The following is a 55,078-nucleotide window of genomic DNA, read 5'->3' as shown; positions in this document are numbered from 1 at the left end:
CGTGCGCGCACGCTGGGCCGCATTGGCGGCATTCGCGGCTTATGCGGTGGGCGGACTGAACCAGTGGACGTACCTGCACGGCTATATCGGCCTGCCCGCCAGCACGATCGTGCCGGCGATCGCCGGGCCGGGAATCGCGCTGGCCTTGTGCACCCTGCTGTTCCGGCGCCTGCTGGCGCGAGGTCGCCCGGGCGCGGCGGCATTGGCGGCGCCGGTGCTGTGGGTGGCGATCGAGTACATCAACACGCAGTTGTCCCCGCACGGCACGTTTGGCAGCATCAGCTACACCCAGATGGATGCGCTGCCGATCCTGCAGGTGGCCGCGCTCAGCGGAATATGGGGCATCAGCTTCCTGCTCCTGCTGGTGCCTTCCGCGCTGGCCGTGCAGTGCTCGCCGAACGCACCGGGGCGCGCCCGTGCCGGGGTCCTCGCGGTTACCGCCCTGCTGCTGGTTGCAGTGATCGGCTATGGCGCCTGGCGTCTGCAGGCACCGGCCACGGCGAGCCTGCGCATCGGCCTGGTGTCGCTGGAAAAGCCGATCCGGCCTGCTCTGCACGAGGCGCAGGGGCGGACCCTCGAAGCGCGCTACGTCGAGGCGATCGACCATCTCGCCGACCAGGGTGCCCGCGTCGTCCTGATCCCGGAGACTTCGTTCGCCACCATGGACACCACGATCCCCGTGTTCGCGGATCTGGCGACCCGGCGAAACCTGATCCTGGACGTCGGCATCGACGACAAGAGCAACCCGCAGGCCGAACACAACAGCGTGATGGTGTTCCAGCCGGCCTCCGCCACTCCGCTCACCTACCACAAGCATCACCTGATCCCCGGCTTCGAAGACCACTACACGCCCGGCCAGAACTATCGGATGCTGGATGGCACGCCGCGCACGGGCCTGGCGATCTGCAAGGACATGGATTTCCAGGGCATCGGTCGGGCCTACGCGGCGCGCGACGCGCAACTGCTGCTGGTACCGGCATGGGACTTCAGGATCGATGGCTGGCTGCACAGTCGCATGGCAATCATGCGCGGCGTGGAAAGCGGTTTCGCGATTGCGCGCGCCGCCCGTTCGGGCCGCCTCACGCTGAGCGACGACCGCGGTCGCGTGGTGGCCGAGGCCTCAAGCGAAACGCACGATGCCGAGCTGGTCGGCGATCTGCCGTTGCGTGAAACGCGCACGCTTTACGGGCGCTGGGGCAACTGGTTTGCATGGCTCGACCTGGCGGCACTGCTGGCGCTGCTGGTCCAGGCCGTGCGTCCGCGCCGTACCGGATGAGCTGATCAGCCGCCGCTGCGCGCTGCCGCCGGCGCGTCCTGCGGTATCACCCGCGGCAGCGAGGCGGCCTGGTTTCGATAGCGCTCGACGAGATCCTGCCGTGCCGCGCGATCGCGATCGTGCTGCGCCTGATCGGCCTGATCCAGTTGCCGCTGCAAGGCCGGATCCTTCGCACCCGGCCGTTTGGCCTGGTCGGCAACGGACTGATGCAGCTGCTGCTCCAGCTGGCTTTTCTGCAACTGGTCATTCACCTGCTGCTGGCGGGCAGCCTGCTGGAACTGCGCGTCCGAGGGTGGCGGCAGCACAACGGGCGGCCTCGCGGAGGGCCGTGTCGTGGATTGCCACGCAGCGGCGAAACCGACGGGCGCCAGCACGACGGCGCCGATCAACAGCGATCGAAGCGTGCGATGGAACAGGACAATGCGTGCCATGGCCGTAACTCTGCGCAATCATGTGGGACGGTTGAGCCCAGTTTGAGACCCCACACATGAAATTCCTGTTTCGCCTGCTGCTTTGCGCGTTCGTTGCCGGCTGCCTCGGCTGCGCCCACCAGCCATCGAGCAGCACGACTCCCGCCGAAGCAGGCTCGAGCCAGCCCGCCCCGCTGCTGCTGATCTCGATCGACGGCTATCGCGCCGACTACCTCGACCGCGGCCTCAACCCGACCCTGCGAATGCTGGCCGACACCGGCGTGCGTGCGCAGTGGATGCAGCCCTCGTTCCCCTCGCTGACCTTCCCGAACCACTACACCATCGTCACCGGCCGCTACCCGGACAGCCATGGCATCGTCGACAACGACATGGTCGACCCCGTGCTGGGCACGTTCTCGCTTGCCAACCGCAAGGCCGTCGGCGACGGCCGCTGGTGGGGCGAGGCCGAACCGATCTGGGCCGATGCCGACCGCCATGGCCTGAAAACCGCCACCTTGTTCTGGCCCGGCTCCGAGGCCGCCATCCACGGTCATCGACCGGATCACTGGCGCGCTTACGACAGCAAGATGCCGTACGACGCGCGGGTCGACCAGGTCCTGCACTGGCTGGATCTGCCAGCCGCGCAGCGGCCCGCGTTCCTGACGCTGTATTTCGAGGGTGTCGACAGCGCCGGCCACGATTACGGCCCCGATTCGCCGCAGCTGAACCAGGCCCTGCGCCAGGTCGACGCGGCGCTGGCCCGGCTGGTGGCCGGATTGCGCCAGCGCGGCCTGGTCGATCACCTCAACCTGATCGTGCTGGCCGACCACGGCATGGCGGCGACGCCGCTGAACCAGCGCATCCAGCTTGACGACCTGATCGACACAGCCCATGCGCAGGTGGTGTCGACCGGTGCGGTGGCCGGGATCGATCCGGCTCCCGGCCACGAGGCCGAGCTGGACAGCGACCTGCTGAAGGCGCATCCGCACATGACCTGCTGGAAGAAATCACGGATTCCCGCCCGCTATCACTATGGACACAATCCGCGCGTGCCCCGGGTGGTCTGCTCGGCCCAGGTGGGTTGGCTGATCGTCAGCCATCGCAAGCAGATGCTGCACGGCGAAAAGCCGATGCTGGGCGACCACGGCTACGACAATGCCGCACCGCAGATGCGCGCACTGTTCATCGCGCACGGACCGGCGTTTCGCCGGCGCGTCGTGGTGCCCGCGTTCCCGAATGTGGACGTCTATCCGCTGATGACCCACCTGCTGGGCATTCCGGCCGCCGCCAACGACGGCAGCTACGACGCGGTGAAGGACATGCTGAAAGCCGGGATTTGAGATTCGGGATTCGGGAGAGCGGCATCTCGCGAGCTTCGGTTCTTCCGAATCCCGAATCCCCATTCCCGAATCCCGGCTCCTACGGCATCGCACCCCTGCTCATCGGGGTGGGTGGCGTCGCCACGTTCACCAGCGGCGGCAGGCGGAACAGCCACAGCGCGATGAGCAGCCCGGCCAGCACCAGCGCACCGACGAACAGCGCCACGCCGTTCCAGCCGTGCGCGGCGTAGAACAGGCCGCCGCTCGCGCCGGCGATGCTGGATCCCATGTAGTAGCAGAACAGATAGACCGACGACGCCTGCGCCTTCGATGCGCCGGCGCGCCGGCCGACCCAGCTGCTGACGATGGAGTGGCCGCCGAAGAATCCGAACGTCACCGCCACGATGCCCAGCATCACCAGCGGCAACGGCGTGGTCATGGTCAGCGCCACACCCGCCAGCATCAGTGCGAATGCCGTCCACAGCACCTTGCGTCGACCGAGCTGGCCGGCCAGGTGGCCCATCCACGCCGAGCTGAACGTGCCGACCAGATAGATGCCGAAGATCAATCCGACCACCGCCTGGCTCAGGTTGTACGGCGGCGCCAGCAGGCGATAGCCGAGATAGTTGTAGACGGTGACGAACGCGCCGAGCAGCAGGAAACCCTCGACGAACAGCCACGGCAGGCCGCGGTCATGGAACATGCCGGTGAAACGACCCAGCACCACGCGCCAGCGCAGCGGCTGCGCCACGAAATGCCGCGACGGCGGCAGCGCACGCCAGAAGATCAGCCCGGCCAGCACACCGATCGTGCCCACCACCAGTACACCGACACGCCAGCCGAAGAAATCCGTCAGCACGCCGGTGATCAAGCGGCCACCCATGCCGCCCACCGCACTGCCGCTGATGTACAGGCCCATGCCCAGGCCGATCGACTCGACATGCATCTCCTCGCCCAGGTAGGTCATCGCCACCGCCGGCAATCCGCTCAGGGTCAGGCCGAGCAGGGTGCGCACTGCCAGCAGGGCCGGCCAGTTCGGCATCGCGGCACTCACCAGCACCAGCACCGCCGAGGACAGCAGCGACCACACCATCACCGACTTGCGGCCGCACGCATCCGACAGCGCGCCGGCGAACAGCATCGCAAAGGCCAGCACGCCGGTAGTCAACGACAGCGACAGCGCACTGACCGCCGCGCTCACGCCGTAGTCGTGGCTGAACTCGGGCATCAACGGCTGCACGCAATACAGCAGGCCGAACGTGGCGAAGCCGGCGGCGAACAGCGCCAGGTTGGTGCGACGGAACGCCGGCGTGCCGTGGTGGATCGTCGATGTCGTGTCGGTGCTGTCCATCGGGACAGTGTAGTCGCCGCATCGTGCAGATGGCCTCGCTGCTCAGCGAGCCCGGCGCGCGAAAAACGCCACGATCAGTCCGAACAGCAGCATCGCCAGCAGGTTTTCGATAAACGCCTGCGTGGTGAAATGCGGCTTCGGCCATGCCGCGGACAGCGGCACGACCACGTACTCCATGACCCCGAACACCACCACGCCATACAGCACGCCGGCGCTCACCCAGTGTCGCTTGAGCCACGCCAGCTGTCCGGCGGCGAACACGAAGATCGCCGCGATCAGCAGCGACATCGCCCACTGCAGTCCAAGCCCCAGCAGCGAAACCGGCAGGCCACCCTGGAACGCGGCCTTGCCCAGCAGGCCGCTGGCAATCGCACGCAGGATGATCAGCGGACTGATGCCGTTGATCGCCGCCGCGGAACCGATATCGATCGTGCCGGCGACGAAGCCGCCGTAGAGGACTGCGGTCAGGGTGGAGGTGCGGGTGTTCGTCACGGGCGATACCTCTATTAGGCAAGAGCGGATGAATCGTTTCCTCGGTTTCGGCGGGCCAATGCAGGCGACCAGCTTGCCGTGGCCCGGCATACGGGAGATACGCCGCCGCCCATGCACCTGCATGTGCCAGCAGTCATGCCACGATCCGCAACGGCCTTCGAACAGCGCGAGCTTGGTGCGCCGGAACGCCGGCGTGCCGCGGTGGATGGCGGGGATGTCGCCGATGGTCATGGGCTGGCATCAAATGAATCCCGGCCATCATGCCAAGGCAGCCGGCACGCACCGATGGGCTGCGCCCCACGGCATGGCACGCGGCCTTTTCCCGGGCGCAGGCCGCGGCGCAGCTGTCCGCTGGACAAGAAGACGATACTCCTCAACTATGTAGCACCGGTGCGATGTGATGGTCGCGACCGCAAGGACGAAATGGACGATGCCTGCCAGCATCGCAGGTTGGGGATACTCGTGAAGCGCACACCCGTCATCGGTTTCATTGCCGGCCTCTGGCTCGCGCTGTTCGCGCTGGTGGCGCTGGCACAGTCGACGGTCGGCGATGCCGTGCCCGGCCTGCGCGTGGCCCGCCTGGTCGACATGCCGCAATCGCCAGACGCGACAGCCATCACGAGCGGCTCACTGGAAAAATCCTTCCAGCCGGTCCCGGGGTCGATGCTGCAGACCTCAAGCAGGCATGATCTCTGGTACCGGCTGGAACTGGACTCGAACTGGTCGGGTACGCAGCCACTGGTGCTCAGTTTCCGCGACTCGCTGAGCGCGCGCGTGTGGGTCTATGCGCCGCCCACCTATCAACCGCATCTGTTGTGGCTGCTCAAGGTGGATCGGCAGGCACGGTTCTCACGCCATGCGCTGGCCGAGGTGCTGCCAGCAGGCATCGGTGCCGGCCAGCCGATCTATGTGCGGCTTGGGCAGGACGACTACGGCAAGCACACGACGGCGCAGCTGACCGAGCTGCCGGCTTACCAAGCGGCCGATCTCGACCATGTGCGCCTGGTCACCCTGTTCGCCAGCATCCAGGCGGCCATGGTGCTGGTCGGCTTCAGCCTGTGGCTGGTCCTGCGGGATCGCCTGTTCCTGTATTTCATAGGTTATGTCGGTACCCAGCTGATCTACAGCATGCTGATCAACGGCGAGCTCTACGAACTGCCCGGCGGCTGGCTGTTCGCGTTGCTGGGGACACGGGGAAACTGGCCCTTTGCGCTGATCAGCGCCGCGTTGTCGATCTCCTTCATCATCGAATTCTGCGACTTGCGCCGAAGCACGCCCCGCGCCGCACGGCTATTCGGCTGGATGCGCTGGCCGCAGCTGGCGGCGGTGCCGCTGTTCCTGCTGCCGCTGGGTCGCTTCGAGCCCGTGGCGCTCACGGTTCTCAACCTGTTGATCCTGGTCGCGTCGATGTGGGCCATCGCCACGGTGGCGCTCGCGCTTTTCCAGGGCAACCGGCAGGCCCGTTTCTTCATCGTGGCGTGGATGCCACAGGTGGCGTTCACGATCTTCCGTGTGGTGCAGTTGCTGGCCGGCTGGCACCAGCCGGCATGGATCGAATATGGCTTCCCGCTGACCATGGCATTTGCCAGCCTGGTGGTGACGCTGGGACTGGCCGACCAGACCATGCATGTACGACGCGAGCGGGACATCGCGGACCACCTTGCGCGCCACGATCCTCTCACCGGCGCGCTCAGCCGACGTGCCGTGTTGCACCAGCTCGACATCGCGGTGGCCGAAGCACATCGAAGCGATCAGCCATTGGCCCTGCTGTTCCTGGATGTCGACCATTTCAAGTCGGTCAACGATGCGCATGGTCACGCCGTGGGCGACCGCTGCCTGCAGGCGGTCGTCGCGTCTGCCAGCCATGAGCTGCGCACCGGCGACTGGCTGGGTCGCCTGGGCGGCGAGGAATTCATCATCGGCCTGCCAGGCGCAACCCGCGAGAACGCACACCTGATCGGCGAGCGCATCCGGGTGCGGATCCAGGCGCAGCACCTGCAGGCCAACGGTCACCCGATACAGCTGACCGCAAGCGTCGGGGTGGCCGGACTGCTCGATCCGCGCGATACCGCCGATGCCCTGCTGGAACGCGCGGATGCCGCGCTGTACAAGGCGAAGGCCGCGGGACGGAACCGGGTTTTCATCCACCCCTCGCTGGCGGCGATCGTCGGCAACTGACACGGAATACCGATGAGTACGATGCCTGTGCTGGCCCCGACCGACCTGCAGCCCGGCGATGTCCTGCTGCACATGGGCAAGGGCGAATTGTCCAGGCTGATCGCCTGGGTTGGCGACAGCCAGTACAGCCATGCGGCGATGGTGTACGACGATTTGCAGCTGATCGAAGCGGCCACCGTCGGCGTGCGACTGGCGCCACTGGCGCAGCGCGTGCAGATGGTGGCGGCCTTCGACTGGATCGACGTCTACCGCCCGTCACGGCTGAACGCTGCCGATCACGATCCACTGCTGGCAGCGTTGCGCGCCGCATCGATGGTCTATCTCGGTCGACCCTACCCGATGACTTCGCTGCTGGTGCTCGGTGTCACCTGCGCCGTTCGCAACAAGCTCCCCGGCGGCCGCGACCTTCGACGGGTGCTGCGCATGGCGCTTGACCTGGTGATCAGGAACGATCCGGACCAGGTGGTCTGCAGCGAACTGGTCTATCGCGGCTTCGACGAGGCGACGACCGCGCCTGCGCACGAACTGCGTCTGCCCGTGATCACCCGCGCGCTGCAGCACACGCCGTTTCCCGCGATCGACCTGCAGGCGCTCGCCACCGAATGCCTGGAGGACTACCGGCGCTCGGGCGGAAAGCCGCCGGCAACCGGCGATGCCATCAAGGACGCCGACTTCACGCTCGAACAGAACCTGCGCGGGACGCCTGCGCTCGACGAACCCGACGATCTGCAGGAGATGCTGCTGCGTGCACGCGGCCAGCTGGCGTTGTCGGCTCCGCACGCATCGGCCGCGGCCAACCACGATCGCCTTGCACTGCCCGAGCCGTTGCCGAATCCGAAAACGGTACTGCCTGCCGATCTCGAATTCAGCCCCGGCCTGCACTGTGTCGGCCGACTTGGCATGACGGCCGGCTGACGGCGCCGACGGGCCGAAACCATGCAGGCATCCTGACTGACGCGCGTGCGCGCAGGCGCTCGCGGCACCGGCACAAGGCTGCGCGGCAACCGGCGTGCGTCAACGATAGCGCCAATGACCACCCACCCAGACGTGTGGCGGGCCCCAGTAACCAGGCACCCAGACGCGGCCGCGCGGCGAAAGCACGATGCAGCCACTCAGCGACGCCGCGCCGGCCAGCAACAACGCGGTAACCAGCAGATAACGGACCAGACGACGCATGGCACACTCCGATGATGGACGTGTTGCCATGAACGATCCGGACGCCGGGACGATGACGCGGGTACCGCCGCGTGATGGCGGGTGTTCAGCGAACGGAGTCCGGGATCAGGCCGCTGCCAGCTTTTCGACCACTGCCCGATAGCGCGCGGCGATGCGTTGCTCGTCGCGATGCCGGAAATCGCGCACCACCCAATGGCCGCCGCACATCACGTCGCGCACCAGCGGCGTGTTGCCGGCGAACAGCCAACTGTCCAGCATCGACGTTTCGTTGCGTGCGGCTAGCAACGGCGAAGTCTCATCCAGCACGATCAGGTCGGCGCGCGCACCGGCGCGCAGCGCACCGATCGACAGGCCCGATGCCTGCGCACCGCCAGCGAGCGCCGCACGCCACAGGGATTCGCCGACGCTTTCGCCCGGATGCCGCGCCGCGATGTTGCGATGGCGCGACTGCAGGCGCTGGCCGTATTCGAGCCAGCGCAGTTCCTCCACCGGCGAAATCGAGATGTGCGAATCCGACCCGATGCCGAGCGCTCCGCCGGCATCCAGATAAGCCGCCAGCGGAAACAGGCCGTCACCGAGGTTCGCCTCGGTGGTCGGACACAACCCGGCCACCGCACCGCTGCGGGCGACCTGCACGGTCTCGGCTTCGGTCAGATGGGTGGCGTGCACCAGGCACCAGCGCGCATCCACGTCCGCGTGATCGAACAACCATTCCACCGGTCGCGCGCCGCGCGTGGCGAGGCAATCCTGCACCTCGCCGATCTGTTCGGCGATATGGATGTGGATCGGACAGGCGGACGCCAGCGGACTGGCCAGCACTTCGCGCATGGCGCGCTCCGGCACGGCGCGCAGCGAATGCAGCGCGATGCCGACGCGCAGGTCGGTGCCTGCGTGTGCCTGCAGTGTTTCAAGCAGGCGCAGATAGACGTCCACCTCATGGCCGAAACGCCGCTGCCGCTCGGCCAGCGCGCGCCCGTCGAAACCGCCGCTCATGTAGAGCACCGGCAACAGGGTGAGCGCGATGCCGGCCTCGCGTGCCGCCTCGATCAGGGCCAGCGACATCGCCTCGAGCGGCGCATACGGCGTGCCATCGGGCCGATGATGCAGGTAATGGAATTCGCAGACCTGGGTGTAGCCGGCCTTGAGCATCTCGACATAGAGCTGGGCCGCGATCGCCTTGAGTTCGTCCGGCCCGATCGTGGCGGCGAAGCCGTACATGGTTTCGCGCCAGCTCCAGAAATTGTCGTCGTTTTTCTGAGGAGTGCGACCAGGGCTGGCCGCTTTTTGATCTTCGCGATCAGGGACGATCGCACGAGCATGTCCACGGCGCTCGGCCAGTCCGGCCATCGCGCGCTGGAACGCGTGCGAGTGCAGGTTCGGCATGCCGGGCAGGACCCATTGCCCGATCGGCTCGGTCACGCCAGCGGCATCATCGAGCAGGTCGCCAGCGGCGCTCACGCCAAATGTCGCGTCGGGCTTCCAGCCATCGACGCACCACAGCCGGCCGGCCTTGTAGCGGGTACCGTGGCTGGGCTCAGTCATGACGCAGGCTCCGATGCGGATATCGCTGCAGTGTAACCGCCCGCGCGTGTCTTCACCCAGCCGCAAGGCCGACTATGCATAATGTTTGCATGGCCAAAAAAACCACCGAAAACGCCCCGCGCCTGCAGGTGCGCCAGGCGACCCCCACCGATGTACCGCAACTGGTCGAACTCACCGGGCGAATCTACGGTCCCGAGTGGGGCCACTCGGCGGAGATGCTGCTGTCCCAGCAGACCCACTTCCCGGAAGGCCAGTTCGTGGTCGAGTACGAGGGCCGGATCGTCGGCTACTGCGCCACGTTCCGCATCGACGAAGCTACCGCGCTCGCCCCGCATACCTGGATGCAGATCACCGGCGGCGGCATGGGCTCGCGGCACAAGCCGGACGGCAATTGGCTGTACGGCATGGAAGTGGTGGTGCATCCGGACTATCGCGGCATGCGCATCGGCCAGCGGTTGTACCAGGCGCGCAAGCGTTTGTGCATGGATCTCAAGCTGCGCGGCATCGTGTTCGGCGGGCGCATCCCGGGCCTGGCCAGGAACCTCGCGCGCTATGGCAGCGCCGAGGGATACGTGCAGGCGGTGATGGAAGGCAAGCGGCGCGACCTCACGCTGAGCTTTCAGCTGTCCAATGACTTCGAAGTGATCGGCCTGCTGCGCGCGTACGTGCCATCCGATCACGAATCGCTCGGCTACGCGGCGCACCTGGTCTGGCGCAATCCGCAGTTGCTCGACCAGCCGGACATCCCGCCGATCACTTCGGCGCGGCTGCTGCCCGACTCGGTGCGGGTGGCCTCGGTGCAATACCAGCAACGCCGGATCACCTCGTTCGAGGAGTTCGCCACCCAGGTCGAATACTTCACCGACATCGCCGCCGACTACAGCGCCGATTTCGTCACCTTCCCCGAGCTGATCACGCTGCAGTTGCTGTCGATCGAGAACACCGAGCTGTCGCCGGTCGAATCGATCCGCAAGCTGAGCCAGTACACGCCACAGGTGAAGGAGCTCTTCAGCCGGCTGGCAGTGCACTACAACATCAACATCGTCGCCGGCACGCACCCGACCGAGCAGGCCAATGGCGACATCCACAATGTTTGCTACGTGTGCCTGCGCGACGGCTCGCTCCACGAGCGCGAGAAGCTGCACCCGACGCCGAGCGAACGCAACGTGTGGAACATCAGCGGCGGCGACAGCGCGGCGACCGTGCTGACCGACTGCGGTCCGATCGGCGTGATGATCTGCTACGACGCGGAGTTTCCCGAAGTGGCACGGCATCTCACCGACCAGGGCGCGCTGATCCTGTTCGTGCCGTTCTGCACCGACGTGCGCGAGGGTTACCTGCGCGTGCGCTACTGCTCGCAGGCGCGCGCGATCGAGAACCAGTGCTACGTGGTGTTGTCCGGCAACGTCGGCAACCTGCCCGGCGTCAACAACTTCGATATCCAGTACGGCCAGAGCTGCATCCTCACCCCCAGTGATTTCGGCTTCGCCCGCGACGGCATCGCCGCCGATTCCACGCCGAACATCGAGACCGTGCTGTTCGCCGACCTGCGGCTGGAGGGGCTGGCCCGCGCACGCAATGCCGGAGCGGTGCAAAACCTGAAGGATCGGCGCTTCGATCTGTACGAAACCCGCTGGCGGCCACTGCCGCACTGACGGCGCCTGGCCAAGGTCTGCGATACTGAGGCGATGACCGAACCGGCCCATGCCCCGTCAAGCTCGTCCAACCACCGCCTGCAGGCACTGCTCGGTCACGAATTTTTTGCGCCGCATCAGTGGAAGCGCGGACTGGCGCTGTGGGTTGGCGCGATCGTGGTGGCGCTGGCGGCGATTCTGTTCGCCAAGGCCAGCACCTGGTCGTATCACCTGTTCCTGCTGATGCTCGGCTACGGCGTATGGATCCCGTTGCTGGTCACGCCGGTGGTGTTCGGGCTGCTGGCGTGGGTGACCGAAGGGAAGTTGCGCTCCACCCGCGGCAGCGGTATCCCGCAGGTGATTGGCAGCATGCACATCGAGGACGAGGACTTTCGCCAGCGCATGCTGGCGCTGCCGATCGCCGCGGGAAAAATGATACTGACCCTCATCGCGCTGGCGGTGGGCGCCTCGATCGGGCGCGAGGGCCCGACCGTGCATGTCGGCGCCGGCCTGTTCTATTCGCTGGGCCGACGCTTTGGCTTCACCGATCCGAAGGCTGCCTCGCGCTTCATTCTCGCTGGCGGTGCCTGCGGCATCGCCGCTGCGTTCAACACGCCGCTGGCCGGCGTGGTGTTCGCGATCGAGGAACTGGCCGGCACCTTTGAACACCGGTTCAGCGGCCTGCTGCTTACCGCCGTGATCGTCGGCGGCGTGGTCTCGCTGGGCGTGATGGGCAATTACTCCTACTTTGGCGAGGTGCAGGCCAGCCTGCCGCTGGGCCATGCGTGGCTGGCCGTGCTGCTGACCGGGGTGATCTGCGGCCTGCTGGGCGGCCTGTTCGCGCGACTGATCCTGCTCAGCCGGCATGGGCCGCTTGCCTATATCGGACGCCTTCGATCGCACGCGCCGGTGTTGTTCGCCACCGCGTGCGGCCTGGCGCTGGCGCTGATCGGATTCTTTTCGCACAACAGCGTCTACGGCACGGGTTACGACCAGGCGCGCGCCTTCGTGCAGGAGGCCGCGGTTTCGCCCGGCGAGAGCTTTGGCATTGCCAAGTTGCTGGCCAATGTCGTGTCCTACTGGGCCGGTATTCCCGGCGGCATCTTCTCGCCTGCGCTGGCGGTCGGCGCCGGCCTTGGTCACAACATCGCGCACTTCCTGCCCAATGTCCCGGCGGCCTCCGTGGTGCTGCTCGGCATGAGCGCCTATCTGTCGGGCGTTACCGGCGCGCCACTGACCTCGGCGGTGATCGCCATGGAGCTGACCGACAATCAGGACATGGTGATCCCGATCATGGCCGCGTGCCTGCTGGCCCGTGCTGCTGCCTCGCTGTTCTCGCCCACACCGGTGTACAAGGATTTCGCCGAACGCATGGTGCAGGATTTCGAACACCAGCAGGCCGCCCACGCGGCACTCTCGGAAAAGGCGCGCCTCGAAGCCGAGGCCCTGCACCATGTCGGCAGGACCAGCGCGTTCGACGAACGCGCTGCCCCCGAAGAAAACACGGACGAATCCTCGCCCGACCGCACGACCACGCACTGAATCGCGGAGGCCATCGATGAACTCGCCACGCTGGGACCGATTGCTGTTGAATGCCACGCTGGCAACGTTCGCCGACGACACGCCCTGCGGCCTGATCGAGCAGGCGGCGATCGCAATGCAGCACGGGCGCATCGCCTGGGTGGGTCGCACGAACGAGCTGCCTGATGCGCCGCAGCTGCTCGCGGCCGAGGTGGAATCGCTCGATGGCGCGCTGGTCAGTCCTGGCCTGATCGACTGCCACACCCACCTGGTGTTCGGCGGCGACCGCGCCGACGAGTTCGACCTGCGGCTGAATGGCGCCAGCTACGAGGAGATTGCCCGCGCCGGCGGCGGCATCGTGTCCACCGTCGAGGCCACCCGCGCCGCCAGTGAGGACATGCTGTACGCGCAGGCCCTGCCGCGCGCGCAGACCCTGCTCGCCGACGGCGTGACCACGCTGGAGATCAAGTCCGGCTACGGCCTGGAGCTGGACAGCGAACGGCGCATGTTGCGCGTGGCGCGTCGCCTCGGTCGCGAACTGGGGATCAGCGTACGCACCAGTTTCCTCGGCCTGCACGCGCTGCCACCGGAATACCGGGATCGGCGCGCCGACTACGTGGCGCTGGTCTGCGACGAGATGCTGCCGACACTGGCCGCCGAAGGCCTGGTCGACGCGGTCGACGCGTTCTGCGAGAACATCGGATTCACCCTGGCCGAAACCCGCCGCCTGTTCGCGCGCGCGCGCGAGCTCGGCCTGCCGGTGAAGCTGCACGCGGAGCAGTTGTCGGATCAGGACGGCGCGGCACTCGTTGCCGAATACGGCGGGCAGTCCGCCGATCATCTGGAGCATTTGAGCGAGTCCGGCGCCAGGGCGATGGCCACCGCCGGCACCGTCGCCGTGCTGCTGCCCGGAGCGTTCTACGCCTTGCGCGAAACGAAACTGCCGCCAATCGACCTGCTGCGCGAACACCGCGTGCCGATGGCCGTCGCCACCGACTGCAACCCCGGCACCTCGCCGCTGCTGTCGCTGCGCATGGCGGCCGGCATGGCCTGCACCCTGTTCCGGCTGACCCCTGAAGAAGCCCTGCGCGGGGTAACCATCCACGCGGCCCGCGCGCTGGGCCTGAGCGATCGCGGCACGCTGGCGGTCGGCCAGCGCGCCGACCTGGTGATCTGGAACGCGCGCCGCCCGGCCGAGCTGTGCTACTGGATCGGCGGCAACCTCGCGCGCCGCATCTACGTCGCCGGCGAACCCGTCTCGCGGCGCAAGCCATCCAGGCGTTCACCCAGCGCCTCGTAAAACGCCGCCGGCAATTCGGCGCGAACGGGAACCCGCCACCAGTCCGGGCGGGCAAAATGCCGGCACTTCACCGCATCCTTGTCGGTCATCAGCACGGGCAGCCGATCGCCGAAATCCAGGTCGCCCGCGACAAAGGCGTGATGATCGGCAAAGGCATGTTCGATCGGCTCGATGCCGGCGGCGCGCAGGCTGGCGAAGAACCTCGCGGGATGGCCGATCGCCGCCACGGCGTGCACGTGCTGGCCGGCAAACTGCGCCAGCGGACGGCGCTCGCCATCATGCAAGGCTACTGCCTCGTCGCCCAGCAACTGCATCGAAAATTCTCCGCCGGCCGGCAGTCCGCCATTGCACACGCGAAAGTCCACTCGCGCGAGGCGCGACCGCGGCTCACGCAGCGGACCCGCCGGCAACAGCCGGCCGTTGCCGAAGCGGCGCGTGCCGTCGATCACGCAGATCTCCATGTCGCGCGCCAGCGCGTAATGCTGCAGGCCGTCATCGGCCACCACGACATCGCAGCCCGCGTCGAGCAGCAGCCGCGCCGCGGCGGGGCGATCGCGCCCGACCGCCACTGGCACGCCGCTGGCGCGGATCAGACAGGGTTCGTCGCCGACCTCGGTCGGGTCGGGCTGGTCGCCCAGCAACATCGGTTCGCGCCGGCGGCCGCCATGACCGCGGCTGACGACGCCAGGATGGTAGCCGCGCGCGCTCAACGCCCCGGCCAGCGCGATGGTCAGCGGCGTCTTGCCGGTGCCGCCCACGCTGAGATTGCCGACCACGATGACCGGCACCGGCAGGCGTACGCTGCGCATCGCGCCGATCCGGTAGAGCCAGCCGCGCAGGCGCACCACCGCGCCGTACAACGCCGCCAGCGGCCACGTCCACCACGGCGGGCGGCCATCGCCATACCAGGCTGATTCGAGCGTATCGATCAGCGCCATGGATGATCCTCAGTGGCTGGCCGGGCTGGCCGCGAGATCGTGGAACTGCATCCGTTGCAGGATGGCGTACTGTCCGTCCAGCGCGATCAGCTCGGCATGGGTGCCACGCTCGACGATGCGGCCCTGGTCCATCACCGCGATCTGGTCTGCGCCCTCCACGGTGGACAGGCGATGGGCAATCACCAAGGTGGTGCGATCCTTCATCAGCCGCTGCAGTGCCTGCTGGATCAACCGCTCCGATTCGGTATCGAGCGCGCTGGTCGCCTCGTCCAGTACCAGGATCGGCGCATTCTTGAGAATCGCGCGGGCGATCGCGATGCGCTGGCGCTGGCCGCCCGACAAGGTGTTGCCGCCCTGCCCGACCTGCGTGTGGATGCCTCGCGGTAGCGCGGCGATGAATTCCATGGCGTTCGCCGCTTCGGCCGCAGCGACGATGTCCGCCTCGCTGGCGCCGGCCAGTTCACCGTAGGCGATGTTGTTCGCGACGGTGTCGTCGAACAACATCACGCTCTGCCCCACCCAGGCGATCTGCCGCCGCAACGACGTCAGCGTGTAGTTTTCGTAATCCGCGCCATCCAGCACGATGCGACCGGCACTGGGTTCGTTGAAGCGCGGCAGCAGGCTGACGAGGCTGCTCTTGCCGCTGCCCGAGCGACCGACCAGAGCGGTGACCGTACCCGGTGCGCAATCGAGATCGACCCCGCGCAGGGCCTCGCACTCGTTACGCGGATAGACCAGGCTCACCCCGACGAAACGCAGCTCGCCGCGCGTTCGCTGCAGCTCGATCTTGCCGTTGTCCTGTTCCGGCGGCAGGTCGATCACCGCGAAGATATCCTCGGCCGCCGACAGGCCGCGCTGGATGTTCGCCTGCACATTGGCCAGCCGCTTCAGCGACGGCAGCATGGTGCCCATCGCGGTGAGCACGGAAAAGAACACGCCGGGTGTCATGCTGGCCAGCACCGCCGGCCGCGTGCCGAGAAAGACCAGGGCGGCCAGCGCGCTGGCCGCGACCAGTTGCACGGTCGAACTGGACGCCGCATTGGTGGCCGCGATCTTCAGGTTCAGCCGCCGCGTATGCCGGGTGATCTGGTCGAACCGCGATGCCTCATGCGCCTGGCCGCCATACACGCGCACTTCGCGATGGGCACCCACCGATTCTTCCACCGTGCCGGTGACCGAACCCATGCTGCCCTGGATGCGCCGGCTGATCTGCCGGTAGCGACGGGCGACCACGGTCGCCACCAGCGCGATCGCCGGTACCATCACCAGCAGCGAAAGCGTGAGATAGGGGCTGTACCAGAGCATCACGAACAGCATCGCGATCACGGTAAAACCGTCGGTGACCGCGATCTTCGCGGCGCTGCTCGCGGCCGCGGCGACCTGCTCGCTGGTATAGGTGATGCGCGACACCTGCTGACCCGAAGGCTCGCTGCCGAAATACGGGGCCGGCAGCTTCAGGTAGACGGCGAAAACCTCGTGCTGCATCGCCTGCACCACGTGCCGGCCGACATAGGAGACACCGTAGTCGCTGACGAAGGTACCCAGCGAACGCACCGAGAAGATCGCGATGATCCAGATCGGCATCCAGAAGATCAGGTACGGATCCTTCAGCGCGAACAGGTTGTCGATCATCGGCTTGATCAGGCCGGTGAACAGGGCCAGGCCACCGCCGTCGGCCAGCATGCCGACGAAGGCGACCAGGCCGATCGCCCAGTAGCCCCGCGTGTAGCCAAGCAGGCGTTTGTAGGTCGGCCAGCTCCCGGTATCCGGCGCCTCGGCCTGGTCCGCGCTCATTGAGCGGCGCCCGGCTTGCTCGGGGTGGTGGCGATCGACAGATGGGTGAAGCCGAGCTGGCCCAGCGCATCCATCGCGGTGACCACGTTCTGGTTCGGCGTCATCGCATCGGCGCGAATCGTCACGCTCTGGTCGCGGTTGTCGCCTGCATTGCGTGCGATGGTCTGCTTCAGCGGCTCGATGCCCTCGCCCATCACCTCGTCACTGCCCACATAAAACCGGCCATCGCGGTCGATCATGATGGTCAACGCCGGCGCATTCATGTCGCGGTCCGTGGTGCTGGCCTGCGGCAAGGTCACCTTCAGCCGCGAATGCTGCACGAAGGTGCTGGTCAGCACGAAGAACATCAGCAGGGTCAGCAGCACGTCGATCAACGGGATCACGTTGATCTCGAAATCGTCTCCGCGGCGGTCGTTGCCGATGCGCATGGCCCGCTCCTCAGCCTGCGCTCGGGGCGGCCGGCGCCGGGGCGCGGCGTGCACGGGCGGGTGCCGGGGCTGGCGGCGCCAGGGTCAGGTCGTCGAGCAAGGCGGTTGCCTGCTTCTCCATCTGCACGCAATAGCCCGCCACGCGCGAGCGAAAGTAGCGGTGCAGCACATAGGCGGGGATCGCCACGGTCAGGCCCGAGGCGGTGCAGATCAGCGCCTCGCCGATGCCGCCGGCCATCTTCGCCGGATCGCCGATGCCGCCGCCCATCACTTCCATGAACATGCGGATCAGGCCGATCACGGTGCCGAACAGACCCAGCAGCGGACCGATCAGGGCGATCGTGCCCAGCGTGTTGAGATAGCGCTCCATCCGGTGCACCACGTGGCGACCGGTGTCCTCGATGCGCTCCTTGATGATCTCGCGCGGCTGCCGGCGCACGGCCAGCGCCGCCGCCAGCAGCTCGCCCAGCGGCGAGCCGTTCGACAGCGCTTCGAGATGGCCCGGATCGAGCTGGCCGCTACGCGCCCACTGGCGCACCTCGTCGCCCAGACCCGGCGGCAGCACCGAGCTGCGACGCAAGGTCCAGCAGCGCTCCAGCACGATCGCCAGCGCGACCGCCGAACAGATCAGGATGGGCACCATTGCCCAGCCGCCCGCCATCAGGATATCCAGCACCGTTCGACCTCGTCACCCACCGCTCAGGAAGCGCGCATGATAGCAGCGTCGCTCCCACGTACTGCGGCAGGCGTGGCAATCCGGGAGCCGGGAGATCGTCACTCGCGCCAGTAGCGGGGCTGCCGCAGGCGCCAGCCCGGCTCGCGTCGCGGCGGCCCGTCGGCGGGAAAATCCACTTCCAGCGCCCCCTCCACGGCAGTGTTGAACAGCGGCACTCCGGCCTCGGTGTAGCGCGCCACCACCTCCGGCCGCGGGTGCCCGAAGCGGTTGCGCCAGCCCGCCGAGACCAGCGCCAGCGGCGGCCGCAGCGCCGCGATGAAAGCGGCGCTGGAAGAACTCTTGCTGCCGTGATGAGGCACCACCAGCACCGGCGGCGGACCGGCGTCCAGCGCGGCAGCGACCGCCGGCTCCACCTTCGAACTGATGTCCCCGCTCAGCAGCAGGCGGCCGCCGCGTCCTTCCACCAGCAGCACGCAGGAACTGTCGTTGTCGCGATCGCCGCCGCCGGGCGCCGGACTGAGCACGCGGAAACGCACGCCGTCCCATTGCCACGCCTGCCCGGCCACGCATTGCGCCATCGGCACCCGCATGCGCGCAGGCTCGCCGGCGAGGCGACGTGCCTGCGGAAACGCGTCGACCACGGCTTCCGCGCCACCGGCGTGATCGTTGTCGCCATGGCTGATCATCAGCATGTCCAGCCGCGTGACACCGAGCGCGTGGATCACCGGCAACACCGCCGCGTCGCCCAGGTCGAAGCCCGAGGGATAGCGCGCCCCGGTGTCGTAGACCAGCGCGTGTCCGTGCGTGCGCAGCAGCACGGACAGGCCCTGACCCACGTCCAGCACCCAGACCTGGAACGCACCCTCGGCCGGGACGCTGCGCGGCGGCAGCAACAGCGGCAGGAACAGCAACGCCCCGAGCCAGCGCAGCGGCACGCCGCGCGGCAGGAACATCCACAACGCGCCAAGCACGGCCAGCAGCAAGGCCAGCGGGTGCACCATCGGCAGATACCACTGCGCGCCGGGCCAGCCCGCCATGCGCTCGAGCAGCCACCACTGCGCATGCACGATATGCGCGGCCAGCCACAGCACCGGCGTGGCCAGCGGCGGACACAACGCCAGCAGCAGCATGCCGAACAGCGCACAAGGCACGATCACGAAGCTGACCAGCGGCACCGCGATCAGGTTCGACAGCGCACCCACCAGCGAGGCCTGTCCGAAGAACCACAGGGTCAGCGGCAGCAAGGCCACCGTCATCAGCATTTGCCCGGCCGACAGCTCGCGCAGGAATGCGCGCCAGCCGCGCCCATGCGACTGCAGGTACAGGATGAGAAAGGCCACGCCGACGAAGGACAGCCAGAAACCAGCAGCCAGCACCGCCAGCGGATCGACCAGCACGATCGCGATCAGGGCCAGCGCCAGCGAATGCGCGCCGCTGCTGCCGCGACGACTGCAACGTGCCAGCGCCACCACCGCGATCATCAGCAAGGTGCGCACGGTAGGCAGACCGAAACCGGCCAGCGCGCTGTAGACACCCGCCGCCAGCAGCGCCGCGGCAGCCTGCGCCTGCGCTCGCGGCAACCACAGCCCGAGCCGGGGCCACGCACCATAGACGAGCAGCGCAAGCCACACCCCGAACACCGCCGCCACGCCGACGTGGAAGCCGGAAATCGCGATCAGGTGCGATACCCCGTTCGCCCGCGCCACGGCCCAGTCGTCCTGGCCGAGGCCACGCGTGTCGCCCACCGCGAACGCGCGCAGCAAGGCGGCATCGTGCGGATCATGCACGCGCGTCTCGATGGCACGGGCGATCGCCGTGCGCACACCGTCGACGCACCACGAGGGCGCGTCCAGCATGCGGTTGTCATCATCGTCGCGCACGTAACCGGTGGCGACGATGCCGCGCTCCAGCGCCGAGCGCTCGCTGTCGGCAGCACCGGGATCGAGCAGGCCGCGCGGACGCTTCAGGCGCAGCAGCAGATGCCAGCGGGTACACGGCTGCAACGGTGGCGCGCCGTCGTACCACGACACCGTGATGCGTCCATGCAGATCGAGCGGCTGCCCATCCAGCGTGGCGTGTTCCACTCGCAGGGTGAACCGGCTGGCATCGGTACGCGCCAGCGGCAAGCCGACCAGGCTGCCGACCACCGTGACGTCACGCCCTTCCAGGGTGCGCGGCAGGCGCGCGTCCATCGCCGATGCACCGCGCCAGAGTGCCCAGGCCACCCCGAACAGCACGCAGGCCAGCCAGCGCCAGCGCGGGCAACGCCAGGCCAGACCGAGCGCGCCGAGCAGGATCAGCAGCGCCCACCACGGCGAAGGCAGGCGCGCGAGGCACTGCACCAGCAACACACCGAACAGCAGCGCGATCGCCGTGATGATGGCCGCAGGCCTTGCCCCCGCTCGCGTCATGCCGTTCCGTCCCGCTTCCTGCCGGATAGCCCGAGCCTAGCGCGGCACATCCACGGCCGGGGACGAAAAGCCTGTAGGCGGGCGCCGACCCGGCCCGTTCGACGTCAGCCCGCCACGCCTTCCTGCAACACCCCGTTGTGCAACACCAGGGTGCGATCCATCTTCGCGGCCAGGTGCGGATCGTGGGTAACCAGGATGAAGCTGGTGCCGATCTCGTGGTTGAGTTCCAGCATCAGGGCATACACCTGGGCGGCGTTCGCCTCGTCGAGATTGCCGGTGGGCTCGTCACCGAGTACGCAGGCCGGCCGGGTCACCAGTGCGCGCGCCACCGCACAGCGCTGGCGCTCGCCACCGGACAGTTCCGATGGCTTGTGATGGGTGCGCGCGCCCAGGCCGACCCGCTCCAGCAGGGTTGTGGCCTGCTTCTGCGCCTCGCCGATCGCGGTGCCGCGGATCAGCAGCGGCATGCACACGTTCTCCAGCGCGGTGAACTCCGGCAGCAGATGGTGGAACTGGTAGATGAAACCGAGCGAGCGGTTGCGCACGCGGCCGCGCTCGGCGTCGGACAGGGTCGACAACACCCGGCCTTCGACCTCGACCTCGCCGGCCGTGAGCGTGTCCAGCCCACCGATGATGTGCAGCAAGGTGCTCTTGCCCGAACCGGAGGCACCGACGATCGCCATCGTCTCGCCGCGCTTCAGGGTGAAGCTGACATCGCTCAGCACATTGGTGCGCAGCCCGCCCTCGGCGTAGGTCTTGGCCACGTGGCTGGCACGCAGCACATTCTCGCTGGTCGATTGCATGGTTTTCTCATTCATAGCGCAAGGCCTGCGCCGGCTGCGTGCGCGAGGCGCGCCACGCGGGGTAAAGGGTGGCGAGCAACGAGAAAGCGAAAGTCAGCAGCGCGACCCAGCCCACGTCATGCCAGTCCAGCCGGCTGGGCACTTCGCTGATGTAGTAGACGTCGGGCGACAGGAAGGTGACGTGGAAGGTGTGCTCGATCCACTTGATGATGCCGGGCAGCTTCCACGACAGCAGCGAACCCAGGCCGACGCCGAAACCGATGCCCACGAACCCGACCAGCAAACCCTGCACCATGAACGTGCCCATGATGCTGCGCGGTGTGGCGCCCAGCGTGCGCAGGATCGCGATGTCGGCCTGCTTGTCGGTGACCAGCATCATCAGCATCGAGATCAGGTTGATCACCGCCACCAGCACGATCAGCGAGAGGATGATGAACATCACCATCTTCTCCATCGACAGCGCATGGAACAGGTTCGCGTTTTCGTCCATCCAGGTGCGCACGCCGTAGTACTGGCCGAGCTTGTCGGCCAGTTCGCGCGCGACCGGACGCGCGCTGAACAGGTCGTCCAGGCGCAAGCGGATGCCGGTCGGCCCGCTCAGGTCGTTGAGCTTCTCGGCGTCGTGCATGTTGACCAGGGCCAGACCGGAATCGAACTGCTCCATGCCCAGCTGGAACGTGCCCACCACGTGGAAACTGCGCATGCGCGGGATGCCGCCCATCGGCGTGGCGCGCATTTCCTGCACGGCCATGGTCACCCGGTCGCCCACGCCGACGCCGAGCTGCAGCGCCAGGTCGCGGCCGAGAATGATGTTCCAGCTTCCCGCCGTCAGATCGTCGAGTTTGCCTTCGACCATGTGCTGGCCGATATCGACGACCTTCGGCTCGTCGGCCGGCTCGATCCCGCGCACCCGCGCGCCCGCGGATCGCCGCGCCAGCAGCATCGCCTCGCTCTCGACGTAGGGCGCTGCGCCCAGCACGTGCGGATTCGCCTGCGCGATCCCGAGCGCCTTCGGCACGTCCTGGATGGCGCCTTCGACGCTGACGATCGTCGCCTGCGATACCGCACCGAGGATGCGCGAGCGCATCTGGTAGTCGAAGCCGTTCATCACCGACATCACGGTGATCAACGCGATCACGCTGATCGCGATGCAGACGATCGAGACGGTGGAGATGAACGAGATGAACTGATTGCGACGCTTGGCGCGGGTGTAGCGCAGGCCGATGAAAAGTTCGAGCGGTCGGAACATGGGCGGTTCGCTTGTGGTGGTCACTGGGCGGGCCGCCCGGTCATCCATTATCAGGTATTCGGTGAGACCCCGCCGATCCGGCGAAGTTGCCGGCGGTTCACAGCCGCGGCAAGGCCTCGCCCGGCGTCACCGTGGCGAGGCGCATGCGCAGGCGGCGGCGGATATCGGCATCGCTGTTGTCCGGCGCCAGCAGGAGCGCGTGCACGCCACGATCGGCCGCACTCAGGCGCAGCAGCACGAACGGGCCGAGCACACGGAACGAAAGCAGCTCGGCGGCCACGTCTTCGTTGTCGGCCATGTGCAACGTCCAGTCCGGTCCGCTGCCCCAGCCTGCCGCCACCACGACCGGCAATACCCACTGGCGGTGTGTCCGCCATGTGGCAAGCAGGACCACGACCACCAGCGCCAGTCTGGGCCAGAGCGGCAGCGAGCAAAGCATCACCGCCAAAGCGGCCAGCGCGGCAACAAGCAGCAGAACGCGCCGCAGCCAGCGCGATGGCGAATAGTCAAAGCCGATGGCGGGCGCGGATGTCATCGATGATCGCCTGCCAGTCTGCCCGCGGCGGGCGCGCATGGCCCATCACCCAGTCCCACAGATCCGGATCCTGCATGTCGAGCAGTTCGTCGAAGGCCTGTTGCTGCGCCTCGTCGGCAGCGGCGAAACGTTCGTCCAGCCAGCCGCCGAACAAGGCATCGAGCTCGCGGGTGCCACGGCGGGCGCGCCAGCGCAGGCGGCCCTCAGCTCTCATAAAATAAAACCGCGCGCAGCGCCGCGTTTCCCTCCTCTCCCCTGCGGGGAGAGGATTGAGGTGAGGGGATGCTTTTGCGCAGAGCCATCATCAAAAGACCTCTTCGATCAACTTCCACGCAAGCACCCGCCCCTCACCCTGCCCTCTCCCCGGAGGGGAGAGGATATGCGGTGTCGCCGCTACACGGCGACGGCTGCATTACGCCGAACGCCGCTCCACCATCAGCTTCTTGATCTCCGCAATCGCCTTGGCCGGGTTCAGGCCCTTCGGGCAGGTGCGCGTGCAGTTCATGATGGTGTGGCAGCGATAGAGCTTGAACGGGTCTTCCAGATCATCCAGGCGTTCGCCAGTCGCTTCATCACGCGAGTCGACGATCCAGCGATAGGCCTGCAGCAGGATCGCCGGGCCGAGATACTTGTCGCCGTTCCACCAGTAGCTCGGGCAACTGGTGGAGCAGCACGCGCACAGGATGCACTCGTACAGCCCATCGAGCTTCTTACGCTCTTCCGGCGACTGCAGCCGTTCCTTGTCGGGAGCCGGGCTCTGCGTGCGCAGCCACGGCTTGATCGAGGCGAACTGGGCGTAGAAGTGGGTCAGGTCCGGCACCAGATCCTTCACCACCGGCATGTGCGGCAGCGGGTAGATCTTCACGTCACCCTTGGCGACGCTGTCGATCGCACAGGTGCAGGCCAGCGTGTTGGTGCCGTCGATGTTCATCGCGCACGAACCGCAGATGCCTTCGCGGCAAGAGCGGCGCAGGGTCAGCGTGGGATCGATCTCGTTCTTGATCTTCAGCAGCGCGTCCAGAACCATCGGGCCGCAGGCGGCCAGGTCGACCTCGTAGGTGTCGATGCGCGGATTCTGTCCGTCGTCCGGCGACCAGCGATAGATGCGGAAGGTACGCGGCTTCTTCGCATCCTTGGCCGGGTAATGCTTGCCGGGCTGGATCTTCGAATTCTTCGGTAGCGAAAACTCTGCCATGTGCGGAACCCTTCAAATCTTCGTGTAGGAGGGGCTTTGGCCCCGACAGCTTTTCGACACGTTCAGGGCCGTGGCCCCGACAGCGTTTCGATACGTTCAGTAGACGCGCTTCGCCGGCGGCACGGCCTTGACCTCGTCGGTCATCGGATGCATGTGCACCGGACGGAAATCGAAACGCGACTTGCCGGCCTCGTCGATCCACACCAGGGTGTGCTTCATCCAGTTGACGTCGTCGCGCTCGGGGTAATCCTCGCGCGCCTGCGCGCCACGGCTTTCCAGTCGCTGCTCGGCCGAGTCCATCGTGGCCACCGCCTGCGCCAGCAGGTTGGACAGCTCCAGCGTCTCGATCAGGTCGGAGTTCCACACCAGCGAGCGGTCGCTGACCTTGACATCGGCGAACATGCCGAACACCTCGGCGATCTTCTGCTTGCCCTCGGCCAGCGTCTCGCCGGTGCGGAACACGGCGGCGTCCTTCTGCATCGTGCGCTGCATGGCCAGGCGAATCTGCGCCGTCGGCGTGCCGCCGTTGGCGTGGCGCAAGGCGTCGAAGCGCGCCAGCGACTGGTCCAGCACCGTCGTGGGCAGATCCTTGTGCGCGGCACCGGGCTGGATCAGCTCGGCGCAGCGATGCGCCACCGCGCGACCGAACACGACCAGGTCGAGCAGCGAGTTGGAACCGAGCCGGTTGCCGCCGTGCACGGAGACGCAGGCGGCCTCGCCGATCGCGAACAGGCCCGGCACCACGGCGTCGACGTCGTCGCCGCGCTTCTGCACGACTTCGCCGTGATAGTTGGTGGGGATGCCGCCCATGTTGTAGTGCACGGTCGGCAGCACCGGGATCGGCTCCTTGGCCACGTCGACACCGGCGAAGATGCGCGCCGATTCGGCGATGCCCGGCAGCCGCTCGTGGATCACCTCGGGGCCGAGGTGCATCAGGTTCAAGAACAGATGATCCTTGTGCTCGCCGACGCCACGGCCTTCGCGGATCTCGATCGTCATCGCGCGGCTGACCACGTCGCGCGAGGCCAGATCCTTCGCGCTGGGCGCGTAGCGTTCCATGAAACGCTCGCCTTCGGAGTTGGTGAGGAAACCACCCTCGCCGCGCACGCCCTCGGTGATCAGGCAGCCGGCACCGTAGATGCCGGTGGGATGGAACTGCACGAACTCCATGTCCTGCAGCGCCAGGCCGGCGCGCAGCACCATGCCACCGCCGTCGCCGGTGCAGGTATGCGCCGAGGTGGCGCTGAAATAGGCGCGACCGTAACCGCCGGTGGCCAGCACCACGGCCTGGCCGCGGAAGAAGTGCAAGGTGCCCTCGTTCATGTCGAGTGCCAGCACGCCGCGACAGACGCCGTCCGCGTCGAAGATCAGATCGATCGCGAAGTACTCGATGAAGAACGTGGCGTCGTGTGCCAGCGCCTGCTGATACAGCGTGTGCAGGATCGCGTGGCCGGTGCGGTCGGCCGCAGCGCAGGTGCGCTGTGCGGTGCCCTTGCCGTAATGCGTGGTCATGCCGCCGAACGGGCGCTGGTAGATCTTGCCTTCCTCGGTGCGCGAGAACGGCACGCCGTAATGCTCCAACTCGATGATCGCCGCCGGCGCGTTCTTGCACATGTACTCGATCGCGTCCTGGTCGCCGAGCCAGTCGCCGCCCTTGACGGTGTCGTAGAAGTGGAAGCGCCAGTCGTCCTCGCCCATGTTGCCGAGTGCGGCGGAAATGCCACCCTGCGCTGCCACGGTATGCGAGCGGGTCGGAAATACCTTGGTGATGCAGGCCGCCTTGAGTCCCTTTTCGGCCAGGCCGAAGGTGGCACGCAGCCCTGCCCCACCGGCACCGACCACGATCACGTCATAGTCGTGCTGCTGAATCTTGTAGCTTTCCATGAATACTCGGCCTCGCGTCTTAGGGGGTCAGCGCAATGCGCAGCACGGCGAGCACGCCAGCGAGCGCGCCCAGCACCGCGATGAACTTGATCGCCACCATCAGCACGACCTCCTTCCAGCGGACATGCACGTAATCTTCGATCACCACCTGCAAGCCGAGCACGGCATGCCAGAACATGGTGAGCACGAACGCGATCAGCAGCAGCGCGTTCCACGGCTTCGCCACCGTGGCGCGCGCCGTGGCGTAGTCGGCGTGCAACAGGCACAGCACGGTGAGCACGAACCAGATGCCCAGCAGCACCAGCGCCGCGGCAGTGACCCGCTGGGTCCACCAGTGGCCCACGCCGGACTGGGACGAGCCCAGGCCGCGCGCAACCTTCATCGGATTGCGCCGATCCTTCACCACGGCCTCCTTCGCGCTCATGCCGCACCCCCGGCTGTCAATACGTAAGTCCACACCAGCACGGTCAGCACGATGCTGCCGACCACCGACAGCCAGCTGGAACGCACGAACTGGGGAATCTCGTAGCCGAACCCGGCATCCTGGATCAGGTGCCGGATGCCGTTGCACAGGTGATAGAACAGCGACCAGCTCCAGCCGAGCAGCAGGATCACGCCGAGCGGGCTGCCGATGATGCTCTTGAAGTGGTTGAAGCTGTCTTCACCTGCGGCCAGCTGCAACAGGCCGCAAACCACCAGCAGGCTGCCGACAGCCAACGCGATGCCGGTGGCGCGATGCGTGATGGAAGTCATCATCTGCACCTGCCTCTTGTAGATCTGCAGATGCGGTGAAGTCGGTCGTTGCGTATCTGCCATGGCGGCTATCCTGATGTGGAATCGCTGGTATTCATGCTGATGTCCGCCTCGGCGACTGCCCCTGAGTACGACGATGACCGCTGCCGTGATGGATCAGAAGTCGATGCAACGTCCGTTCTTTTCCCAGTCGCCGTAGCGCGTGGGATCCGGTGCCGGACGTTCCGCGCCGATCCTGTCCTGCGAGGGAGCGGCCGGAACAGCGGTCGCCTCCGGTTCAACCGAAGCAGGCGTGGATTCGACGGGAAGAAAGGTATCGGACATGGTATTTGGTAGCCGACGAAGGTTAATACTTGCGTCAGGACAGCACAACCTGTGGAAACCCCTGACCACCCTTCGCGCTCGCCGCCGCAGGCCACTTGTGCACGGCAACGATCGCCCCAAACTCCGTCGACCATGCACCCGTCCCCGCCCGCCGAAACCCTGCTGCTCGAAGGCCCCGACGCTGCAGCGTTCGCGCATGCGCAGTTCAGCAGCAGGGTCGACCTGCTCAATGTCGGCCAGTGGCAATTCAGTGCGTGGCTGGATGCGAAGGGTCGCGTGCGCGCCCTGTTCCATCTTGCCCGCCTCGACGGGGAGCGCTACCTGCTGCTGCTGCGCGGTGGCAGCTCGGCGGCCATGGCCGATGCGCTGCGCCGATTCGTCTTTCGCTCCAGGCTCGACCTCGCCGCGCTGCCCCTGCGTGCATTGACGACCGGCAACGCACGAGCCATGCATGCAGTCAGCGACGATGGCGAGGTGATTTCACTGGGCTGCGGCAGTCACAGTCTCGATATCGTCACGACACCAACTTCCGACGATGTGTGGCGTCTGCTGCAATTGCGCGAAGGCTGGCCGTGGCTGCCGGCATCCGCACTCGATGCGATGCTGCCGGCGGCATTGTCGCTGCAACGCCTGCATGCCGTTGTCGTCGACAAGGGTTGCTATCCGGGCCAGGAGATCGTCGCGCGGCTGCACTTTCGCGGCGGACACAAACATCATCTGCACCGCGTCGAGTTGTCGCAGCCCATACCTGCTGGCGAGATACTGCGCATGGATGGACGGGAGGTCGGCTGCGTGCTGGATGTCGTCGCTGACGGCGACGTCATCGAAGCCTTGCTGGTGCTGAGCGACGATGTCGCGGCTCACGTGAATCAAGACGTTGCCCCCGCCTTCGACAATCAGGTGAAGATTGCGTTGAAGGCAGCATGGCCGGCATGAATGTTGCGTGCGTGCACACGAAATTTCACGATGGCACTTGTCAATGAATCGTGAGTGCAAGTTAAACTTCGGCAGCGCGGCACTTGCCAGCGGTCTGTTCGGCCACTAGGCTCCGCCGATCGAATATCGCGGCATCCGGAACACGGGGTGCCGATTGACGCGACGAACCGGAAGCATCCGTATCGGCGCGACCCGGCAACAACAGGCCGGATGGACCATCGCCTCGCCATCAACGAGTGCGAAGCAGTCGGAAGCAATACGGCCAACGCGGCCGCGCAAGCCCGATGACCCCAATCCCGATCGGCCAGGTATCGCCGCTCGAACCGCCACAATCCCGTGGCAAAGCGTCATGGCCACAAGTTTCGGTCATGGCGACAGATCCAGGTGGAACGGCCTGCCCGCCCGTCCACCGCAACGGCGCACGAAGCAGCAATTCGCTTTACGCGTACAGCACGTTGGAGGCAGAAATGAAACTTTCGTTGTTGTTGTGGCTGACGACACTGATGCCGCAGCCCGTGGCCGACCAGGCCTGTCTTGCCACCACCGTTTACCTGGAAGCACGCAGTGAGCCGACGCTCGGCCAGCTTGCAGTGGCCGAAGTGGCCTTGCGCCGCCGCGACCGCGGTCATTACGGCAACACCGTGTGCAAGGTGGTGACGGCACCGCACCAGTTCGCCACGACCACCACACCCGGCTCGTTCGAGCTCAACAATCTCGATGCGTTCGTCAAGGCCTGGGATGTGGCCGGCAACTCGATCCACAACTGGCAGCTTCCGCCGGGGCAGCGCCGCATGCTGGTGCCGCACGCGGATCATTTCGCCACCACCGCGATCTCGCCGTTCTGGTCGCACAACCGTCCGAGCGTAACGATTGGCGAGCACGCGTTCTACGCCGTGAACTGAATCCGTCCGCTGGCCGACACAAAACAAAGAGGGGTCATCGCAAGATGACCCCTCTTTGTTTTGGCCGTCCAGACGGCCAAGGCGTTATTGCGATGTCAGCGTGCGTATACGTGGTCGTTGCGCACCTCGACATAGTCGCCCCGGCGCAGACCCGGGTCCTCCCGCTGGGTCACCGTCGCATAGCGCCCATCGTCGAGTCGAACCACGACGCGCCATGCGGCGTCTCCACCACCGCTGCGCTTGCCGACCTGGTTGCCGACCACGCCACCGGCCACCGCACCCGCCACGGTGGCGGCCTTGCGGCCATCACCCTTGCCTACCGTGCTGCCGAGAACGCCGCCGGCCACCGCACCGATGATGGCTCCGAGCGTACCGCCATTGCCGTTGTTCTGGACATAGACCTGTTGCACTTCCTGCACCACGCCGCAGGTGCTGCAACGTGCCGGCTGGTTGGAGTAAGCGCGCGACTGCCCCTGGTAATAGCCGTTGTTGGCGTAGGGTTGCGTGACGCAACCGGCGAGGGCGAGTCCCGCCGTCATCGCCGCAGCGAGAGCCATCTTTCGAGTCAGTGCATTCATCGTGTGATTTCCTGTGGGTTGGACGGGCTCAATGGGCATCGGATACCGCAGTCACGCCCTCCTGCACCTGCACGCGGTCACCGGGATCGTGATCCATGCGCACGGTGCGGGTAACGCCGTTGTAAACGTAGCGAACGTCGTAACCGACAATCTTGCTGCTGGTGTTGTTGACGGTATCGCACTGGCGCTCCACCGACGTGGTCACCTGGGGTTTCTGACGGCTGGCCTCGATCCGGTTGCCGGCATAACCGCCGCCGACCGCACCGGCCACCGTGGCCAGGGTCTTGCCCTTGCCGCCGCCGATTTGATGGCCGACCAGGCCGCCGACCACGGCGCCGATGGCAGTGCCGGCGATGCGATGCTGGTCTTTCGGGGGCGCCGAATGCGTGACGGTTTCGTCATGGCACACCTGCTTCGGGTTGTTCACGGTCGAGCGAACCGGATCCACACTGACCACCTGGGCATACTTGACACCCGCCTGGGCGTCCGCGGATGTGCCGGCCGTCGTGCCGGCCGCGTCGGTGGAAGCACCCGCATCCGCACTGCGATTGCAGGCGGAAACACCGGTGACCAGGGCCGCCGCGATCCCCGCCTTGAGCACGTTGACCATCAAACTGTTCATCATCAAGTTCTCCTCTGTAAGCATGTATGCAGCGTAATGTCCGGAATGTGCAGCAGACGTAATAATAAGCAGCGGACGCAATAATCTGCGCAACCATTGAACCGGCGTGCAACTGAATCCCAGCTAGACCGCTTTCATGACGTGGCCCTCACGCGTATTTCACCATTCCACGCACACACATTTCCGGAAACCCGTCATGTATCCGCTGTTCGACAGCCATGTCCACCTCGACCACGAGGCATTCGGCGCCGATCGCCCCGAGGTGATCGAGCGCGCCGTCGACGCCGGCATCCGGCACATGGTCGTACCCGCGGTCGATGCCGACAGCTGGCCGCGCATCAGGGAACTGTGCAAAACCCGATCCGACATCCACCCGGCCTACGGATTGCATCCGGTCTATCTGGCCCGGCATGCACCGCAGCATCTCGACCGCCTGGATGAGTGGCTGGATGACGGCCAGGCGGTCGCGGTGGGCGAGATCGGGCTGGATTTTCATTTGCCGGAGCTGGATCCCGACCAGCAGCGGTTCTATTTCATGCGCCAGTTGCAGCTCGCACACCGGCGAAACCTCCCGGTGATCGTGCATGCGCGCCAGGCGCTGGAGGAAGTCAGCCTCGCACTGCGCCGAAACGGCGATTCGCGCGGTGTCGTGCACAGTTTCTCCGGCAGCGAGCAGCAGGCGAGGCAACTGTGGGACATCGGCTTCCATATCGGCATCGGCGGCCCGGTCACCTACGAACGCGCGCAACGACTGCGCCGCATCGTGGCGAAGATGCCGATCGAGTTCCTGCTGCTGGAAAGCGACGCACCGGACCAGCCGGACGCCGCCCATCGCGGCCAGCGCAACGAACCGGCCCGGATTACCGAGGTGTTGCGTTGCGTTGCCGCGCTGCGCGGCGAATCGGAAGAACGCATCGCCGAAGCCACCACCCGCAACGCGTGCAACCTGTTCGGGCTGACCTGAAGCCCGTGCCTTCGGTCACTTGCCAGCCCCGGACCACGGCTGCTATTTTAGTTCACTGGTGAACTATGAATCAGTGAAATGGCCAGACTGGCGAACTGCATCGTGATGATGGACGAAGGGATCGGCCGGGTTGGCCAGATCATTCCTCAGATGCCGGCGCCGGAAGCGCGGATGTGCCGGTTGATGCTGATGCTCGGCGGCATCATCGAAGAGCAGCTGGAATTCAAGCTCAAGCCGCACAAGCTCAATCACAGCGAATTCCTGACCCTGATGATTCTGTACAGCCGGCCCGACGGCAGTTCGACGCCTGGCGAGCTGTGCGAGTTCACCACCCAGGGCGCCACCAACATGACCCGCATCGCCAATACGCTGGTCAAGCGCGGATTGATCACCCGTGGCGGCAGTGAAGATGATCGGCGCCGAGTACTGATCCGCATCACGCCGGCTGGCCGACGCTTCGTGCAGAAGATGCTGCCGCCGATGTTCCCGCAGCTCGGCGCCATGTTTGCCGGCTTCAGCGCGACCGACAAGCGCCAGTTCGACCGCCTGCTGCGCAAGCTCGCCGGCAACCTCGACCAGTTGAGCGAACGCCGCCTCCCATGAAGGACCCCGCGATGAAGCCTGTCCCGCTCCGCCATCGCGCGACGCTTGCCGCCGCGATCACGCTGATGCTGGCCGCTTGCGCTCACGCGCCCGCCAGACTGGGCCAACCGGCCCTGCGCGACGACGTGCCGCTCGCCGGCCTGCAGGCCCCTACCCGCGACGGCTGGCCTGAAACCCAATGGTGGCGCCAGTACCAGGACCCGCAACTGGACGACCTGATGGACCGCGCCATGCAGCAGTCGCCGGATCTGGCACTGGCGCAGAGTCGCGTGAGCAACGCCGAACAGTCGGCGAAGCTGGCGGCGGCTCAACTGGGGCTGTCGGTGAACGGCAGCGCGCAGGTCGCCCGGCAACGCCTGAGCGACCATGGCCTCATCCCCAGCCAGTTCCTCGGCTTCAGCTGGTACAACCAGGCCGACGTCGGCGCGCAGTTGCAATACGACTTCGACTGGTGGGGCAAGAAGCGCGCCACGATGGAAGCCGCGCTGGACCAGGCACATGCCGCCGAGGCCCAGCGCAGCGCCGCCGCGCTGGCACTGCAATACGCCGTGGCCGATACTTACTTCGGCTGGCAGGCCGACCAGGTCCGCCTGCAACTGGCCGACCAGTTGCTCGCCACCCAGCGGCAGTTCGTGCAGATCGCCGAATTGCGCGTGAAGCAGGGCGTCGACCTGCCCGACGAGGCGCAGAAGGCGCGCGCGCAGCTCGCCGCCATTCGCGAAATGCGCGTGGCCCTGGATGGCTCGGCGAAAATCCGCCGTGTCTCGCTCGCTTCGCTGTTGGGACTCGCGCCGGATCAGCTACCCGAACTCAAGCCGCATGCCCTGCCCGCGGTGAGCGGTGGCGTTCCCGCCGATGTCCGGCTGGACCTCATCGCCCGTCGTCCCGACATCGCCGCCAGCCGCTGGCAGGTCGAAGCTGCGCTGCGCAAGACCGACGCCGCACGCGCCGAATTCTTCCCGGACTTCAGCATCAGCGCGATGGCCGGCCTGTCCAGCATCGACCTGGGCAAGCTGCTCACCGCCGGCAGTCGCACCATGTCGCTGACACCAGCCTTGCACCTGCCGATCTTCGAAGGCGGCTCGCTCGAAGCGAACTACGGCGTGAGCAAGGCCGAGCTCGATGCGGCAGTGGCGCAATACAACAGTACCGTGCTGACCGCCGCGCGCGAAGTGGCCACGCAGGCACTGGGCGCGCAGCAGATCGCCGCCCGCCGCCACGAGCAACAGGCACAGCTGGACGCCGACAGGCAGTTGCTGGCGAGTGCGCGGGCGCGCGCGGCGCAAGGCGTGCGCGACGCCCGCGAGGGCCTCGCCGCGCAGGCGCAGCTGCTGCAGCAACGCGACGCGGCGACGCAACTGGATGCCCAGGCCGTGAGCACGGAGCTGTCCCTGATCAAGGCCCTGGGCGGTGGTTACGAAGCCCCCGACCGCGCCGACAAGAACCCCACTTCCCCTGTTACCGCCGGAGCTGCCGACCATGAGCGCCACTGAAACCGACAAGTCTTCCGTCGACAACGACAGCGGCATGGCCGCCAAGGATCCGGCCAAGCGCAGGCGTGCCCTGTTCATCGTGGCCGCTGTCTTCATCCTCGCCGGCGCGGCCTGGTTCCTGCTGTGGTTCTTCGTGCTCTCCACCCGGGTCAAGACCGACAATGCCTATGTCGGCGGCAACCAGGTGGCGATCTCGGCGCAGGTGCCGGGTACGGTGGTGGCGATCCTTGCCGACGACACCCAGCGCGTGGTCGCCGGCCAGGTGCTGGTGCGGCTGGACCCCACCGATGCCAACGTGCGCCTCGAGCAGGCCCGCAGCGCGCTGGCGCAGGCCGTGCGCGGCGTGCGCCAGCAGACCAGTTCGGCCAGCGGCGCCGACGCGCAGGTGGCAACCGCCCGGCTTGCCTTGCAGAAGAGCGAAGCCGACCTGAAGCGTCACCTGCCGCTGCTGGCTGCGCATGCCGAGTCGCCCGAGATCGTGCAGCACCTGCGCGACGGCGTGGCCCAGGCACATGCCGCACTGGACGCCGCCACGGCGCAATCGGCCGCGGCGCACGCGGCGATCGAAGGCACCGACGTGGCGCAGAATCCCGTCGTGATGCAGGCGCGCGCCAACTTCAGCGCCGCCTGGGTTGCCGCACAGCGCGACGCGATCTACGCACCGGTCTCCGGTTACGTGGCCCAGCGCAGCGTGCAACTGGGCAACAGCGTGCAACCCGGCCAGCAACTGATGACGGTGGTGCCACTGCACGACCTGTGGGTCGAGGCGAACTTCAAGGAGAGCCAGTTGCGTCACCTGCGCATCGGCCAGCCGGCGAAGATCGTGTCGGACGTGTATGGCGACGATGCCGAATTCCACGGCAAGGTGATCGGCCTGGGCGCCGGCACCGGCAGCGTGTTCTCGCTGTTGCCGGCACAGAACGCCACCGGCAACTGGATCAAGGTGGTGCAGCGCGTGCCGGTGCGCATCTCGCTGGACAACCAGGAGCTGGACAAGCATCCGCTGCGGATCGGCCTGTCCACCGAAGTCACCGTCGACATCACCCATGACCAGGGCTCGGTGCTGGCCAACGCGCCCGCACAGCAGCCGGTGGCCGAGACCGACGTCTACCAGCAGATGGCCAGCAAGGCCGACGCGGAAGCCGGTCAGATCATTCGCGCCAACCTGCCGCGCAACGCCCACTGAGCCGAATCGATCCGATGGCCGCCACCCCCAACGACGCCAGTCCGCCGAAACCGCTGCAAGGCGGCGCGCTGGTCCTGCTGACCATCGCGGTCGCCTTCAGCACCTTCATGGAGGTGCTGGACATGACCATCGTCAACGTCTCGGTGCCGCACATCGCCGGCAGCCTCGGCGTGAGCCCCAGCGAAGGCACCTGGACGATCAGCTCGTACGCGCTGGCCAGCGCGATCATGCAACCGCTGACCGGCTGGCTGGCGCGGCGCTTCGGCGAGGTGCGCACATTCATTACCTCGGTCGGGCTGTTCGTGCTGTTCTCGATGCTGTGCGGCATGGCCACCAGCATGCCGATGCTGGTCATCTGCCGGCTGCTGCAGGGCGCCGGCTCCGGCCCGATGGTGGCGTTGTCGCTGGCGTTGCTGCTGTCCAGTTACCCGAAGCAGCGTCAGGGCATCGCGCTTGCGCTGTGGGCGATGACCGTGGTCGTCGCGCCGATCTTCGGGCCGATCCTGGGCGGCTGGCTGACCGACAATTTCTCGTGGCCATGGATCTTCTACATCAACGTGCCGGTCGGCGCGCTGGCGGCGATCATCACCTGGACACTGCTGCACAAACGCGAAACCAGGACGTTCAAGGCGCCGATCGACGTGATCGGGCTGACCTTGCTGGTGGTTGGCGTGGGCGCGCTGCAATTCATGCTGGACAACGGCAACGACAACGACTGGTTTTCCTCGCCGGTGATCCTGACCCTGGGCATCATCGCCCTGGTCTGCCTGACCTTCCTGATCGTGTGGGAGGTACACGCGAAGCATCCGGTGATCGACCTGGCGCTGTTCAAGCGGCGCAACTTCACCGTGGCGGTGGTCGCGTTGTCGCTCGGCATGATGGCGTTCTTCGGCATCAACGTGGTGTTTCCGCTGTGGCTGCAGATCGACCTGGGTTACACCGCCACCTGGGCCGGCCTGGCCAGTGCGCCGGTGGGCGTGCTGGCGTTCGTGATGGCGCCGATCATCGGTTCAAACATCCAGCGACTGGAGCTGCGCGCGGTGGTGACGTTCGCGTTCATCGTGTTTGCGGTTACCTCGATCTGGTTTGCCGGCTTCGACAGCTCGGCTTCATTCGGCACGCTGGTGTTGCCGCGCTTCGTGATGGGTATCGGCATCGCCTGCTTCTTCATCCCGCTGAACCAGATGTACCTGTCCGGCCTGCCCGCAGACCAGGTGGCCAGCGCGTCGGGGCTGGCCAATTTCTGCCGCACGCTGGGTTCGAGCATTTCCACGGCCGCCACGGTGACGTTGTGGCAGCATCGCGGCGAATACCATCATGCGGTGTTGACCGAACACATCAGCCCCGCGGCCCCGGCCGCCACGAGTTTTCTGCAGCAGCTCAGGCACGCCGGCTTTGCGCCGACGCAGCAACTGGGCATCGTCGATCAGCTGATCACGCGCGAGGCGCTGACCCTGGCGGTCAACGACGTGTACATCGTGTGTGCGGTGATGTTCCTGGCAATGATTCCGCTGTTGTGGTTCGCCCGGCCGCCATTCGGCAACACCGGTGGCGCCGTCGGCCACTGACCGGGCGAGCGAAATTGAGGCAAGCGAAATGGTGGCAAGCGGAATTGCTGCAGCCCTCGACTGCAGCAAACCTGCCCCGCGATGACTGGTGCGGCGCAATATCTTCTGCTAGCTTGTGTCGCATGGCACAAACCAAGCGCACCATCAAGAAGTATCCGAACCGGCGTCTGTACGACACCGAGATCTCCAGCTACATCACGCTGGAGGAAGTCCGCCAGCTGGTGCTGGACAACGAGGATTTCGAGGTCCGCGACGCCAAGAGCGGCGAAGACCTGACCCGTTCGGTGCTGCTGCAGATCATCTCCGAGCACGAGGACAAGGGGCAGCCGATGCTGTCGCCGCAGCTGCTCAGCCAGATCATCCGCTTCTACGGCGATTCGCTGCAGGGCTTCATGGGACCTTACCTGGAGCGCAGCCTGCAGGTATTCCTGGACCAGCAGACCCAGTTCCGCAGCCAGCTCAACAGCCTGATGGGGCAGACCCCGTGGAACACGCTGAACGACCTGACCGAGCGCAACATGGCCGCGTTCCAGGCCATGCAGCGCGGCCTGATCGACACCGCCGCCAAGGTCATGCCGACGCCGCCACCGGCCAGCAAGCGCGACAGCAAGAAATCCGGCTGAAACCAGCCTGGCCGATGACGCCGGCGTCGTTCCATCGGCATCCCCATTCCCCACCGCTGCAGCACAACATGTGCTGTCCTGCGGCATGATCCGGCCCGCACACCCACTCCGATGAACCAGACAGACACTCCAAGGCGCGTCGCCATCGTCACCGGCGGCATCGGTGGACTGGGCACGGAAATCTGCCGACAACTGGCCGCTGCCGGCCGCCAGGTCATTGCGGTGGACCTGGCCACCCGGGCCGAGCGCATCGAGGCTTTTCGCCGCGAGCTGGCCGATCTCGACGGTGCGATTGCCTTCGAACCGGCCGACGTCAGCGACTTCGACAGCTGCCAGCAACTTGCGGCACGCGTCGAGCAGCAGCACGGCAGCATCGACATCCTGGTCAACGCCGCCGGCATCACCCGCGACGCCAGCCTGCGAAAGATGACGTCGCAGCAATGGCACGAACTGATGCACGTGAACCTCGACGGCGTGTTCAACCTGTGCCGCAACGTGGTCGAGGGCATGACGGCGCGCGGCTTTGGCCGCATCGTCAACATCAGCTCGGTGAACGGCCAGACCGGCCAGTTCGGCCAGACCAACTATTCCGCCGCCAAGGCCGGCGTGCACGGCTTCAGCATGGCGCTGGCGCGCGAAACCGCGCGCAAGGGCATCACCGTCAACACGGTCTCACCCGGCTATTGCGACACGCCGATGGTTGCCGCGGTCTCCGCGGAGATTCGCGCCCAGATCGTTGCCGGTATTCCGGTCGGCCGGCTCGGCTCACCCGCCGACATCGCGCGCGCCGTGGCCTTCCTTGCTGCCGACGATGCCGGCTATATCACCGGCGCCAACCTGCCGGTGAACGGCGGTTATTTCATGAGTTTCTGACGCCCGCTCCGTAGCGCGATATTGCCCGTGGTGTCCACGCGCATCGATTCGGACCAGGCTCCGCCGACCCGGGGGACGCATGCACACCAGTACGAAGGTTCAGCCACGCACGTTTTTCGGCCAGCCGATGGCGCTCGCCTACCTCAGCTTTACCGAGGCGTGGGAGCGATTTTCCTACTACGGCATGACCTCGATCCTGGTGCTGTACATGAGCCAGGCGCTGCTCACGCCGGGGCATGTCGAGGGCATCGTCGGTTTCACCAGCTTCCGCGCCGCGCTGGAATCCGTGTTCGGATCGATGACCACGCTGGCGCTGGCCTCGCAGATCATGGGCCTGTACACCGGCCTGGTCTATTTCACGCCGGTGCTGGGCGGCTGGGTCGCCGATCGCTGGATCGGCCGACGCACCGCAGTCATGCTGGGCGCCGTGATGATGAGCGCCGGCCATCTGGCGATGGCCTTCGATGCCTCGTTCCTGCTGGCGCTGTTCCTGCTCATCACCGGCTGCGGCCTGCTCAAGGGCAATATCTCGACCCAGGTCGGCGAGTTGTACGCCGAGACCGATGGCGAGGGGCGCACGCGCGCCTTCGCGATCTTCTCGGTCGGCATCAACGTCGGCGCGGTACTCGGCCCGTTGCTGGTCGGTCTGCTGGCCCAGCTGTATGGGTGGCATGCGGGCTTCGGACTGGCCGGCGCGCTGATGCTGATCGGCCTGATCACCTACATCGCCGGCTTCCGTTACCTGCCGGCAGACCGTCCACGCGCGACGCCCACGGTGACCAAGGCGCCGCTGGATCGGCGCCAATGGCGCATCGTGGTGGCGCTGGGCCTGGTGTCGGCGATCACCATTTTCCAGAGCATCGGCTACTACCAGAACACCAACATGAATCTGGTCTGGATCAATCGCAGTGTCGACCTCGACTTGCTCGGCTTCCACGTGCCGGTGGCCTGGTTCAACTCGATCGATCCATTGGCCAGCATACTCGGCGTGCCGGTATTGCTGGCGCTGTGGCGGTTCCAGGCCGCGCGTGGCAGCGAGCCGGATGATCTGGGCAAGATCGGCACGGGTGCGTGGCTGACCATGCTGGCGAATCTGCTGCTGGTGACCGCCTGCCTGATCAGCGCACGTGCCAATGTGCTGTTCCCGATCATCTACGACATCCTGCTCGGCATCGGCTTCCTGTACTACTGGCCGACCCTGCTGGCGCTGGTGTCGCGCGCTGCACCCGCGAAACTCAAGGCGACGCTGATGGGCGCCGTGTTCCTGACCCTGTTCGTCAGCAACACCATCATCGGCTGGCTGGGCGGTTTCTACGAGCACATGACGCCGGCGGGATTCTGGGCCATGCACGCCGGCATCGCCGCTACAGGCGGCGTGCTGGCGTTCGTGCTGAAGCGACCGTTGAAGCGGGCGCTGGAAATCACCTGAACCGGAACTTGCGCAGTCCGGCGCGGGGAATCGGGGTTCGCCGATCAGCGACGCAAGGCTGAGCAGGATTCGTCAATATGGCGAACCGCGCCACCGGGATTGCAGTCTGGCGTCGCTTGCGGAACAGTGGGCAGGTTTCCTCCACGGATCGCAGCATGGCGCAGCAACCCATCACCCTCATCGGCGGCGGCCTGGTCGGCGCGTTGCTGGCCGTGCAACTCGCCAGGCATGGCTTTGCAGTCGAGGTATACGAGAAGCGGCCCGATCCACGACGCGCCGGTTTTCTGGGTGGCCGTTCGATCAACCTCGCCCTGGCCGAGCGCGGCCTGCAGGCACTGCGCATGGCGGGGCTGGCCGACGAGGTGCTGCAGCGCGCGGTAATGATGCGCGGGCGCATGGTGCACGACCGCGACGGCAACAGCGCGTTGCAACGCTATGGCGTCGACGACAGTGAAGTGATCTGGTCGGTCTCGCGCGGCGCGTTGAACATGCTGCTGCTGGATGCGGCCGAGGCAGCTGGTGTGCGGCTCCACTTCGGGCAATCGCTGGTCGCTGCCGACTTCGACGCACAACACATCCGGCTTGCCGATACCGACGGCAACGAGCGCGAGGTATCGACGGGCCTGTTGATCGGCGCGGACGGTGCCGGTTCCGCGCTGCGCGCCGCGATGAATGCCCATGCCCCCCTGGGCGAGCGGGTCGAAGCGCTGGGACACGGTTACAAGGAACTGGAAATCCCTTCCGCCAGCGAACTGTCGCCCGCGCTGCGGCAACTCGGCGGCGGCCGCGACCAGTTCGCGCTGGAACCGCATGCGCTGCACATCTGGCCGCGCGGTGGCTATATGTGCATCGCCTTGCCGAACACCGAGGGCAGTTTCACGGTAACCCTGTTCCTGCCGGCAAGCGGTGCGGCACCCAGTTTTGCCACCCTGCCCGACTCGACCGCCGCCGCGGCATTCTTCAGCGAGCAGTTCCCGGGCCTGCTGTCGCTGCTGCCGCGCTTCGCCGAAGACTACGACCACAACCCGGTGGGCACGCTGTCGACCCTGTACCTCGATCGCTGGCACCTGGATGGCCGCGCGCTGCTGGTCGGCGATGCCGCGCACGCTATCGTCCCGTTCCACGGCCAGGGCATGAACTGCGGCTTCGAGGACACCGTGGTGCTGGCCGACCTGCTGGCCGCTACGCCGGGCGACGGCGCCGCGGTGTTCGCCGAATTCCAGCGCCAGCGCCAGCCCAATGCCGATGCCATCGCGCAGATGGCGCTGGAGAATTACATCGAGATGCGTGACTCGGTCGCCGATCCGCATTACCTGGCCAAGCGCGAACTCGGCGCCCTGCTGGCCCAGCGGTTGCCCAGCCACTACATGGCGCGCTATCGCCTGGTCACCTTCACCCACGTGCCCTACGCCTACGCGCTGGAACGGGGGCGCGCCCAGGATGGGTTGCTGGAACAACTGCTGCGTGATGTGCCGCGGGTTGCCGATATCGATCTCGATGCAGCGGTTCGGCTGTTCCAGTCCAGCCTGCCACCGCTGGCGGCCCTGCGTCATGGATGAGCCCCTGCTCGAGGCGTTCCGCGAGACTTCCTACCACGTCAACCTGGACACGGTGACCTGGGCGACGATCCGCATCGACTTGCCACTGCCGGCCGAGCTGGTGCCGCTGGTCGGTGCGCGCCCGTGGGCCTTCATCACGGCCTGGAATCCGAAGGCATCCAGGCGTCCCGGCGCGCAGAACCTGAGCGCCCAGCAAGACCTGCTGGCAGCCCTGCGTGTCGTGCCCGATGTCATCGTGCGGCCGGCGATCGGCGTGGGCACCAGCGGCTGGAGCGAGCCAAGCCTGTTCGTTGTCGGAGCGGACGTCGACGTGCTGGATCAACTGGCCGCTCGGCACGGCCAGCTCGCCTACGTGCACGGCCAGGGCAGCGATGCGGCACTGTTGCGGATGCTCGGCTGACCGGCCAGCGGCAGCACGCCGCATGGACAAGCGCTACCGGCATTGCGGACAATCACGGAGATGACCGTCGCCGCTGCCGCCGTGCCCCTGCTCGAAGCGCGGGCCTTGAGCTTTTACCGCCAGGACGAACCGGTGTTCGCGCCGCTGGATTTCCAGTTGCACGCGGGCGAGCTGGCCCTGGTCGAAGGCGACAACGGCAGCGGCAAGACCACCTTGCTGCGCATGCTGGCCGGGCTCCTGCACGTCGCCGCCGGCGAATTGCACTGGCGCGGTGCGCCGTTGCAGCGCGACGCCTGCGCCGGCGAGATCCTGTTCCTCGGCCACCAGCTCGGTCTCAAGACCGACCTCAGCCCGCGCGAAAACCTGCGCATCGCCGCGGGTCTTTGCGGCTGCCGCGAAGGCGCGAGCGTCGAGGACGTACTGGCGGCAATCGGCCTGCGCGGTTACGAGGATGAGCCGGTGCGCCGTCTCTCCGCCGGCCAGCGCAAGCGCGCGGCACTGGCCCGCCTGCTGCTGCTGCCCGCCACGCTGTGGCTGCTCGACGAACCCTACGCCAACCTCGACCGCCATGGCATCGCGCTGGTGAACGGCTTGCTCGAAAACCATACTGCGGCCGGTGGCGCCGCCCTGGTGACCAGTCACGGTGCGGTGAGCTTCCATGGCGGCGAGCCACGCCATATCCGGATGCATTCATGAGCCCGCGCCTGGCCGGCGCCTGCATCGCCGTGTTGCGGCGCGACCTGGTGCTGGCCTGGCGCCGGCGCAGCGACATCGCGATGCCGGTGCTGTACGCGCTGATCGTGACCATGCTGTTCCCGTTCGCGCTGGGGCCGGAAGACAGCTTGCTGCAACGGATCGCCGGCGGCGTGATCCTGGTCACCATCCTGCTGGCGATGCTGCTGGCGCTGGATGCGATGTTCGCCAGCGACATCGAGGATGGTTCGCTGGAACAACTGATGCTGGCGCCGCAGCCCCTGGCGCTGATGCTGGGCATGAAGATCCTCGCCCACTGGCTCACCACCGCGCTGCCGCTGATCGTGATCGCGCCGCTGCTGGCGGCGATGCTGCATCTGCCTGCCGCGGTCATCCCGGTGCTGCTGCTGGCCCTGTTGCTGGTGACGCCACTGATAAGCCTGTTCGGCGGAGTACTGGTCGCACTGACGGCCGGCACCCGCCGCTCTGGTATGCTGCTCGCCTTGATGCTGCTGCCTTTGTGCGTTCCGGCGCTGATTTTTGCCGCCGGCGCCGTGGCCGCCGCGCAGCAGGGCCTGCCCTGGCTCGCACCGATCAGCTGGCTCGCCGCCGTGCTGGTCTTGGCCGTGGTGCTGGCACCGCTGGCCTGTGCCGCCGCCCTTCGTATTGCCCTGGACTGCTGATCCCCGACTTCTATGGCTAACTGGATCCCGCTCTGGTTGCACCGGCTGAGTTCGCCGCCCACGTTCTACCGCTTTGCCGGCGCGTTGCGGCCGTGGGCGATGGCGCTGGCCGTGCTGTGCGGCATCATCGGACTCTACGGCGGCCTGGTGCTGGCGCCGGCGGACTACCAGCAGGGCGACGCCTACCGGATCATCTTCATCCACGTGCCCAGCGCGTGGATGAGCATGTTCATCTACGCGGTGATGGGCGTGTCGGCCTTCATCGCGCTGGTGTGGCGGATCAAGCTGGCCGAAGTGGTGGCGATGGAATCGGCGCCGATCGGCGCGGCGTTCACCTTCATCACCCTGGTCACCGGCTCGCTGTGGGGCAAGCCGATGTGGGGCACCTGGTGGACGTGGGACGCGCGGCTCACCTCCGAACTGGTGCTGCTGTTCCTGTACCTCGGTGTGATCGGGCTGTACCACGCGTTCGAGGATCGTCGCCAGGGTGCGCGCGCCGCGGCCTTCCTGGCGATCATCGGCATCATCAACGTGCCGATCGTGCATTTCTCGGTGAACTGGTGGAACACGCTGCACCAGGGCAGCACGGTGAACATCTTCGGCCACTCGAAGATTTCCTGGGACATGCTGTGGCCGTTGCTGGCGATGACGCTGGCCACCAAGTTCTATTACGCCGCCAGCCTGTTCCGGCGTGCCCAGACCGACCTGCTCGATCTGGAAAGCGGCAAGGACTGGGTGCGCAAGATCGCCGAGAGCGAGGCGGATCGATGAACGCCATGCAGTCGTTTTTCATGATGGGCGGCTATGCGGCGTATGTATGGCCGGCCTATGCGGTGTTCTTCATCGTGCTGATCGCCGACACGCTCTCGCCACGCCTGCGCCGTCGTCGCCTGCTCGGTGAACTCCGCGCTCGCGTGGCCCGTCAGAGCGCTCGCCAGGAACGCGACACCGCTTCGACGCCACCCTCTTCCACACCACCCTCCGCCTGACTGGCGGCGGCCGACTGCCATGCCCATGAATCCCACCCGCAAACGCCGACTCACCATTGTCCTGTCGATCCTCGCCGCGGCCGCCGTCGCCGCCGTGCTGGTGGTGGTCGCGCTGCAGAACAACATGAACTACCTGCTCACCCCGAGCCAGGTGCAGTCGGGCCAGGCCAGCGACTACAAGACCTTCCGCCTCGGCGGCATGGTCAAGGCCGGCTCGATCCAGCGCAGCAAGGATTCGCTCAAGGTCACCTTCACCGTGGTCGATGCCGGCGGCGCGATGCCGGTGGAATACACCGGCATCCTGCCCGACCTGTTCCGCGACAACCAGTCGGTGATCGCCAGCGGCCACATGGACGGCGCCCGCTTCGTCGCCACCGAAGTGCTGGCCAAGCATGACGAGACCTACATGCCCAAGGAATTGAAGGACGCGATGGCCAAGGCGCATGCGAACAAGAAGATCGAAGACGCCGCTGCCGCACAGGACAAGATGCCATGACCCCCGAACTCGGCCAACTCGCGCTGATCCTCGCCCTGCTGCTGGCACTGGCGCAGGGCATCCTGCCGCTGATCGGCGCCTGGCGCGGCAACCGTGCGCTGATGGCCGTCGCACGTCCCGCGGCGGCGGGTCAGGCGGTGTTCGTGACGTTTGCGTTCGGCATCCTGGTCTGGGCGTTCCTGCATTTCGACTTCTCGGTGCAGTACGTGGCCGACAACTCGAACCTGGAACTGCCGTGGTACTACCGCATTGCCGCGGTGTGGGGCGCGCACGAGGGCTCGCTGCTGTTGTGGATCCTGATCCTCAACGTGTGGACGGTGGCGCTGGCCGCGTTCAGCCAGAAACTGCCCGAGGTATTCGCCTCGCGCGTGCTGGCGGTGATGGGCCTGATCGCCGTCGGTTTCCTCGCCTTCATCATCTTCACCTCCAATCCCTTCGGCCGGCTGTTGCCGATGCCGGGCGACGGCGCTGACTTGAATCCGGTGTTGCAGGACCCGGGCATGACCTTCCATCCGCCGGTGCTGTACACCGGCTACGTCGGCTTCTCGGTGGCGTTCGCGTTCGCCATCGCCGGCCTGCTCGGCGGCGAGCTGGAACAGGCGTGGGTGCGTTGGGCGCGACCATGGACCAACGTGGCCTGGGCGTTTCTCACCCTGGGCATCGTCGCCGGCAGCTGGTGGGCGTATGCGGAACTGGGCTGGGGCGGCTGGTGGTTCTGGGACCCGGTCGAAAACGCCAGCTTCATGCCGTGGCTGGTCGGGTTGGGCCTGATCCATGCGCAGGCCATCACCGAGAAGCGCGGCTCGCTGCGCGCGTGGACGATCCTGCTGTCGATCTTCGCGTTCTCGCTCTCCCTGCTCGGCACCTTCCTGGTGCGCTCGGGCGTGCTCACCTCGGTGCACGCGTTCGCCTCCGATCCGCGACGCGGCGTGTTCATCCTGGCCTTCCTCACCATCGTGGTCGGCGGTTCGCTGCTGCTGTATGCCTTGCGCGCGCCCAGGGTGGCCGGCGGCAAGGCGTTCCAGTTGCTGTCGCGCGAAACCGTCCTGCTGATCGGCAACCTGATGTTCGCGGTGGCCGCGGCGATGGTGTTGCTGGGCACGCTGTTTCCACTGGTGGGCGATGCACTGAACCTGGGCCGGATCTCGGTCGGGCCGCCCTACTTCGGCTTCCTGTTTCCGCTGCTGATGTTGCCGGTGGTGCTGCTGCTGCCGTTCGGACCGTTCCTGCGCTGGGGCAAGGGCGAGTCACCGATGCTCAAGCAGGTGCTGCTGCGCGCGGGCATCGCGGCGGTGGCCTGCGCGATCGTGGCGGCGTTCTTCGTCGACGGCAAGCTCAAGGCGATCGCCGGCGTGGCGTCGCTGGTATGGCTCAGCGTCGGCGTGCTGCTGTATGCCATCAAGCGCTGGCGCGAAGTGCCGCGTGGCCGTCGTTACCCGGCCGAGATGGCGGGCATGCTGCTGGCGCATCTGGGCGTGGGCGTGTTCATCGCCGGCGTGCTGCTGTCCGAGTCGCTCAGCGTGACCAGTGACGTGCGCATGGCGCCGGGGCAGACCCAGCACATCGGCAGTTACGACTTCCGCTTCGACGGCGCACACCGTACCACCGGACCAAACTGGAAGGCCGACCAGGGCGTGGTCACAGTGACCCGCGACGGCAAGCCAGTGGCCGTGATGCATCCGCAGAAGCGCACCTATCTGCGTGGCCAGGTGCAGACCGAATCGGCCGTCGACGCCGGCATCTTCCGCGATCTCTACGTGGCCCTGGGCGAGCCGATGGACGCCGGCAACATCGAGGGCGCGTGGTCGCTGCGGCTTTACACCAAGCCCTTCGTGCGCTGGATCTGGGGTGGCGGCCTGCTGATGATGCTGGGCGGCTTCACCTGCGCCGCGGACAAGCGCTTCCGCCTCAAGCGCGCGGCCACCGTTCGCGAGGATCTGGTGCTGCAGGAAACCCGCGCATGAATCGCCTGCTGCCGTTCATCGGCTTCATGCTGCTGGTCGCCCTGTTCGGCTTCGGCATCTGGTGGAACACCCAGCACGATCCAAATGCGATTCCCACGCCGTTGCTCAACAAGCCGGCGCCCGCCTTCAACCTGCCCAAACTCTACGAGCCCGCGCAGACGGTCAGCAAGACCGACCTGCTGGGCCAGCCTTATCTGCTGAACGTGTTCGCCAGCTGGTGCATCGAATGCGGCGTGGAACATCCGGTGCTGGAAGCGGCGGCGCCCACGCTGGGCGTGAAGCTGGTCGGCTACAACTACAAGGATGCGCCGGCCGACGCCAAGGGTTGGCTGGCGGCGCACGGTAATCCGTACGCCCTGCTGATCGCCGACGAATCCGGTCAGACCGCGCTCGACTTCGGCGTCTACGGCGCACCGGAAAGTTTCCTGATCGATGCGAAGGGCGTGATCCGCTACAAGCACATCGGGCCGATCACCCCGGATGTGCTGGCAGCGAAACTGAAACCGGCGATCGCCGCGATGCTCAAGGAAGCACCGTGATCCGCTTCAATCACCGTAGGAGCCCGCTCGCGGGCGATGCCTTTGCCATGAAAAACATCACGACGGGAACATCGCCCGCGAGCGGGCTCCTACGAGTTATCTTCATGGTGATGCTGGTGTTTGCCGGCGCAGTCCACGCCCAGGCCATCGAGCCGATGCCGTTCGCCAACCATGCGCAGGAGCTGCGCTTCCAGCACCTCACCCAACAGCTGCGCTGCCCGATGTGCCAGAACGAGACACTGGCCGATTCCAACGCGCCGATCGCGCGCGACCTGCGCAACCAGATCTTCAAGCTGATGCAGCAAGGCCGGAGCGACGACGAGATCAAGCAGTATCTGGTCGCGCGCTACTCCGATTACATCCTGTACAACCCGCCGCTGAAAACGGGCACCGTCCTGCTCTGGTTCGGCCCGCTGCTGATCCTGCTCGGCGGCGGCGGCGTGGTGCTGGTGGCGCTCCGCAAACGCAAACGCCAAGGCGTTGAGGCAACGACCGTCGGCGAGTCAGCCGACAACGGGGAAGATTGGTGAAGATCGCTTTTATCGTGGTGGCCGCGCTGATGGTGGCGCTGGCCCTGGCTGCGCTGCTGCTGCCGCTGATACGCCAGGGACGCCGCTCCGGCCACAGTCGCGGCGTGTTCGTGCTCAGCCTGGCCATCGCACTGATACTGCCGCTGGGCGCCGGCATGCTGTATCTGCTGGTCGGTACGCCGGCCGCGCTCAACGGGGTTTCCGCACAGAGCCAGGCCTCGATCAGCCTGCCGCAGGCGATCGCCGAACTGCGCGACCACCTGGCGCAGCAACCCGATGACCGGCAGGGCTGGATGCTGCTGGCACAGACCAGTGCGATGCTGCAGCAGCCGGGCGACGCGCGCGACGCCTACGACCACGTACTGAAGCTCGATGCCAACAACGCCGAGGCGATGGTCGGCTGGGCGGAGAACGATTCGATGCTGCGCGCCGACCACATGATCGAGGGCCGTGCCCGCGACTTGCTGCAGCGCGCGGTGCAGTTGCATCCGGACAACCAGCGTGGCCTGTGGCTGCTCGGCATCAGCGATTTCCAGCATGGCGACTACCGCACGGCGGCGGCGACCTGGCGGCTGCTGCAGCCGCAACTCGAGCCCGGCTCGAACGTGGCCAAGTCCGTGGCCGAACAGATCGCGGTGGCCGATGCCCGCGCCGGCGGCGCTCCCGCCAGTACCGCCAGCAGCGCGGCGGCGGCAACAGCGCCAAGCGCTTCGCTGCAAGTCGAAGTCACCCTGTCGCCGCAGCTCAAGGACAAGCTGACCAGCGGCGACGTCCTCTACGTCTATGCTCGTGCGCCGAACGGCCCGCCGATGCCGCTGGCCGTGGCCAGACTCGATCCCGTCAAGCTGCCCGCCACCGTAACCCTGAATGACGCGATGGCGATGGCGCCGACGCTCAAGCTGTCCAGCGCCGCGCAGGTCTTCGTCGGTGCAAGGATCAGCCACGACGGCCAGCCGACCGCCCAGTCCGGCGACCTGGAAGGCGACGCTGGCGTGGTAGCGGTGGATCGCAAGGCCCCGGTCAAGATCACCATCGACAGGGTGCACTGACGATGGGCGACGCCCGCCGCTACTTTTCGCTGCCCTCGCCGTTCCCGATGAAGCGCGGCGGCGAACTGCACGGCGCGCACGTCGCCTACGAAACCTGGGGCACGCTGAATGCCGCGCGCGACAACGCCGTACTCGTATTGACCGGCCTGTCGCCCAGCGCGCACATGATGTCGTGCGAAGAAGATTCCAGCCCGGGCTGGTGGGAAGATATGGCCGGCCCCGGCAAGGCGATCGACAGCGATCGCTGGTTCGTGATCTGCGTGAACTCGCTGGGCAGCGACAAGGGCTCCACCTGCCCGGCGTCGATCGATCCCGCCACCGGCCGGGCGTATCGGCTCGGCTTTCCGCAACTGGCGCTGGAAGACGTCGGCAACGCCGCGCACGCCGTCGTCACCGACCTGGGCATCACACAACTGGCTTGCCTGATCGGATGCTCGATGGGTGGCATGAGCGCACTTGCCTACATGCTGCTGCACCCCGGCAGCGTGCGCACGCACATCAGCGTGGACACCGCGCCGCAGGCACAACCGTTCGCGATCGCGATCCGCTCGCTGCAGCGCGAGGCGATCCGGCTCGATCCGCAGTTCAACGACGGACAATACGATATCCAGGGAGGGATGAGTGCCGCGAGCGCAGGAAGCGCAGGAGCGGCCGACATACATGCCGAGCATGGCGGCAGCTACCCCGATCTCGGCATGAGCATTGCGCGCAAGCTCGGCGTGATCACCTACCGCTCGGCGATGGAATGGAACGGCCGCTTCGCGCGCATCCGGCTCGATCCCGAGCAGCGCGAGGACGAACCGTTCGGCCGCGAGTTCCAGGTCGAGTCCTACCTCGAAGGCCACGCGAAGCGCTTCGTGCGCAACTTCGATCCGAACTGCTATCTCTACCTTTCGCGCGCCAGCGACTGGTTCGATATTGCCGAATACGGCCACGGCAGCGTGCTCGAAGGGCTCAAGCGCATCCGCATCCAGCAGGCGATGGTGATCGGCGTCAGCACCGACATCCTGTTCCCCCTGCAGCAGCAGGAACAGATCGCCGAGGGCCTGCAGGCCGCCGGTGCCAAGGTGGAATTCGTGGCGCTGGATTCGCCGCAGGGCCACGACGCCTTCCTGGTCGACATCGAGAACTACAGCCGTGCGATCGGTGGATTCCTGAACCGGCTCACCCTGCCCTGAAACGTCGGCCCCATCGGGACGTGCTCCGCCCGTGGCGTTAACCCTCCCGCTGGTAAGATAGCCCGCACCACGCCTCACCCGAGACCGCCATGCTTACCCTGGATTTTCCCGGCAGCCGCACCCTGATCGACGCGATCGACGCCGCCGTGGCCAAACCGACCACGCACGAGCTCACCGACAGCCTGCGCAACAGCCTGTGCAAGCTGATCCGCGACAATGCCGTCACCCTGCCCGACTGCGTGTTCGAGGCGAATACCGAGCACTACGCCCGCCGCGAGCTGTATCGCAGCGAGGAGCACGGCTATTGCGTGGTGGCGATGACCTGGGGCCCGGGCCAGGGCACGCCGATCCACGACCACGACGGCATGTGGTGCGTCGAGGGCGTCTGGAACGGCGCGCTGGAAATCGTGCAGTACGAGTTGCTGGAACACCACGAGCAGCGCTACTGCTTCCAGCCGGTCGGCTCGATCCAGGCCGGTACCGGTTCCGCCGGCAGCCTGATCCCGCCGCACGAGTACCACAGCATCCGCAACCCCAGCGACAGCGCCGTCACCGTCAGCCTGCACATCTACTCGGGCCCAATGGTGCGCTGCGCAGTGTTCCAGCCGCTGCCCGAAGACCGCTGGTACGGCCGCGACGTACGCCAGCTGGGACTCGACCGCGTGCACTGAAGCCGGCATAATGCCCGACTCACACATGCCGGTGTGGCGGAATGGTAGACGCGGCGGACTCAAAATCCGCTTGTGGTGACACAGTGGAGGTTCGAGTCCTCTCACCGGTACCAGTTGACGGACCCCGCTTTCGGCGGGGTTTTTCGTTTTTTCCGCCTACAACTCGCGCACCACGCGGAAACCGACGCGTCCGCTGCGCGTATTGCTGTCCACGCCCTGCCGAAAGGCGGAAATCACCTGGTCCGGCGAACTGCCCCATGAGCCACCGCGCAACACGTGCGCGCTGCAACCGGGATTGATCCAGGCACTGCCGTCGCCGGGGGCGCGGATGTAGTTGTCGTGCCAGCAGTCGGCCACCCATTCGGAGACATTGCCGTCGATGTCGTACAGGCCGAACGGGTTGGCCGCGAAGCTCATCACCGGCGCCGGCCCCCAGTAGCCATCGCGATAACCGCGGAACGAGTTGCTCCAGCTGCGGCCGCTGCGCGAGCGGTCGCCGGAGCCGGTCAGGTTCTCCACCTTGCGTTCGGGTGTGCCGTTGCCCCACCAGTAGCGGGTGGTGGTGCCGCCGCGCAAGGCATATTCGAATTCGGCCTCGCTGGGCAGTCGATAACGCCTGCCGGTGCGCTGGCCGAGCCATGCCGCATAGGCGGCAGCGTCGCTCCAGGACACGTTGACCACCGGCAGATCGTCGCCGGCCTTCTGGCCCGCGTAGTCGTCCTGCCAGTCGGCCTTCGGATCATCACGCAAGGCGCCGCTGCGCTCGTCGTACACGCTGGCGCCGCCGAGCTTGACCGAATCGGGCACGTAGCCGCTGGCGCGCACGAACTCGCGGAACTCACCCACCGTGACCTCGCTGCGCGCCATCGCGAAACCCTTCACCAGGGTCACCTGGTGCTGCGGCAACTCGACGTCGGTGCGATCCTTGTCGTCCGCCGCCGCACCCATCATGAAGCTGCCGGTGGGGATGACCACCATGGCCGGCGTCTTGCCCGGCAGATCGACGTAGCGGTCGGTGAATACCTGGCCGGGCTTGTAGCTGGCATACAGGCGCGCATTGGTCAGGCGCTCGTCCACCGCCGCCAGCTCGGGCAGGTCGGGATCGACCGTGCGCGCCTGCGCCGTCAGCTTCGTCGCCAGCTCAAGATTGCCGGCGTCCAGCGCCAGGCTGGCCTGCGCCAGCACACTGCCGGCGCGCTGCTTGCGCATGCCCTCGATGCGCTGCTGCACATCGTGCATCTGCTGCGAACCGGGCTGGATTGCCTGTGCCTGCGCGAGTTGTTGCTCGGCACCGGCAAAGTCGTTCTGCGCCACCGCCGCCAGGGCACGGTCGAGCACCGCGCGCTGCACCTGGAAGATGCCCTGCTCGGCCACTGCATTCTGCGGGTCGAGCTTCTGCACCTGCCGATACAGTTCCAGCGCGCTGTCGCCCGGGGGTTGATCGGCCCTGCCCTGCTGCAGCAAGCCCGCCGCCTTGGCCAGCATCGGACGCACCGTTGCCAGGGTCTTCAGGTTCGTCTCCAGCTGCGCGACTTCCTGCTCGGCGTTGGGCAATGTGCGCAAGGCGCCCAGCAGATCTTCCGACGCGTCGACGTCGCCCACCGCAATGTCCTGATCGATCTCCGCCACCAGCCGCGCCCGCACATCGAACAGGCCCTGCACGGCGTGGCGGCTGTCCGGCTGCTCCTTCAGCGCCTGCATGAACAAGGCAGCCGCGCTGTTCGGATCGCCGACCAGCTGGCCGGCGTGCAACGCCTTCGTGGCGCGATCCAGCAAGGCCTTGACCGCCGGCGTATCGGCCGCCTTCTGCTCGGGCAGGTTCGCATCCGTGCGGTTGCGCGCCACGATCACCGCGGTCGGCGCCAGGGTCAGTGGCGGCCCGGCATTGAGTTCGTTGATCGCCGCCACCCGCTGCGGCGGCAAGTTGCCGCCAGGCAACATGCCGCCCACCGACATCGAACGCGGTGGCGCCTGTCCCGGCTCGACATGCAGCAGTCGCGGAAAAAAGTGATAGGTCAGCGCAAACCCCAGCACGATCACGCCCAGCGCCCCACCGAGAAAGCGCTGACGGCGCAGGCTTGCATTGCTTGGCATGGATGGGCGTCCTTGTTGCGGCCTGTTATCGTGCGCTGCTCACCATAGGCACAAACCGCCGGCAGGGCAATCCATGCCGGCCACATTATCAAGGAGCCCCGATGTCCCTGCCCGAAACCGCCGCCGCCGAATGGATCGACCAGCGCGCGGCGCTGCAGGCCTGGCTGGCAGCGCTGCCCGCCGACGCGGCGATCGGCCTGGACACCGAGTTCATGCGGCGCGACACGTTCTACCCGCAACTGGCGCTGCTGCAGCTGGGCTGGAACGGTCGCCACGCGCTGATCGATCCGCTGGCCTTCGACATCGGCGACGCACTGCAGCCCCTGCTCGGCGCCGGTCCGGCCGTCACCGTGATGCACAGCGCCAGCGAGGACCTGGAGACTCTCGCACCGCTGCTGCCGGATGGGCCGCGGGTGCTGTTCGACACCCAGATCGCCGCCGCGTTCGTCGGCATGGGCCTGGGCATCAGCTATCGCGCCCTGGTCGCCGAGCTCACCGGCGTCGAGCTGGACAAGGGCGAGACCCGCTCAGACTGGATGCGCCGCCCGCTCACCGCCTCGCAGTGCAGCTACGCCGCCCTCGACGTGGTCTATCTGAAGACCATCCACGAACAGCTCGGCGAACGCCTGCAGCGGCGCGGGCGCAGCGCCTGGCACGCCGAAGACTGCGAGCGCCTCAGGCAGCGCGTGCGTCGCGACGGCGACCCGCAGCCACAGCGCACGTTGCGCGGCGCCGCCGACTGGTCGCCCGCACGGCAGGCGCTGCTGCGTCGACTGCTGCTGTGGCGCGACCGCAGCGCACGCCGCCTCGACGTGCCGCGGCCGTGGCTGATCGACGACACCCTGGCCCTCAGCCTGGCGTACGAGCCACCGCGCACCCTGGCCGAACTCGAACAGCGCGCCCGTGGCCAGCGCGCGCTGCGCTCGGCCCAGCGCAGCGACCTGTTCGAACAACTCACCCCTGGCGTCAGCGCCGAGGAGATCGCCGCCACCGCCAGCATCCCCGGCCACCCGTCAGGCCCGGCCAAACAGGCACTCGGCGCCATGAAGCAGCAGGTGGACACGCTCGCCAACGAGCTGGAGCTTCCATCCGGCCTGCTGTGCCCGCGCAAGGTACTGGAGGAATACGTGGTCACCACCGAATGGCCCGAATTCCTCGACGGCTGGCGCCACGCCGTGCTGCACGACCGTCTCGCCAGCCTGCTCCCCGGCTGACGCGTCGCACCCACCACAGCAAACTGTTGCCAAGAATCCACCCGGCGATTAAGATACGCGGCTTCCCACGGGGTGTAGCTCAGCCTGGTAGAGCGCTACGTTCGGGACGTAGAAGTCGCAGGTTCGAATCCTGTCTCCCCGACCAATGAATTCGAGCATTTAGACCACCTTCGCGGTGGTTTTTTTGTGCCCGTTGCCTACACATTGCCTAAACCACCTGCTTTGCACGTCTTTGCGAGCACGCGGTTTCGCGTTGTGCGCCACGCTAGAAACACACCGGCGGGTGTCACGACAATCAAAATTGCGCGGTGTACGGCCGCAACAGACTCACGGTCGTCACGAGCCCTTGTTTCATGTAGCCATTCAACAAGTCATTCACCGTCATCGGCGGATGCTTGAGTGAGGCACGATGATCGTGCACAGCCCCAATGACGGAAGCCGGGCTGATACCGAAAGCGTGCTCGATGAACTCGTCCGGGTGTTGCGCGGTTATGCCGAGTGGTTCCAGCGTTGTGGCTGGAAAATCCCTGAGGTTGAATGTCACGATTGTGCCGGCCTGACACAGGATCGCGGCAGCCAGAACATGACGGTCATCCGGGTCAGGCAGCGTCAACTGCGCTTCCAGACCTTCGTAGTCGGTGACAAGGCAATCCGGCACGCTGGTATCCATCCGATCACGCGTACGTTCCAGCTGCTCGCGCGTAAGGTCAGGCCGTTTGGCCAACAGGTTCCGCATCCACTCGTCATGAATGCGTGTTGTCCAGCGCGCACGAAACAGATCGCTCACAGCAAGGTGCATCAGCAAGTCGCGCAGCGGCGCTGGGTACAACACGCAAGCGTCGTACAACGCGACGAAGTTCGACATCAGTAGAAGCCCTGTTCCTGGGCCTCGCGGGCCAACTCGGTCAGCCGCGCCTTGCTCTCGACCATCTGGGCGTTCTTGTAGGCCATGAGATCGCGAAAGTACACACGCCGATGTGTGCCCACCATGTGGTGCGCAAGATCGCCACGCTCCAGCAACCCGACCACGAACGGACGTGACACGTTGAGAAAGTCAGCCGTCTGTTGCGTGGTGAGCTCGGCGTGGATCGGCACCAGGCTCACCGCGTTGCCGGCCGCCATGTTGTTCAAGATGTCGACCAGCATCCGCAGCGCAACCACCGGCACTTCAATTTCGCCATCACCGTCGATCACCCGCAAGCGCGCCGTCGGGCCACGGCCAATGCACGCAGCAAGCAACCGGCTGCTTTCGCGCGCCAGCTTCGATTCCTCTGGGGTGGTTGGAGGGGCGACGAGTTGTTCGTTCATTAGGGCAGACATGGCGGCTTCATCCTTTCCAAGTCTTTTCTTGGGTAAGGCAGTTTATTTCATAAACGAAATAAACGCAACATACGAAATAAACGAAACATAGCTCCGGCGTGCGACTTTGATACCTACCCCAAACCGCTTACGCGTATTCCGACATCCCAAGCTAGTCGCTCAGCGTCTTGAGCAACCGCAACAGTGCCTGGTGGGCTGCGTAGGCAGCATCGGGATTCACGGCTTGCTCGCCATAACGCACCTTTGGATCGCAATGAATGAGGCCAAGGTCATCGGAATCCAGCGAAACGCCGCACCCACGCTCCAGCAAGTGGCCCAGCGATGGAATGTCATGTCCATCGCGCCCCTTAGGTATGTGTTTGCAAGCAGCCCGCACAAAGACTGTCTTCATGACCTTCTCGGCGCACTGTTGCGGTCGTTCTTGCTGCGCTGGCTCAGGCGATACGGCTTCACCAACTGCGCGGCCAGCAGTCGCGGCGGCTGGCCGACCTCCAGGCAGCGTCGTGCCCAGTGATGCGCACCACTGCGCGCTTCCATGGCTACCACGATGCCCGCTGGCACCTGCGCCAGCCACACCGCAAAGGCATCGCGCTTCAGATCCAGTCGGCGCAGCGCGTGGCCGCTACCGTCCATCTCGCACACCGAGAACACGCTCTTCGCCAAGTCCACACCCAGGGTTATAGTGCTCATGGAGACTTCCTCTTCTGCTGACGGTTGTTTCGCAACACCATCA

At 66.5% G+C, this 55,078-nt stretch carries 57 protein-coding genes, 2 tRNA genes and 1 pseudogene (2 of these 60 only partly in view); 34 read left to right on the top strand and 26 right to left on the bottom strand.

What is annotated here, in order from left to right:
- Positions 1-1,276: the 3' portion of a nitrilase-related carbon-nitrogen hydrolase gene (locus B0E47_RS05420; protein WP_077512986.1), read on the top strand. Its footprint begins 149 nt before the window's first position; only the last 1,276 of its 1,425 coding nucleotides appear in the window; its start codon lies off the left edge, out of view; it ends in the stop codon at positions 1,274-1,276.
- 5 nt (positions 1,277-1,281) lie between these two features.
- On the opposite strand, the gene B0E47_RS05415 is transcribed toward B0E47_RS05420, so the two are convergent.
- Entirely contained in the window at positions 1,282-1,707 is a 426-nt protein-coding gene (locus tag B0E47_RS05415) for a hypothetical protein (protein ID WP_077512985.1), read from the bottom strand.
- Between the two features lie 56 nt (positions 1,708-1,763).
- Here B0E47_RS05415 and B0E47_RS05410 point away from each other — a divergent pair, with 56 nt between their 5' ends.
- Entirely contained in the window at positions 1,764-3,026 is a 1,263-nt protein-coding gene (locus tag B0E47_RS05410) for an ectonucleotide pyrophosphatase/phosphodiesterase (RefSeq protein ID WP_077512984.1), read from the top strand.
- A gap of 79 nt (positions 3,027-3,105) precedes the next feature.
- Here the strand turns inward: B0E47_RS05410 and B0E47_RS05405 are convergent, their stop codons facing one another.
- A complete protein-coding gene (locus B0E47_RS05405; protein WP_077512983.1) occupies positions 3,106-4,356 on the bottom strand; it encodes an MFS transporter in 1,251 nt (416 codons plus the stop codon).
- A gap of 42 nt (positions 4,357-4,398) precedes the next feature.
- Entirely contained in the window at positions 4,399-4,848 is a 450-nt protein-coding gene (locus B0E47_RS05400; RefSeq protein WP_077512982.1) for a hypothetical protein, read from the bottom strand.
- Positions 4,849-5,310: 462 nt separating this feature from the next.
- Between B0E47_RS05400 and B0E47_RS05395 the strand changes: the two genes are divergently transcribed.
- Positions 5,311-7,026, top strand: a complete 1,716-nt coding sequence (locus B0E47_RS05395; RefSeq protein WP_168171009.1) for a diguanylate cyclase — start codon at positions 5,311-5,313, stop codon at positions 7,024-7,026.
- Between the two features lie 12 nt (positions 7,027-7,038).
- Entirely contained in the window at positions 7,039-7,941 is a 903-nt protein-coding gene (locus tag B0E47_RS05390; protein WP_139351351.1) for a hypothetical protein, read from the top strand.
- Between the two features lie 99 nt (positions 7,942-8,040).
- Here B0E47_RS05390 and B0E47_RS17005 read toward each other — a convergent pair whose 3' ends face one another.
- Both B0E47_RS17005 and B0E47_RS05385 read right to left on the bottom strand, forming a co-directional pair.
- Complete coding sequence (locus B0E47_RS17005; RefSeq protein WP_168171008.1) at positions 8,041-8,202, bottom strand: hypothetical protein; 162 nt, start codon at positions 8,200-8,202, stop codon at positions 8,041-8,043.
- 105 nt (positions 8,203-8,307) lie between these two features.
- A complete protein-coding gene (locus B0E47_RS05385) occupies positions 8,308-9,744 on the bottom strand; it encodes a formimidoylglutamate deiminase (RefSeq protein WP_077512979.1) in 1,437 nt (478 codons plus the stop codon).
- Positions 9,745-9,833: 89 nt separating this feature from the next.
- Between B0E47_RS05385 and B0E47_RS05380 the strand changes: the two genes are divergently transcribed.
- From B0E47_RS05380 to hutI, 3 genes are read left to right on the top strand one after another with little or no spacing between them, the layout of a single operon-like run.
- Entirely contained in the window at positions 9,834-11,399 is a 1,566-nt protein-coding gene (locus tag B0E47_RS05380) for a bifunctional GNAT family N-acetyltransferase/carbon-nitrogen hydrolase family protein (protein WP_077512978.1), read from the top strand.
- Between the two features lie 33 nt (positions 11,400-11,432).
- Positions 11,433-12,920 carry a chloride channel protein gene (locus B0E47_RS05375; RefSeq protein ID WP_077512977.1) on the top strand — a complete coding sequence of 496 codons (1,488 nt, stop codon included), beginning with the start codon at positions 11,433-11,435 and terminating at the stop codon, positions 12,918-12,920.
- Between the two features lie 16 nt (positions 12,921-12,936).
- Positions 12,937-14,199, top strand: coding sequence for an imidazolonepropionase (gene hutI / locus B0E47_RS05370; protein ID WP_077512976.1), 1,263 nt, complete (start codon positions 12,937-12,939; stop codon positions 14,197-14,199).
- Here the strand turns inward: hutI and lpxK are convergent.
- From lpxK to B0E47_RS05300, 14 genes are all read right to left on the bottom strand, one after another.
- Positions 14,136-15,137 carry a tetraacyldisaccharide 4'-kinase gene (gene lpxK, locus B0E47_RS05365; RefSeq protein WP_077512975.1) on the bottom strand — a complete coding sequence of 334 codons (1,002 nt, stop codon included), beginning with the start codon at positions 15,135-15,137 and terminating at the stop codon, positions 14,136-14,138. The two genes, hutI and lpxK, sit on opposite strands and share 64 nt — an antisense overlap.
- Before the next feature lie 9 nt (positions 15,138-15,146).
- On the bottom strand, positions 15,147-16,931 hold the full coding sequence (gene msbA, locus B0E47_RS05360) for a lipid A export permease/ATP-binding protein MsbA (protein ID WP_077512974.1): 1,785 nt from the start codon (positions 16,929-16,931) through the stop codon (positions 15,147-15,149).
- Positions 16,928-17,359, bottom strand: coding sequence for a biopolymer transporter ExbD (locus B0E47_RS05355; RefSeq protein ID WP_077512973.1), 432 nt, complete (start codon positions 17,357-17,359; stop codon positions 16,928-16,930). Before B0E47_RS05355 ends, msbA begins: the two co-directional genes overlap by 4 nt.
- 10 nt (positions 17,360-17,369) lie before the next feature.
- Entirely contained in the window at positions 17,370-18,020 is a 651-nt protein-coding gene (locus B0E47_RS05350) for a MotA/TolQ/ExbB proton channel family protein (RefSeq protein ID WP_077513004.1), read from the bottom strand.
- 113 nt (positions 18,021-18,133) lie between these two features.
- Complete coding sequence (locus tag B0E47_RS05345) at positions 18,134-20,446, bottom strand: DNA internalization-related competence protein ComEC/Rec2 (protein WP_077512972.1); 2,313 nt, start codon at positions 20,444-20,446, stop codon at positions 18,134-18,136.
- A gap of 104 nt (positions 20,447-20,550) precedes the next feature.
- Entirely contained in the window at positions 20,551-21,249 is a 699-nt protein-coding gene (gene lolD / locus B0E47_RS05340) for a lipoprotein-releasing ABC transporter ATP-binding protein LolD (protein WP_077513003.1), read from the bottom strand.
- A gap of 7 nt (positions 21,250-21,256) precedes the next feature.
- Positions 21,257-22,498, bottom strand: coding sequence for a lipoprotein-releasing ABC transporter permease subunit (locus B0E47_RS05335; protein WP_077513002.1), 1,242 nt, complete (start codon positions 22,496-22,498; stop codon positions 21,257-21,259).
- A gap of 97 nt (positions 22,499-22,595) precedes the next feature.
- Complete coding sequence (locus B0E47_RS05330; RefSeq protein ID WP_077512971.1) at positions 22,596-23,033, bottom strand: hypothetical protein; 438 nt, start codon at positions 23,031-23,033, stop codon at positions 22,596-22,598.
- Complete coding sequence (locus tag B0E47_RS05325) at positions 23,005-23,247, bottom strand: succinate dehydrogenase assembly factor 2 (protein WP_077512970.1); 243 nt, start codon at positions 23,245-23,247, stop codon at positions 23,005-23,007. Before B0E47_RS05325 ends, B0E47_RS05330 begins: the two co-directional genes overlap by 29 nt.
- 198 nt (positions 23,248-23,445) lie before the next feature.
- Complete coding sequence (locus B0E47_RS05320) at positions 23,446-24,228, bottom strand: succinate dehydrogenase iron-sulfur subunit (protein ID WP_077512969.1); 783 nt, start codon at positions 24,226-24,228, stop codon at positions 23,446-23,448.
- 96 nt (positions 24,229-24,324) lie between these two features.
- Positions 24,325-26,112 (bottom strand): succinate dehydrogenase flavoprotein subunit, encoded by a 1,788-nt coding sequence (gene sdhA, locus B0E47_RS05315; RefSeq protein ID WP_077512968.1) that lies wholly within the window; start codon positions 26,110-26,112, stop codon positions 24,325-24,327.
- Positions 26,113-26,131: 19 nt separating this feature from the next.
- A complete protein-coding gene (gene sdhD, locus B0E47_RS05310; protein ID WP_077512967.1) occupies positions 26,132-26,536 on the bottom strand; it encodes a succinate dehydrogenase, hydrophobic membrane anchor protein in 405 nt (134 codons plus the stop codon).
- Positions 26,533-26,928: a succinate dehydrogenase, cytochrome b556 subunit gene (gene sdhC / locus B0E47_RS05305; RefSeq protein ID WP_077512966.1), complete on the bottom strand. Its 396-nt coding sequence runs from the start codon at positions 26,926-26,928 to the stop codon at positions 26,533-26,535. The genes sdhD and sdhC overlap by 4 nt, the downstream gene beginning before the upstream one ends.
- 93 nt (positions 26,929-27,021) lie before the next feature.
- The gene (locus B0E47_RS05300) at positions 27,022-27,189 is read right to left on the bottom strand and encodes a DUF1674 domain-containing protein (RefSeq protein ID WP_077512965.1); all 168 of its coding nucleotides are present in this window, start codon (positions 27,187-27,189) and stop codon (positions 27,022-27,024) included.
- A 132-nt stretch (positions 27,190-27,321) separates the two neighbouring features.
- Here B0E47_RS05300 and B0E47_RS05295 point away from each other — a divergent pair, with 132 nt between their 5' ends.
- Both B0E47_RS05295 and B0E47_RS05290 read left to right on the top strand, forming a co-directional pair.
- Positions 27,322-28,125, top strand: coding sequence for a folate-binding protein YgfZ (locus tag B0E47_RS05295; protein WP_077512964.1), 804 nt, complete (start codon positions 27,322-27,324; stop codon positions 28,123-28,125).
- Between the two features lie 467 nt (positions 28,126-28,592).
- Entirely contained in the window at positions 28,593-29,027 is a 435-nt protein-coding gene (locus tag B0E47_RS05290) for a cell wall hydrolase (protein WP_077512963.1), read from the top strand.
- A 95-nt stretch (positions 29,028-29,122) separates the two neighbouring features.
- Here the strand turns inward: B0E47_RS05290 and B0E47_RS05285 are convergent, their stop codons facing one another.
- Together B0E47_RS05285 and B0E47_RS05280 are read right to left on the bottom strand one after the other, a co-directional pair.
- Positions 29,123-29,605, bottom strand: coding sequence for a glycine zipper 2TM domain-containing protein (locus B0E47_RS05285; protein ID WP_077512962.1), 483 nt, complete (start codon positions 29,603-29,605; stop codon positions 29,123-29,125).
- Between the two features lie 28 nt (positions 29,606-29,633).
- Positions 29,634-30,227, bottom strand: a complete 594-nt coding sequence (locus B0E47_RS05280; RefSeq protein ID WP_077513001.1) for a glycine zipper 2TM domain-containing protein — start codon at positions 30,225-30,227, stop codon at positions 29,634-29,636.
- Between the two features lie 196 nt (positions 30,228-30,423).
- On the opposite strand from B0E47_RS05280, the gene B0E47_RS05275 reads away from it, so the two are divergent.
- The 22 genes from B0E47_RS05275 to B0E47_RS05170 all read left to right on the top strand — a co-directional run bounded on the left by B0E47_RS05275 (position 30,424) and on the right by B0E47_RS05170 (position 49,830).
- The gene (locus B0E47_RS05275; RefSeq protein ID WP_077512961.1) at positions 30,424-31,191 is read left to right on the top strand and encodes a TatD family hydrolase; all 768 of its coding nucleotides are present in this window, start codon (positions 30,424-30,426) and stop codon (positions 31,189-31,191) included.
- A gap of 78 nt (positions 31,192-31,269) precedes the next feature.
- On the top strand, positions 31,270-31,794 hold the full coding sequence (locus tag B0E47_RS05270; RefSeq protein ID WP_077512960.1) for a MarR family transcriptional regulator: 525 nt from the start codon (positions 31,270-31,272) through the stop codon (positions 31,792-31,794).
- A gap of 11 nt (positions 31,795-31,805) precedes the next feature.
- A complete protein-coding gene (locus tag B0E47_RS05265) occupies positions 31,806-33,287 on the top strand; it encodes an efflux transporter outer membrane subunit (RefSeq protein WP_077512959.1) in 1,482 nt (493 codons plus the stop codon).
- Positions 33,274-34,473 carry an efflux RND transporter periplasmic adaptor subunit gene (locus B0E47_RS05260; protein WP_077512958.1) on the top strand — a complete coding sequence of 400 codons (1,200 nt, stop codon included), beginning with the start codon at positions 33,274-33,276 and terminating at the stop codon, positions 34,471-34,473. Before B0E47_RS05265 ends, B0E47_RS05260 begins: the two co-directional genes overlap by 14 nt.
- Before the next feature lie 14 nt (positions 34,474-34,487).
- A complete protein-coding gene (locus tag B0E47_RS05255) occupies positions 34,488-36,041 on the top strand; it encodes a DHA2 family efflux MFS transporter permease subunit (protein ID WP_077512957.1) in 1,554 nt (517 codons plus the stop codon).
- A 122-nt stretch (positions 36,042-36,163) separates the two neighbouring features.
- A complete protein-coding gene (phaR, locus tag B0E47_RS05250; protein WP_077512956.1) occupies positions 36,164-36,664 on the top strand; it encodes a polyhydroxyalkanoate synthesis repressor PhaR in 501 nt (166 codons plus the stop codon).
- Positions 36,665-36,775: 111 nt separating this feature from the next.
- Complete coding sequence (gene phbB, locus B0E47_RS05245) at positions 36,776-37,537, top strand: acetoacetyl-CoA reductase (RefSeq protein ID WP_077512955.1); 762 nt, start codon at positions 36,776-36,778, stop codon at positions 37,535-37,537.
- Positions 37,538-37,616: 79 nt separating this feature from the next.
- Positions 37,617-38,966: a peptide MFS transporter gene (locus tag B0E47_RS05240; RefSeq protein ID WP_077512954.1), complete on the top strand. Its 1,350-nt coding sequence runs from the start codon at positions 37,617-37,619 to the stop codon at positions 38,964-38,966.
- 155 nt (positions 38,967-39,121) lie between these two features.
- Positions 39,122-40,525 carry an NAD(P)/FAD-dependent oxidoreductase gene (locus B0E47_RS05235; RefSeq protein WP_077512953.1) on the top strand — a complete coding sequence of 468 codons (1,404 nt, stop codon included), beginning with the start codon at positions 39,122-39,124 and terminating at the stop codon, positions 40,523-40,525.
- On the top strand, positions 40,518-40,925 hold the full coding sequence (locus B0E47_RS05230; RefSeq protein ID WP_077512952.1) for a DUF3293 domain-containing protein: 408 nt from the start codon (positions 40,518-40,520) through the stop codon (positions 40,923-40,925). The genes B0E47_RS05235 and B0E47_RS05230 overlap by 8 nt, the downstream gene beginning before the upstream one ends.
- 60 nt (positions 40,926-40,985) lie before the next feature.
- Positions 40,986-41,621: a cytochrome c biogenesis heme-transporting ATPase CcmA gene (gene ccmA, locus B0E47_RS05225; protein WP_077512951.1), complete on the top strand. Its 636-nt coding sequence runs from the start codon at positions 40,986-40,988 to the stop codon at positions 41,619-41,621.
- A complete protein-coding gene (ccmB, locus tag B0E47_RS05220; protein ID WP_077512950.1) occupies positions 41,618-42,301 on the top strand; it encodes a heme exporter protein CcmB in 684 nt (227 codons plus the stop codon). Before ccmA ends, ccmB begins: the two co-directional genes overlap by 4 nt.
- Positions 42,302-42,313: 12 nt before the next feature.
- Positions 42,314-43,072 (top strand): heme ABC transporter permease, encoded by a 759-nt coding sequence (locus tag B0E47_RS05215; protein WP_077512949.1) that lies wholly within the window; start codon positions 42,314-42,316, stop codon positions 43,070-43,072.
- Entirely contained in the window at positions 43,069-43,290 is a 222-nt protein-coding gene (gene ccmD / locus B0E47_RS05210) for a heme exporter protein CcmD (protein WP_077512948.1), read from the top strand. The genes B0E47_RS05215 and ccmD overlap by 4 nt, the downstream gene beginning before the upstream one ends.
- A 25-nt stretch (positions 43,291-43,315) precedes the next feature.
- Positions 43,316-43,786 (top strand): cytochrome c maturation protein CcmE, encoded by a 471-nt coding sequence (ccmE, locus tag B0E47_RS05205; RefSeq protein ID WP_174566958.1) that lies wholly within the window; start codon positions 43,316-43,318, stop codon positions 43,784-43,786.
- Positions 43,783-45,750, top strand: coding sequence for a heme lyase CcmF/NrfE family subunit (locus tag B0E47_RS05200; protein ID WP_077512946.1), 1,968 nt, complete (start codon positions 43,783-43,785; stop codon positions 45,748-45,750). Before ccmE ends, B0E47_RS05200 begins: the two co-directional genes overlap by 4 nt.
- The gene (locus B0E47_RS05195) at positions 45,747-46,289 is read left to right on the top strand and encodes a DsbE family thiol:disulfide interchange protein (protein WP_077512945.1); all 543 of its coding nucleotides are present in this window, start codon (positions 45,747-45,749) and stop codon (positions 46,287-46,289) included. The genes B0E47_RS05200 and B0E47_RS05195 overlap by 4 nt, the downstream gene beginning before the upstream one ends.
- 104 nt (positions 46,290-46,393) lie before the next feature.
- On the top strand, positions 46,394-46,819 hold the full coding sequence (locus tag B0E47_RS05190) for a cytochrome c-type biogenesis protein (protein ID WP_077512944.1): 426 nt from the start codon (positions 46,394-46,396) through the stop codon (positions 46,817-46,819).
- Complete coding sequence (locus B0E47_RS05185) at positions 46,816-47,868, top strand: hypothetical protein (protein ID WP_077513000.1); 1,053 nt, start codon at positions 46,816-46,818, stop codon at positions 47,866-47,868. Before B0E47_RS05190 ends, B0E47_RS05185 begins: the two co-directional genes overlap by 4 nt.
- A 2-nt stretch (positions 47,869-47,870) precedes the next feature.
- On the top strand, positions 47,871-49,046 hold the full coding sequence (metX, locus tag B0E47_RS05180; RefSeq protein WP_077512943.1) for a homoserine O-acetyltransferase: 1,176 nt from the start codon (positions 47,871-47,873) through the stop codon (positions 49,044-49,046).
- Positions 49,047-49,135: 89 nt separating this feature from the next.
- Positions 49,136-49,717 carry a cysteine dioxygenase family protein gene (locus tag B0E47_RS05175; RefSeq protein WP_077512942.1) on the top strand — a complete coding sequence of 194 codons (582 nt, stop codon included), beginning with the start codon at positions 49,136-49,138 and terminating at the stop codon, positions 49,715-49,717.
- A 27-nt stretch (positions 49,718-49,744) separates the two neighbouring features.
- Positions 49,745-49,830 (top strand) — tRNA-Leu (locus B0E47_RS05170).
- Positions 49,831-49,873: 43 nt separating this feature from the next.
- On the opposite strand, the gene B0E47_RS05165 is transcribed toward B0E47_RS05170, so the two are convergent.
- The gene (locus B0E47_RS05165; protein ID WP_077512941.1) at positions 49,874-51,811 is read right to left on the bottom strand and encodes a formylglycine-generating enzyme family protein; all 1,938 of its coding nucleotides are present in this window, start codon (positions 51,809-51,811) and stop codon (positions 49,874-49,876) included.
- A gap of 101 nt (positions 51,812-51,912) precedes the next feature.
- On the opposite strand from B0E47_RS05165, the gene rnd reads away from it, so the two are divergent.
- Positions 51,913-53,025 (top strand): ribonuclease D, encoded by a 1,113-nt coding sequence (gene rnd / locus B0E47_RS05160; RefSeq protein WP_077512940.1) that lies wholly within the window; start codon positions 51,913-51,915, stop codon positions 53,023-53,025.
- 68 nt (positions 53,026-53,093) lie between these two features.
- Positions 53,094-53,170: transfer RNA gene (locus B0E47_RS05155), tRNA-Pro, on the top strand.
- Between the two features lie 150 nt (positions 53,171-53,320).
- On the opposite strand, the gene B0E47_RS05150 is transcribed toward B0E47_RS05155, so the two are convergent.
- The 4 genes and pseudogenes from B0E47_RS05150 to B0E47_RS05140 all read right to left on the bottom strand — a co-directional run.
- Complete coding sequence (locus tag B0E47_RS05150; RefSeq protein ID WP_077512939.1) at positions 53,321-53,890, bottom strand: PIN domain-containing protein; 570 nt, start codon at positions 53,888-53,890, stop codon at positions 53,321-53,323.
- On the bottom strand, positions 53,890-54,345 hold the full coding sequence (locus tag B0E47_RS05145) for an excisionase family DNA-binding protein (protein WP_254422820.1): 456 nt from the start codon (positions 54,343-54,345) through the stop codon (positions 53,890-53,892). Before B0E47_RS05145 ends, B0E47_RS05150 begins: the two co-directional genes overlap by 1 nt.
- Before the next feature lie 151 nt (positions 54,346-54,496).
- On the bottom strand, positions 54,497-54,736 hold the full coding sequence (locus tag B0E47_RS16735; RefSeq protein ID WP_139351350.1) for a hypothetical protein: 240 nt from the start codon (positions 54,734-54,736) through the stop codon (positions 54,497-54,499).
- A gap of 11 nt (positions 54,737-54,747) precedes the next feature.
- Positions 54,748-55,035: pseudogene (locus B0E47_RS05140) on the bottom strand (IS110 family transposase); the annotation flags it as partial.
- Between the two features lie 42 nt (positions 55,036-55,077).
- Here B0E47_RS05140 and B0E47_RS05135 point away from each other — a divergent pair.
- Position 55,078, top strand: a 1-nt sliver of a protein-coding gene (locus tag B0E47_RS05135; protein ID WP_139351349.1) for an HNH endonuclease. The gene runs 818 nt beyond the window's last position; only 1 of the gene's 819 nt is visible here; the start codon is cut by the window's right edge — 1 of its three bases falls inside, at position 55,078; its stop codon lies beyond the right edge, outside the window.

The organism is Rhodanobacter sp. B05 (assembly GCF_002001085.1).
In the GTDB taxonomy this organism is placed as follows: domain Bacteria; phylum Pseudomonadota; class Gammaproteobacteria; order Xanthomonadales; family Rhodanobacteraceae; genus Rhodanobacter.
This window is presented reverse-complemented; position numbering and strand designations above follow the sequence as displayed.

What these genes read in the sequence shown, in the direction of transcription:
- B0E47_RS05290 (WP_077512963.1), top strand. Translation starts at nt 28,593, where the DNA reads ATGAAACTTTCGTTGTTGTTGTGGCTGACGACACTGATGCCGCAGCCC.
- B0E47_RS05295 (WP_077512964.1), top strand. Translation starts at nt 27,322, where the DNA reads ATGCACCCGTCCCCGCCCGCCGAAACCCTGCTGCTCGAAGGCCCCGAC.
- B0E47_RS05230 (WP_077512952.1), top strand. Translation starts at nt 40,518, where the DNA reads ATGGATGAGCCCCTGCTCGAGGCGTTCCGCGAGACTTCCTACCACGTC.
- lolD (WP_077513003.1), bottom strand. Translation starts at nt 21,249, where the DNA reads ATGCAATCGACCAGCGAGAATGTGCTGCGTGCCAGCCACGTGGCCAAG.
- B0E47_RS05325 (WP_077512970.1), bottom strand. Translation starts at nt 23,247, where the DNA reads ATGAGAGCTGAGGGCCGCCTGCGCTGGCGCGCCCGCCGTGGCACCCGC.
- B0E47_RS05165 (WP_077512941.1), bottom strand. Translation starts at nt 51,811, where the DNA reads ATGCCAAGCAATGCAAGCCTGCGCCGTCAGCGCTTTCTCGGTGGGGCG.
- B0E47_RS05415 (WP_077512985.1), bottom strand. Translation starts at nt 1,707, where the DNA reads ATGGCACGCATTGTCCTGTTCCATCGCACGCTTCGATCGCTGTTGATC.
- B0E47_RS05285 (WP_077512962.1), bottom strand. Translation starts at nt 29,605, where the DNA reads ATGAATGCACTGACTCGAAAGATGGCTCTCGCTGCGGCGATGACGGCG.
- B0E47_RS17005 (WP_168171008.1), bottom strand. Translation starts at nt 8,202, where the DNA reads ATGCGTCGTCTGGTCCGTTATCTGCTGGTTACCGCGTTGTTGCTGGCC.
- sdhD (WP_077512967.1), bottom strand. Translation starts at nt 26,536, where the DNA reads ATGAGCGCGAAGGAGGCCGTGGTGAAGGATCGGCGCAATCCGATGAAG.
- B0E47_RS05320 (WP_077512969.1), bottom strand. Translation starts at nt 24,228, where the DNA reads ATGGCAGAGTTTTCGCTACCGAAGAATTCGAAGATCCAGCCCGGCAAG.
- B0E47_RS05175 (WP_077512942.1), top strand. Translation starts at nt 49,136, where the DNA reads ATGCTTACCCTGGATTTTCCCGGCAGCCGCACCCTGATCGACGCGATC.
- msbA (WP_077512974.1), bottom strand. Translation starts at nt 16,931, where the DNA reads ATGAGCGCGGACCAGGCCGAGGCGCCGGATACCGGGAGCTGGCCGACC.
- B0E47_RS05385 (WP_077512979.1), bottom strand. Translation starts at nt 9,744, where the DNA reads ATGACTGAGCCCAGCCACGGTACCCGCTACAAGGCCGGCCGGCTGTGG.
- ccmB (WP_077512950.1), top strand. Translation starts at nt 41,618, where the DNA reads ATGAGCCCGCGCCTGGCCGGCGCCTGCATCGCCGTGTTGCGGCGCGAC.
- B0E47_RS05270 (WP_077512960.1), top strand. Translation starts at nt 31,270, where the DNA reads ATGGCCAGACTGGCGAACTGCATCGTGATGATGGACGAAGGGATCGGC.
- sdhA (WP_077512968.1), bottom strand. Translation starts at nt 26,112, where the DNA reads ATGGAAAGCTACAAGATTCAGCAGCACGACTATGACGTGATCGTGGTC.
- phaR (WP_077512956.1), top strand. Translation starts at nt 36,164, where the DNA reads ATGGCACAAACCAAGCGCACCATCAAGAAGTATCCGAACCGGCGTCTG.
- B0E47_RS16735 (WP_139351350.1), bottom strand. Translation starts at nt 54,736, where the DNA reads ATGAAGACAGTCTTTGTGCGGGCTGCTTGCAAACACATACCTAAGGGG.
- B0E47_RS05240 (WP_077512954.1), top strand. Translation starts at nt 37,617, where the DNA reads ATGCACACCAGTACGAAGGTTCAGCCACGCACGTTTTTCGGCCAGCCG.
- B0E47_RS05215 (WP_077512949.1), top strand. Translation starts at nt 42,314, where the DNA reads ATGGCTAACTGGATCCCGCTCTGGTTGCACCGGCTGAGTTCGCCGCCC.
- lpxK (WP_077512975.1), bottom strand. Translation starts at nt 15,137, where the DNA reads ATGGCGCTGATCGATACGCTCGAATCAGCCTGGTATGGCGATGGCCGC.
- B0E47_RS05275 (WP_077512961.1), top strand. Translation starts at nt 30,424, where the DNA reads ATGTATCCGCTGTTCGACAGCCATGTCCACCTCGACCACGAGGCATTC.
- B0E47_RS05235 (WP_077512953.1), top strand. Translation starts at nt 39,122, where the DNA reads ATGGCGCAGCAACCCATCACCCTCATCGGCGGCGGCCTGGTCGGCGCG.
- ccmE (WP_174566958.1), top strand. Translation starts at nt 43,316, where the DNA reads ATGAATCCCACCCGCAAACGCCGACTCACCATTGTCCTGTCGATCCTC.
- B0E47_RS05375 (WP_077512977.1), top strand. Translation starts at nt 11,433, where the DNA reads ATGACCGAACCGGCCCATGCCCCGTCAAGCTCGTCCAACCACCGCCTG.
- B0E47_RS05390 (WP_139351351.1), top strand. Translation starts at nt 7,039, where the DNA reads ATGAGTACGATGCCTGTGCTGGCCCCGACCGACCTGCAGCCCGGCGAT.
- B0E47_RS05410 (WP_077512984.1), top strand. Translation starts at nt 1,764, where the DNA reads ATGAAATTCCTGTTTCGCCTGCTGCTTTGCGCGTTCGTTGCCGGCTGC.
- B0E47_RS05350 (WP_077513004.1), bottom strand. Translation starts at nt 18,020, where the DNA reads ATGGCGGGCGGCTGGGCAATGGTGCCCATCCTGATCTGTTCGGCGGTC.
- B0E47_RS05405 (WP_077512983.1), bottom strand. Translation starts at nt 4,356, where the DNA reads ATGGACAGCACCGACACGACATCGACGATCCACCACGGCACGCCGGCG.
- ccmA (WP_077512951.1), top strand. Translation starts at nt 40,986, where the DNA reads ATGACCGTCGCCGCTGCCGCCGTGCCCCTGCTCGAAGCGCGGGCCTTG.
- B0E47_RS05260 (WP_077512958.1), top strand. Translation starts at nt 33,274, where the DNA reads ATGAGCGCCACTGAAACCGACAAGTCTTCCGTCGACAACGACAGCGGC.
- B0E47_RS05380 (WP_077512978.1), top strand. Translation starts at nt 9,834, where the DNA reads ATGGCCAAAAAAACCACCGAAAACGCCCCGCGCCTGCAGGTGCGCCAG.
- phbB (WP_077512955.1), top strand. Translation starts at nt 36,776, where the DNA reads ATGAACCAGACAGACACTCCAAGGCGCGTCGCCATCGTCACCGGCGGC.
- B0E47_RS05355 (WP_077512973.1), bottom strand. Translation starts at nt 17,359, where the DNA reads ATGCGCATCGGCAACGACCGCCGCGGAGACGATTTCGAGATCAACGTG.
- B0E47_RS05255 (WP_077512957.1), top strand. Translation starts at nt 34,488, where the DNA reads ATGGCCGCCACCCCCAACGACGCCAGTCCGCCGAAACCGCTGCAAGGC.
- rnd (WP_077512940.1), top strand. Translation starts at nt 51,913, where the DNA reads ATGTCCCTGCCCGAAACCGCCGCCGCCGAATGGATCGACCAGCGCGCG.
- ccmD (WP_077512948.1), top strand. Translation starts at nt 43,069, where the DNA reads ATGAACGCCATGCAGTCGTTTTTCATGATGGGCGGCTATGCGGCGTAT.
- B0E47_RS05330 (WP_077512971.1), bottom strand. Translation starts at nt 23,033, where the DNA reads ATGACATCCGCGCCCGCCATCGGCTTTGACTATTCGCCATCGCGCTGG.
- B0E47_RS05345 (WP_077512972.1), bottom strand. Translation starts at nt 20,446, where the DNA reads ATGACGCGAGCGGGGGCAAGGCCTGCGGCCATCATCACGGCGATCGCG.
- sdhC (WP_077512966.1), bottom strand. Translation starts at nt 26,928, where the DNA reads ATGGCAGATACGCAACGACCGACTTCACCGCATCTGCAGATCTACAAG.
- B0E47_RS05150 (WP_077512939.1), bottom strand. Translation starts at nt 53,890, where the DNA reads ATGTCGAACTTCGTCGCGTTGTACGACGCTTGCGTGTTGTACCCAGCG.
- B0E47_RS05195 (WP_077512945.1), top strand. Translation starts at nt 45,747, where the DNA reads ATGAATCGCCTGCTGCCGTTCATCGGCTTCATGCTGCTGGTCGCCCTG.
- metX (WP_077512943.1), top strand. Translation starts at nt 47,871, where the DNA reads ATGGGCGACGCCCGCCGCTACTTTTCGCTGCCCTCGCCGTTCCCGATG.
- B0E47_RS05300 (WP_077512965.1), bottom strand. Translation starts at nt 27,189, where the DNA reads ATGTCCGATACCTTTCTTCCCGTCGAATCCACGCCTGCTTCGGTTGAA.
- B0E47_RS05335 (WP_077513002.1), bottom strand. Translation starts at nt 22,498, where the DNA reads ATGTTCCGACCGCTCGAACTTTTCATCGGCCTGCGCTACACCCGCGCC.
- B0E47_RS05190 (WP_077512944.1), top strand. Translation starts at nt 46,394, where the DNA reads ATGGTGATGCTGGTGTTTGCCGGCGCAGTCCACGCCCAGGCCATCGAG.
- B0E47_RS05145 (WP_254422820.1), bottom strand. Translation starts at nt 54,345, where the DNA reads ATGTCTGCCCTAATGAACGAACAACTCGTCGCCCCTCCAACCACCCCA.
- B0E47_RS05200 (WP_077512946.1), top strand. Translation starts at nt 43,783, where the DNA reads ATGACCCCCGAACTCGGCCAACTCGCGCTGATCCTCGCCCTGCTGCTG.
- B0E47_RS05280 (WP_077513001.1), bottom strand. Translation starts at nt 30,227, where the DNA reads ATGAACAGTTTGATGGTCAACGTGCTCAAGGCGGGGATCGCGGCGGCC.
- hutI (WP_077512976.1), top strand. Translation starts at nt 12,937, where the DNA reads ATGAACTCGCCACGCTGGGACCGATTGCTGTTGAATGCCACGCTGGCA.
- B0E47_RS05265 (WP_077512959.1), top strand. Translation starts at nt 31,806, where the DNA reads ATGAAGCCTGTCCCGCTCCGCCATCGCGCGACGCTTGCCGCCGCGATC.